Raw genomic sequence first — 57,270 nt, 5'->3', positions numbered from 1 at the left:
ATCAATCCGCTGGTCCCTGTCGATCTCGTCATCGACCACTCGGTCATCGTCGATGAATTCGGCACTCCGCTCGCGTTCAAGCGCAATGTGGAGCTCGAATATCAGCGCAATGCCGAGCGCTACCGCTTTCTCAAATGGGGCCAGCAGGCCTTCAAGAATTTCCGCGTCGTGCCGCCCGGCACCGGCATCTGCCATCAGGTGAACCTCGAATATCTCGGCCAGGTGGTGTGGACCAAGGACGAGGACGGGCAGACGATCGCCTATCCGGACACCTGCGTGGGCACTGATTCGCACACCACCATGATCAACGGCCTCGGCGTGCTCGGCTGGGGCGTCGGCGGCATTGAGGCGGAAGCCGCCATGCTCGGCCAGCCGGTCTCCATGCTCCTGCCCGAGGTCATCGGCTTCAAGCTGACCGGCAAGCTCAATGAGGGCGTCACCGCCACCGACCTCGTGCTGACCGTCACCCAGATGCTGCGCAAGAAGGGCGTCGTGGGCAAGTTCGTCGAATTCTTCGGCGATGGCCTCAGCAACATGACGCTGGCCGACCGCGCCACCATCGGCAACATGTCGCCGGAATATGGCGCCACCTGCGGGTTCTTCCCTGTCGATGGCGAGACACTGAATTATCTCACCATGACCGGCCGCGACGAAAGCCGCATTGCGCTGGTCGAGGCTTATGCCAAGGCGCAGGGCATGTGGCGCGAGGACGGATCGGAGGATCCGGTCTTCACCGATACGCTCGAACTCGATCTCGGCGATGTCGTGCCGTCCATGGCCGGACCGAAGCGCCCGGAGGGCCGTATCTCGCTCAACGGCATTGCCGACGGCTTCGCCCAGGCACTCGCCACCGAATACAAGAAGACGGTCGATACCGACAAGCGCTACCCGGTTCCCGGCGAGGATTTCGATATCGGCCATGGCGACGTCGCCATTGCGGCGATCACGTCATGCACGAATACCTCCAATCCGAGCGTGCTGATCGGCGCCGGCCTGCTCGCCCGTAATGCAAATCGCCTCGGCCTGAAGCAGAAGCCGTGGGTGAAGACCTCGCTGGCGCCCGGCAGCCAGGTGGTGGCCGAGTATCTGGAGAATTCCGGCCTGCAGAAGGAGCTCGACCAGCTCGGCTTCAATCTGGTCGGCTTCGGCTGCACGACCTGCATCGGCAATTCCGGCCCGCTGCCGGAGGCGATCTCCAAGACCATCAACGACAAGGGGCTGATCGTCGCTTCCGTGCTTTCCGGCAACCGCAATTTTGAAGGCCGCGTCTCCCCCGACGTGCAGGCAAACTACCTCGCCTCGCCGCCGCTGGTGGTTGCCTATGCGCTCGCCGGGACAGTCACCAAGGATCTCACCACCGAGCCGATCGGCGAGGACAAGGACGGCAATCCGGTCTTCCTCAAGGATATCTGGCCGACCAGCCAGGAGATCCAGGACTTCATCCAGAAGAATGTCACGCGCGAGCTTTTCGCCAAGAAATATGCCGACGTCTTCAAGGGTGACGAGAACTGGCGCGCGGTCAATGTTCCGGCGGGCCAGACCTATGCCTGGGACGAGAAATCGACCTATGTGCAGAACCCGCCCTATTTCGCCGGAATGAGCCGCCAGCCGGGCCAGGTCGGCGACATCAGGGGCGCCCGCATCCTTGGCCTGTTCGGAGACAAGATCACCACCGACCATATCTCGCCGGCGGGATCCATCAAGGCGCAGTCGCCCGCCGGACAGTATCTCCTCGACAACGGCGTCACCGTCGCCGACTTCAACCAGTACGGCACGCGGCGCGGCAATCACGAAGTCATGATGCGCGGCACCTTCGCCAATATCCGAATCCGCAATCACATGCTGGGCGAGAACGGGCGCGAGGGCGGCTACACGATCCACTATCCCTCCAAGGAGGAGATGTCGATCTACGACGCCGCCATGCGTTACCGGCAGGAAGGCGTGCCGCTCGTCGTCTTCGCTGGCGTGGAATACGGCAACGGCTCCTCGCGCGACTGGGCGGCCAAGGGCACCAACCTGCTTGGCGTGCGCGCCGTCATCGCCGAGAGCTTCGAGCGCATCCATCGCTCGAACCTCGTCGGCATGGGCGTCATTCCCTTCGTCTTCGCCGAGGAGAATGTCGGCTGGGCCGAACTTGGCCTGAAGGGCGACGAGACGGTGACGATCGAGGGACTGGAGAACATCAAGCCGCGCCAGACGCTGACGGCGAAGATCACCTTCGCCGACGGCAGCGTGAAGGAGGTACCGGTTCTCTGCCGGATAGATACGGTGGACGAACTGGAATATTTCCGCAACGGCGGCATCCTGCAATACGTCCTGCGCGATCTCGCCGCCTGAGCGGCGTAGTGTTTGGCTGAAATGAAGAAGCCGCTGGGAAAACCTCGGCGGCTTTTCTGCAATGCGTGTCCTTCATCTCGCCGTCCCGGCACGCCCTTTGCCTTGACTGCCGCTTTTGTGTAAAGCAGTCCGCTCAAGCAAGTTGCATGAACCTGATAGGCCGATCGAAATGGAAAAGTTCACCACACTGACGGGCGTCGCCGCGCCGCTGCCGATCGTCAATGTCGACACCGACATGATCATCCCCAAGGATTACCTGAAGACGATCAAGCGCACTGGTCTCGGCAAGGGACTTTTCGCCGAGATGCGCTATCTCGAGGACGGTTCGGAAAATCCCGATTTCGTGCTGAACAAGCCCGCTTACCGCAATGCCAAGGTGCTTGTGGCCGGCGACAATTTCGGCTGCGGCTCGTCGCGCGAGCACGCTCCCTGGGCGCTACTCGATTTCGGCATCCGCTGCGTCATCTCCACCAGCTTCGCGGACATTTTCTACAATAACTGCTTCAAGAACGGCATCCTGCCGATCAAGGTCAGCCCGGAGGACCTGGAAAAGCTGATGGATGACGCCGAGCGCGGCGCCAATGCCACGCTGACCATCGATCTGGAGGCACAGGAAATCCATGGACCGGATGGCGGCGTCGTCAGTTTCGAGATCGACGCCTTCAAGCGCCATTGCCTGCTCAACGGGCTCGACGATATCGGCCTGACGCTGGAGAAGGCGCCGGAAATCGCCAGCTTCGAGAACAAATACGCCGAAACGCGTCCCTGGGTGTGAGTTCCCGGCCATGCGCCGGCTGATCTCGACCGGATCGCCCTTCGAGAAGACGGCGGGCTATTCGCGCGCGGTCGTTCAGGGAGACTGGTGTTTCGTTTCCGGAACGACGGGCTATGACTATGCCAGCATGATCATGCCGGAAAGCGTCGAGGAGCAGACGCGCAACTGCCTGAAGACCATCGCGGCAGCACTTGAGGAGGCCGGCTTCTCGCTCGCCGATGTCGTGCGCGCGCATTACTATGTCACCGATCGTGCTTACGTGGCGACGGTCTTTCCGATCCTCGGCGAGACTTTCGGGGAGATCAGGCCCGCCGCGACGATGATCGTCTGCGGGCTCAACGAGCCGGAGATGAAGATCGAGATCGAGGTGACGGCGCTGAGGCAGAAGAGATGAACCTTCACACCCTGCTGCAGGCCAGAGCCACGGAAGGCCGTCCGGTGCGCGCCGGACTCATTGGAGCCGGCAAGTTCGGCTCCATGTTCCTGTCGCAGATACCAAGCACGCCCGGCCTCGAAGTGACGCTGATCGCTGACCTGTCTCCCGACCGGGCCAAACAGGCCTGCCGCGCCGTTGGCTGGAAAGAGGACCGCATCACGGCGACGCGCTTCATCGATGACGGCAGGCCGCTTTGCGCTTCCGACGATGTGGACGTGGTGATTGACGCCACCGGCTCGCCGGCCGCAGGCGTCGTCCACGCGCTCGCTGCCATCGAGAACGGCAAACATGTCGTCATGGTCAATGTCGAGGCCGACGTGCTGGCCGGGCCGGCGCTCAGCCGACGCGCCCGCGGCGCCGGCGTGGTCTATTCCATGGCCTATGGTGACCAGCCGGCGCTGATTGCGGAAATGGTCGATTGGGCGCGGGCAACGGGTTTTCGGGTTCAAGCAGCCGGCAAGGGAACCAAATATCTGCCTTCCTACCATCAGGTGACCCCGGACAATGTCTGGACCCATTACGGACTGACGCCGGAGGCGGCGAAGGCCGCCGGCATGAACAGCCAGATGTTCAATTCCTTCCTCGACGGCACCAAGTCGGCCATCGAGATGGCCGCGATCGCCAATGCCTGTGAGCTTGCCGTGCCGGAGGACGGCCTTTCCTTCCCTCCCTGCGGTGTGGACGATCTTGCCCATGTGCTGCGGCCGCGCAGCGTCGGCGGTCGGCTCGAAGGCGAGGGCATGGTCGAAGTCGTCTCCTCGCTGGAGCGTGACAGCCGCCCCGTGTTCCGTGACCTGCGCTGGGGCGTTTATGTCGTGCTGGAGGCGCCCAACGACTATGCCGCCGCCTGCTTCCGCCAATACGGCCTGCCGGTCGATGCCACCGGCCGTTATGCGGCCATGTACAAGCCCTTCCATCTCATCGGGCTGGAACTCGGCATCTCGGTTCTCTCGGCGGCGCTGCGCGGCGAGCCGACCGGGCAATCCCGCGTCTTTCGGGGCGATGCGGTTGCGGTCGCCAAGCGCGATCTGCGGCCGGGCGACCGGCTCGACGGCGAGGGTGGCTATACGGTCTGGGGCAAGCTGGTTCCGGCGGGCAGGTCAGTCACCGCAAGGGCGTTGCCGATCGGGCTGGCGCATGGGATAGACCTGGTGCGGCCGGTGGCGGCCGGCTCTATCCTGACGCTGGACGACATCGGGCCGCTTCCCGAAACCCCTGCGCTCAGGCTGCGCCGCGAGACCGAGGCCATGGCTTAGGACCAATCGACATTCGGGTTTGCCGCTTGCACATCGTCATTGTGGCGTTTAGCAAGACGCCGGTTTTCCGTTTGACGAAAGGCAAGGTCATGGCAGTGCGCAAGCTTCTCCTTCTTCCCGGTGACGGCATCGGCCCCGAGACGATGGCCGAGGTCCGCAAGCTCATCCAAATGATGAATGCGGAACTGGGCACCGGCTTCGAAGTAGAAGAAGGACTGGTGGGTGGTTCAGCCTACGATGCCCATGGTGCCGCGATTTCCGAGGACGACATGAAACGCGCGCTGGCCGCCGATGCCGTGCTCTTCGGCGCCGTCGGCGGCCCGAAATGGGACGGTGTGCCCTATGAGGTACGGCCCGAGGCCGGCCTCCTGCGGCTGCGCAAGGAAATGGAGCTTTTCGCCAATCTGCGCCCGGCGATCTGCTATCCGGCGCTGGCGGCTTCCTCCTCGCTCAAGCAGGACTTCGTGGAAGGGCTTGACATCCTGATCCTCCGCGAGCTGACCGGCGGCGTCTATTTCGGTGAACCGAAGGAGATCATCGATCTCGGCAACGGCCAGAAGCGCGGCATCGACACGCAGGTCTACGACACTTTCGAGATCGAGCGCATCGCCGGCGTGGCCTTCGAGCTGGCGCGCACGCGGCGCAACAAGGTCACCTCCATGGAGAAACGCAACGTCATGAAGACGGGCGTTCTCTGGCGCGAGGTGGTGGAGCAGGTGCACAAGGCGAAATATTCCGACGTGGAGCTCGAGCATATGCTGGCCGATGCCGGCGGCATGCAGCTCGTGCGCTGGCCCAAGCAGTTTGACGTCATCGTCACCGACAATCTGTTCGGCGACATGCTGTCGGACGTGGCGGCAATGCTCACCGGGTCGCTGGGCATGTTGCCCTCGGCTTCGCTTGGCGCGCCAGACCCGAAAACGCGCACGCGCAAGGCACTCTACGAGCCGGTGCACGGCTCAGCGCCGGATATCGCCGGCCAGGGCATCGCCAATCCGATCGCCATGATCGCCTCCTTCGCCATGTGCCTGCGCTATTCCTTCAACATGGTGGCGGAGGCCGATCGGCTTGAAGCTGCGATCGCGGCAGTCCTCGAGGACGGGCTGAGGACGAAGGACATCATGTCGGAAGGCATGAAGGAGGTCGTCACCAGCCAGATGGGCGACGCCATCGTGGAGAAATTCCGCGCCCTTTCGGCCTGATCGCTCAGAACAGGCCCAGAAGCAGGACCAGAATGACGAAACCGGCGAGGCCGGCGATGAAGATCGCCCGCCTCATCGGCGTGCGCAGGATGATCTCGCCCTGCCGCGCATCCTTGCCTTCAAATGTCCTTTGCTTCGGTTCTTCGGCCACTGACCATCTCCTCAAGGAGGAAACCCTGGCCGTCCGCCGTTGTTCCGGGCTTTTCAGAGAAAGCCGATGAAGCGTCCGCAAAGGAGGATGGCCGGCCAGATCACAAGCGAGATTGCAGCGATCGTCCGGGCGCCGGCGGTTTTTGCTGGCAGGCCGTTCTCGCTGGCGAATAGGCGCATCGCCAGAAGATTCAGCCCGGCCAGAAGGAGCAGGCCCATCTTGAACTGAAAGGCCGGATTGAAGGCATATTCCGTGGCGCGGATGGCAAACATCGGCAGGCCGGTCAGCAATACGCCGATGAAAGCCGCGACCGCGAAGCGGCGCATGAGGCGGATGAAGGCGGCCCGGTCGAGAGCGGGGAAAGCACCGAGGATCCTCAGATCCATCAGAACCACGGTCGTCAGCAGCGCCCCGATCGAGGCCACATGCACAGCGTTGACGAGCGGATAGGCAAAGAAGGAGCTCTTGAGCCGCGATATGGGCGGAAGCTGTTCGAGCGCGATGAGCAGTTCCATCCGCGACCGGCTGTGGGCCTCAACTCGGGGGCACGCGGCTTGGATAGACGTCGTAGGTAGTGCCGCCGACGACGATGCGCACCGCCTTCATGCGCCGCTCGGAACGATCGCGCGAGCGATGGCCTATTGCCGTCACCTCGTCGCCCACCTTGGCCGTATCCTCCATGAAGCCGGCATTGGCCGTGGCGCGCAGGGTAGCGAGATCGATGCGCCAGACCTCGCCTTCGGCATCGACGTCCAGGGTGGGATGCGGATTGCTGTAGGAGATCGCAGTTATCGTGCCGGTCAGCTCGAAAAAGCCGTCCTCGGTCCAGGCCCAGCCATGATGGGCCAGCGCCGGCAGGGCCGCCATGCAGGCGAGCGCGGCCGCGGCGATCATCAGTCTCGAATTGGAGCGAAGGCTTGTCGTCATGCGATCCTCCATCATCCGGCCTGTGCAGGCAAGCCTAAGGCGGCGGATCGTCCGGTCAAGTCACGTTTAGGCGAGGCTCCTGTCACGGCCATGATTGACTTCGAGCCGATTCAGCGTAAAAGGACGCCGGAAACGGAGCAATTCCCTTCATGCGCGGCCTTCTTCTGGCACTTTTCGCAACCGACATCACCGGCGCGGGCCGGGTCGCCGGCACGCGTGCGCAATCCGTCCGGACCACGGCCAAAACGAGCACGAAAACGACCGGTAAAACGGTCTGATTTCCTTGGCCCGCTCGCACTCTCCCGAGCTTCGGCCGGGGGAGAGGCCCGCAAGGCCGGCGGGCGCTTCCAGAGACCATCGGAGAGGGACAGGAGTAGACCAATATGGGTTTCAAGATAGCCGTCGCCGGTGCCACCGGAAATGTCGGGCGGGAAATGCTTAACATTCTCGAGGAGCGGGGCTTTCCCGCCGACGAGGTCGTGCCGCTCGCCTCGCGCCGCTCCGTCGGCACGGAGGTCTCCTATGGCGACCGTACGCTGAAGGTGAAGGCGCTCGACAATTACGATTTCTCCGACACGGATATCTGTCTGATGTCGGCTGGCGGCAATGTCTCCAAGGAGCACTCGCCGCGCATCGGCAGGCAGGGCTGCGTCGTCATCGACAATTCCTCGGCGTGGCGTTACGACGCCGAGGTGCCGCTGATCGTGCCTGAGGTGAATCCCGATGCAATCACCGGCTTCTCCAAGAAGAATATCATCGCCAATCCGAACTGCTCGACGGCGCAGCTCGTCGTGGCGTTGAAGCCGTTGCACGATGTCGCAACGATCAGGCGGGTGGTGGTGGCGACCTACCAGTCGGTCTCGGGCGCCGGCAAGGAGGGCATGGACGAGCTCTTTGAGCAGACGCGCGCCGTCTTCGTCGCCGATCCGATCTCGACCAGGAAGTTCACCAAGCGTATCGCCTTCAACGTCATTCCGCATATCGACATCTTCATGGAGGACGGCTCGACCAAGGAAGAGTGGAAGATGGTGGCCGAGACCAAGAAGATGCTCGACCCCAGGATCAAGCTGACGGCGACCGCCGTGCGCGTGCCGGTCTTCATCGGCCATTCCGAAGCCGTCAATATCGAGTTCGAGAAGCCGATCACGGCCGACGAAGCGCGTGAGATCCTGCGTGAGGCGCCGGGTTGTCTCGTCGTCGATAAGCGCGAGGACGGCGGTTACGTGACGCCCTATGAGTCCGCCGGCGAAGACGCGACCTATATCAGCCGTATCCGCGAGGACCCGACCATCGAGAACGGCCTCAATATGTGGGTCGTCTCCGACAATCTGCGCAAGGGCGCAGCACTCAATACGGTGCAGATCGCCGAGCTTCTGCTGGCGCGCGGTCTGATCACGCCGAAGAAGCAGGCCGCCTGAGTCGTCCGGTTGCCCGCGGGCCCTGTGCGCATCCGCTGCGGGCTGCGCCCTTCCTGTCGTCGTCCTTTCCGTTCTATGATTGTTGCCTACAAGCTTCGATTACTCCCACCCCGTCTCGCAATCCTTCGCTCTGCTCCCGATTGCTCGCCGACCCTCCCCGCAAGGGGGAGGGTGAGCCGAGGTACATGCCTCCCCGTTGCCACGCCCCCCCCCCGTTGCCGGTCTGGCCATTGAGAGAATGAGGGCAGTCGGGAAGCGGGGCGCGAGGGCCGTGCCTTCCGAATGCTAAAATACGTGGCGCGATCCCGGCCCTGCGCTATGGCTCCGGCGTTCGTTCGGACACCGGCAGGATTGGTCGCGCAGTGACGAACAAGACGCGCAGCTGTCTTTCCCTGCGGCTTGCGGTGCCTCTACCCTTCTGCCAGCTTAGCCAGCAGGCGGAGGAAGGTATCGGCTTCGCGCGGGGTCAGCGGCGCAAGGGTTTCCTCGGTAATGGCGTGCGCCAGAGGCAAAAGCGCCTCGATCGTCGCACGTCCCTGATCCGTTAGGCTGACGACTAGCCGGCGGCGATCCTCCTTATGTTCCGAAAGCGCAACCAGGCCGCGCGCCTTGAGGCGATCGATCACGCCCTTGATGGTCGCCGCATCGGTCGCGATCAACTGGCCGAGATGATTCTGCGAGGTTTCACCCGTTTCGTGCAGCTTGGCGAGCGCGGCGAATTGCGGGGGAGTGAGATCGGAAATATGAGCGGCGAATATCGCCAGGTGGCGCTGATTCGCCTTGCGCAATATGAAGCCGACCTGCTCCTGCAGGCGATACCCCTCGGCGGAGTCCGTCACCGTCTCGACCAGCTTCAACCTGGCATCGGACTTGCTCATCTGAGCCCGTCCTCGCCTTTAACATCTTCCGCCGCAAGACCGCCCATCCGGGCATGAATGCGCGGGCCGCAGGTCATGGCTAGGCAGAACAGGATTTCATCCGGCCGCGGCCCGTCGGCGATGCCGACTTCCATGGCGTCGAAATGGCTGCGCACATAGGCGGCATTGATATGGCCGAGCGGCACGTCGAGCCGCGACCCGAAAGCACCAACCTTCTTGGCCGAAGGCACGATCGCCTTGGCTTCGCCAAGCCTTTCGCGCATGGCATAGCCGCCGGGCACATGCCAGAGCGCGCCGTGCTCCAGCTCGCCGGCCGTGCCGACAATAGCCCCCTTGCCGTAGCCGTCGATGGGACCCATATCGCCGCCCAGCGCTTCGATCAGCCGATCCGTAAGCATCAGGCCGAGCGGCTTCAGGTCATCCATCGCGCCCTGAAGCTCCTCCACATAGCGCTCTGCAAAGGGATTCTTGACGAGCGCCATAGCCGCCGCGCGACGCCGCGGCGTCTCCGGCGCGGGCCCGCCCTCGTGGAAGATCTCCTCGATCGTCACCACGATCTTGCGGATAGGAAATTCAGGCATGGGCAATATCCTCCAGATTCTCTAAAAATGCCGGCTGCCCAATCCGAACGTCAGGCATGATGACGAGGTGGCCAGCACCACATGTCCGGCTTTCACCGCCAAGGAACAGCGCCGCGCCTTCTATCAGGCCCCGGCGGCGGAAATCTTCCGCAACCACGAGCCCGGCATCGAGAGCCGTTTCTATATCCTGCGGCGAAAGCGGACCGACATTCTCCGTCACCAGCAGCTCGCCAAGGTCGCTATCCGGATCGATGCGATTGGCAGGCACGCGCCCGACGGCCGGATGGCCCGGCAGATCGACGGCATTGGCGATCAAGGTCGCCGCCACGTCGGCGCAGGCCCCATCCGCCGCCAGCACGGTGACCGCATCAGCAATGCCGAGCGAATGGCTGCGCCCGCGCCAGCCGCTGGTGGCGATGCCGCGAACGGCGTCCTCCGCATGGATGGTGATGCGATCGGCAAATCCGTGGCCGGTGCCGGCGATCGCAGCATTCATGGCCTGGCCGCAGCCAAGAAAAAGCGCGATATCGCCGCCGTCATTCACATAAGCCTTCTCGAGCGAACGTCCCTCGACCATGGCCGCGAGCACCTCGTCCGCGACCGCGCCCGCCACGGCCGCCATGGGCGTGACGAATGCCGGGAAATGCCGAAGAGCCGCACGCTCCATGCGTTGCGCGGTCGATCCGCTGAAGCTTCGAGCCGCCGCATGGACCGGACGGCGCAGTTCGCTCAGTTCTGAAACCAGTTCGTCGAGGATCGTCCGGAAACGCGCCGCCGCCTGCCTGCAGGCGTGTCGGCGCTCGCCCTCTGGACCGAATGCCTCGACAATCAGGTCGATCGGCCCGTGGTTCATATGGAGCCGACGCCGATCAGGGAGCCATGCGATCTGCGGACCATTCACCGGCCACTCTCCCGGCGAAGCTGCGCCAGCGGTGGCCAGGGGTTGCCGGGGGGAGAGCCGGCGATCCGTCGCTCGTTAAAATATTCGCCGCCCCTGGCGAGCACGTCATCGAGGCTGCGGATTTCATCCACATAGCCGCCAAGGGCAAGATAGTCATCCCGGCGCATGGTGAACTCGATGGGCGCTACCAGCGCCGGCGTCGGCACGTAGCCGAAAGCGTTTTCCGGCAGGCGCGTCACGTCCACCATCAGAGTGATGCCACCGCCCGGCCAGATATAGACCGGAGCGCCGCCGCAGGTGACATAGGTCTTCAGCCCATGGACAGAACGCGTCAGATTGACCGGATTCTCGGTTACGCCGGCGCGCAGCGACCCGCCGGCACCGGCCATGAAGAGTACGGTGCACAGTGCCGGTTCGCAATTGTCCTCGATGAGATCGACGGATTTCCGCAACCGGTCGGGAAAGGGCTTCCGGACGGGTTTCAGTTCGTCATCGAGTTCGTAATAGGCGAATTGCTCGCCCGTGGTGGAGACCATGAGCAGCGACAGGCCGGGACGCGCACCCTTCTTTGGGTTCCATTCGCCAAGGATTTCAAGCGGATCGGATATGGTCGTGCCGCCCCAGCCGAGGCCGGGTTCGGAGACCTTGAAATAGCGGCCGGGGGTCGAGCGCCGGCCAAGGATCTTGATGCCCGTATCCTCCCAGCCGAGCACCTTGCCGGCCTGATGTTCAGACACGACGCCGGTGATGTGGTCGTCCACCACGACAACCTCGTCAACCAGTCCCCGCCATTGGGTGGCGAACATGCCGATGGTGGCCGAACCACAACCGACGCGCATGCGATGTTCCTGCTTGCCGTCGATGACGGGCGCCGCGCCGGCCTGGACCACGACCGACGCGCCGCCATCGATCGTGAGCTCGACCGCTTGCCGGTTGCACAGATCGAGCAGGGTCTTGCAGGTCACGCGCCCTTCGGACTTCGAGCCGCCAGTCAGATGGGAAACGCCGCCGAGCGACAGCATCTGCGAACCGTATTCGCCGGTCGTGACATGGCCGACCGCCTCGCCTTCGGCGCGCACGATGGCTGTCTCGTCGCCAAGGTGCCGGTCGGTGTCGATCTTCACCTTCACCCCGCAATAGGAGAAGATGCCTTCGGTCACCACGGTGACGAGATCGACGCCCTCCACTTCCTGGGAGACGATGAAGGGCGCGGGCTTGTAGTCGGGATAGGTCGTGCCGGCGCCGATGGCGCTGACGAAACGCCGCCTGGTGTTGACCAGTCTGCCGTCCCACGGCTTACCCTCGGCCATGAAGGGCACGACCGCGGCCGCTTCCTCCGCGCTATGTTCGAGGACCCTCACCGGATCGCAGCGCGTGATACGTCCGCCGAAATTGCCGTAGCGGTCGCAGGCGCCGGTGCGGCCCTCGGCGATATAGCACATGACCGGGCAGGCGTCGCAGCGAAGCTTCTCGGCGACCTGCCTTTCGCCCGGATCGTGGGTATCGAAACGTTCGGACAACTCGTTCATGGCGCCGTGCTTCCCGTCGCAGTCATCCCGGAAGCGTCCCGCGCTTGCGAGGCGGCTGTCCGGGATCCATTCCGAGCCTTTTCCGCGTTCCGAAATGGGTCCCGGCTCGCGGTCGCTTCGCTTCCTTGGCCGGGATGACTCCGATCATCTCGCGGCCTCCCTGATAGCCGCGCGGATGCGGCTCGGCGTGGCTGGCAGCTTCGTGACCAGAACGCCAGTCGCGTCGCGGATCGCATTGAGGATGGCCGGCGCGGTCGGGATCAGCACATGTTCCCCCAGCCCCTTGGCGCCGAAGGGTCCTTCCGGATCGGGAACTTCTATCAGGATTGTCTCGATCGGCGGCACGTCGCCCATGGTCGGGATAAGGTAATCGTGCAGGTTCTCCGTGCGGCCGGGGACATATTCCTCCATCAGGGCCAGGCCAATGCCCTGCGCTATGCCGCCCTCGATCTGGCCTTCGGCGAGCATGGGATTGATCGCCCGGCCAACGTCATGCGCTGCCGTGATCTTGACCAGCTTCACCGTTCCGAGCCTAAGGTCGACATCCAGTTCGACAAGCTGCGCGCCATAGCCGTAGACCGCGTAGGGCTTGCCCTGGCCCTTCTCGTCGAGCGCCTGCGTCGGCGGATCGTAGGTCTCCTCGGAACGGAAGACGAAGCCTTCCGCATCCGCCTCGACAGCGGAAAGATCGATGCGCCGCACCGCTTCGCCCTCGCGGATCACAAGTGCCCCCTGCTCGAGCGACAATTCGGCATGGGCGGAAACATTGGCGAAGCGCAATATCGCCTCGCGCAAGGCGCGGCCGGCCTTCTCGGCGGCCTTGCCGGTGACATAGGTCTGGCGCGAGGCCGAGGTCTTGCCGGCGTCCGGCGTGATGCCTGTGTCGCCGCCGACAAGGCGGAGGGCATCGAGCGGCAGGCCAACGGCATCGGCGGCGATCTGCGCGATGACGGTATTCGAGCCCTGACCTATATCGACCGCGCCCTGATGCAGGACAAGCTCGCCCGCAGCCGAAATGCCGAGCTTGATGGTCGAGGGATTGGGCAGCGAGGTATTGCCGCAGCCATACCAGCACGACGCGACGCCAACGCCGCGCCGGGTATTTCCGTTGCCGGCGTTGAAACTTTCTGCATCGGCGAGCGCGCGGCGCCAGTGCGGCCTCAGGGCCTCAAGACACGCGCCGATGCCAACGCCGCTTTCCAGAAGCTGGCCACAGGTGGTGCGATCGCCATCGCGCAGCGCGTTCTGGATGCGCAGCTCCAGCCGGTCCATGCGGAGCTTTTCCGCCAGCGCATCGTAAAGCGTCTCCTGCATGATCGTGGCTTGTGGCACGCCAAAACCGCGAAAGGCGCCCGAGACAGGCCCGTTGGTATGGATCGCGCGGCCCGTGGCGCGGTAATTGGGCGTCCGGTACGGCCCCGAGGCGTGGACGGGAACGCGGTTGGCGACCGTCGGTCCCCAGCTCGCATAAGCGCCCGTGTTGAAGTCGCCCTCGAAGATCATGCCGGTGACGCGCCCCTCGCGATCAGCGCCGATAGTGGCCCACATGGAAGCCGGGTGGCGCTTGGTGGTCGAGCTCATGGAATCGGAGCGGGTATAGGCAAGTGCTGCCGGCCGACCGGTTTTCAGCGCCACGAGGCCGATGAGCGGCTGCAACGACACATCGAGCTTGGAGCCGAAGCCACCGCCCGTCGCCGTCGGCACGATGCGCACCTTCTCCGGCGCAAGGCCGAGCACGGCGGCGGTGTCGTCGCGGTCCATGTAAGGCGCCTGCGTGCAGGCCTTTATGACCAGCGTGTCGCCGTCCATGAAGGCATGGCCGGCTTCCGGCTCGATATAGGCATGCTCGACATAAGCAGTCTCGATGGTCCCCGAGACGGTTACGGCGGCATCGGCAAGAGCCCTTTCCGGTTCGCCGGATTCGACGAAGCCTGCGGTCAGCACATTGTCCGGGCGACTTTGATGGATCGGACGGGCACCGGCAGCACGCGCCTCGGCCGGCGTCAGCACATGGGGCAGCTCCTTCCAGGTGATCGGGAAGCTGTTGAGGTCGAGATCGGCGATGGCCTCGCGCTCACCGGCGATCAGCGCCACGGCTTCGCCACGGAACCGTGCCCTGCCTTCGGCCAAGGCCGGCTGGTCGGCGAAGGGCGGGATGACGCCGAAGCAGTTTCGGCCGGGAATGTCCTTCGCCGTGAAGACGGCGGCGATACCCGGATTTTCCGCCACGAAAGCGGCCAGATCGCCGAAGGAGAAATCGGCATGCCAGTAGGGCGAGCGGACGACGAGAACGGACAGGGTATCGGGGGGCCACTCGTCGGCACCGAATACCTCCGTACCAAGCACTTTTGGCATGCCGTCGAGCCGGATGGGCGACGCGCCGACGGCCTTTCCGGCGGCAAGGAGACAGCTATCCAAACCAGGAGCCGAGCTGTCACGGCGTTTGGAAGTACCAATCTCCCCCCTTGATGGGGAGATGGCTCCCTGACTAAAGCTCGAAAGGCGAGAAGGAGGTATATCCTTTTGATCGAATCGCCACGCCTCCATGACCGCCTTGACGATCTTGCGGTAGCCGGTGCAGCGGCAAAGTACCCCGCCCAGCGCGTCGGCGACCTCCGACTCGCTGGGATGCGGGCTGCGTTCGAGCAGCGCGGTGGCGGTCACCAGCAGCCCCGGCGTGCAGATGCCGCATTGGGCAGCGCCGTGGCGCAGGAAGGATTCCTGCAGCGGCGACATGCGGCCATTGGCAAGCCCCTCGACCGTGCGTATGGAAGCCCCGGCAATGCTCGCCGTCGGCACCAGGCATGCGCAGACCACCTCGCCGTCGACGATGACCGAGCAGGCGCCGCAGTCGCCCGCGTCGCAGCCAACCTTGGTTCCCGTGAGCCGCAATTCGTCGCGCAGCACGGTCGAGAGACGAGCGACGGGCGAGACGGTGAAGCTCACGGGCGCGCCGTTGACCTCGAAAGAGACCGTCGCCTTGTCGAGGCTCATGCAGCAATCTCCCGGCTTGCGCCTTCTTCCGCAGCCATGGCCAGAACCCGCCGGACGATCTCGCCTGCGGCCTCGCGGCGATATTCGGCGGTGCCGCGCACATCGTCGATGGGCGACAATTCGGCAAATTCGTAGCGCCCGACGGCATCAGCCAGAGACGATGCCGGCAGGCCCTCCAGCATCCGCTCAAGACCGGACAGGCGCTGCGCGGCTGCCGAGCAGGCTCCGACCGCAATCGCCGCCTGCTTTATCTTGCCATCGCCATTCAGATCCACGCGCGCCGCAGCCATGGCAATCGAAATGACGAGATAGCGGCGCGCCCCGAGCTTGAAAAAAGCGGACCTTCCGGAAGCCGACCTTTTCGGAACATGCATGGCGGTCACGATCTCGTCCGGCCGGCGGACCGTGCGTCGGTTGCCCAGGATGAATTTGCCCAACGGGACAAGCCGCGCGCCCTCGGCCGAGCGCAATTCGACTTCCGCATCGAGGACAAGCAGCGGCGGAACGCCGTCGGCAGCCGGCGAGGCATTGCAGAGATTGCCGGCGACCGTGCCCGCATTCTGAATCTGGATCGATCCGACCTCGCGCGCCGCAAGCTTGAAAGCGTCGAAGGCAGGCGGCAACGGATGGCGTATCACCTCCGTCCAGGACGTCCGCGCGCCGATGACGAAATGCGTCCCGGTCTCGCTTGTGCCACGGAGTTCCGCGAGGCCGTTGATGTCGAGAATGTTTTCATGGAGCGGCCGTGATCCAAGGGAGGGATAAAAGTCGGTGCCGCCGGCCAGAATGCGCCAGGAATCCTGCTTCAGAAGGTGAAGCGCCTCCTCGACCGAGCTGGGTTTCGCGTAACGGGCCACCGCGCGTATCCTGGCTGCCGGAGCCGGCAATTCATTTGCATGCAAATGATATCAGCGCTGAACGGCTTGTCAAAGCGGAGTTTTTCGGGCCACCCTGCACCGGAGATATTTGCCGCCAGCAGGAGACGGGAAATGACAGGGGAAGCGCTGATCGTCATCGACGTGCAGAACGATTTCTGTCCGGGCGGCGCGCTGGCCGTTGAACATGGCAACGAGGTCGTGCCGGTCATCAACAGCCTTATCGAGAGTTTCGAGCATGTCGTGCTGACACAGGACTGGCATCCGGCGGGGCATTCCAGCTTCGCCTCCAGCCATCCGGGCAAGAATGCTTTCGAGATGACCGATATGCCCTATGGGCCGCAGACGCTATGGCCGGACCATTGCATACAAGGCACTCCGGGTGCCGATTTCCATCCCGGCCTGCGATGGACCAAGGCCGAACTGGTCATCCGCAAGGGCTTCCGCAAGGAGATCGACAGCTATTCGGCCTTTTTCGAGAACGATCACAAGACCCCGACCGGTCTTTCCGGATATCTGCGCGAGCGCGGGATCGGGAGGGTGATGCTGGCCGGGCTGGCGACGGATTTCTGCGTCGCCTATTCGGCACTCGATGCCGTCAAGCAGGGCTTTGCCGTGGCGATCGCCATGGATGCGTGCCGAGGGATCGACCTCAACGGATCCATGGCAGCGATGACGGAGAAAATGCGTGAGGCGGGAGTGGAGTTGCGTTGATTCTTGCCTTATCCCACACTGCTCGTTTCATTCGCAACCCTTCCCGCAAGGGGAAGAGGAAAAGGGGCGCTCAACCCACCCCCACATAACGGTGCACGAGATCGGGATCGGCTCGTAGCCGCTCGACATCGAGCGTGTCGCGGTTCTGCCCGTTCTCGATGAAAGCAACGCGATCGGCCACCGGCAACACCGCGTCGACCCGCTGCTCGACGAGGATCGTCGAGACGCCGCGTTCGCGCAGTGCCGCGACCGTTTCGCGAATCCGCGCGATCATGGACGGCATCAGTCCTTCCGTCGGTTCGTCGAGGAGAAGCACCTGCGGCTCGAGGCAGAGCGCGCGGGCCATGGCGAGCATCTGCTGCTCGCCGCCCGAAAGCGTGCCGGAACGCTGCTTCAGCCGCTCGCGCAGGACAGGAAAGAGATCGAGCACGCTTTCGCGCGTCGCTTTGCCCTTTTTGCGCGTCATCAGGCCGATCTCGATGTTTTCGGCCACCGTAAGTTCGGCGAAGAGACGGCGGCCCTGCGGCACATAGGCGACGCCTGCCTGCGGCACCTGATGGGCGGTCAATCTGGTCAGGTCGGTCTCGCCGAGCATGATCCGCCCGGAGCGCGGCGGGACGAGGCCCATGATTGCCTTGAGTGCGGTGGTTTTGCCGGCGCCGTTGCGGCCGAGCAGGCACAGCACCTCGCCCTGCATCAGCTCCAGCGAAAAGCCGCGCAGGACCTGCACATTGCCGTAGAAGCAATCGACATTTTCGAGCGTCAGGGCGGCAGTCATCGGGTCACGCTCCGAGATAGGCACGCTGGACATCAGCGTCGGCGCGGATCGCCTCCGGTGTCCCTTCGGCCAGGATGCGCCCCTGCTCCATGACGGTGATGCGTCCGGCAAGTTCCATCACGACATGCATGTTGTGCTCGATCAGGAGAATGGTGGTTTCCTTCGAAAGATCGCGCACGAGGGCTATGAAATTCGCGATCTCGCCGTCCGACAGGCCTTGCGTCGGCTCGTCGAGGATAAGAAGACGCGGCTTGAGCGCCAGCCCCATGGCCACCTCCAGAAGGCGCTGATGGCCATAGGCCAGCTTGCCGGCAACGGCATTGGCGTGGCCGGTGAGCCCCACTTTCTGCAAAGCGTCCATGACGCCATCGTGGAGCGCTCCACTCTTGTCTTTGCCATCGAGCAGGCGCCGCTGGACCGAAAGGGCGACATTGTCGAAGGCGGTGAGGTTCGCGAAGACGCTGGTGATCTGGAACGTGTAGGCGATGCCGGCGCGGACGCGTTGATGCGCTTGCAGGCCGGAAATATCCTTGCCATCAAATGTCACCGTTCCCGAACTCGGCAGGACTCTGCCGCAGATGAGGCTGACGAAAGTGGTCTTGCCTGCCCCGTTTGGGCCGATGATGGCGCGAATCTCGCCGGCCGGCAGGTCGAAATCCACGTGATCCACCGCCTTCAGCCCGCCGAAGGAACGTCTCAAGCCTCGCGTGGAAAGGAGAGGCGTCACGGCAGCCATGGCGCCCACCTTTCGCGGATGCTGCCCAGGATGCCCTTCGGGAAGAACAGGATCAGCAGGATCAGCGCCGCGCCGACCACGAGCAGATAGGCAGGCATGAAGCCCGAGGTGAAATCGACGATGTAGAACATGAAGAGAGTGCCGATCAGCGGCCCGAGCGTCGTCGCCGCGCCGCCCAGCAGCACCCACAGCAGCGGCAGGATCGAATACTGGATCGAGGCGAAGCCGGAGCCGACATAGCCGAACAGCAGCGCATAGGCGGCGCCCGAGGCGGCGCAGAAGGCGCCCGATAGGACCACCGCCGCAAGCTTGTTTGTAAAGACGTTGTAACCCAGCATGCGCATGCGCTCCTCGTTCTCGCGGATGGCGACCAGCGAGCGGCCGAAGGGCGAGCGCACGATGAAAAGCGTGACAATCAGCACCGCGGAGAACAGAACAAGCGCGATCAGGTAGCGAAGGGAGGGATCGGTCAGCGCCAGGTCGAGATCGCCCATGCGCAAGTGCCGCAGGTCCTGCCTGATCACAAGGCCTTCCTCGCCGCGCGTATAGGTCGTGAAAAAGAGGGTGATCAGGTAGAAGACCTGGGCGAACATCAGGGTCACGATCATGAAGGCGACGCCTGTGGTCCTGAGCGCCAGGAAGCCGATGGCGAGCGCCAGCACGGCACCGGAGACGATGCCGGCGATGAAGGCCGGCGCCACGCTCCAGTCGAGATGATAGACCGGCAGCCCCGCACCATAGAGACCGGCTGCGAAGAACATCGCATGGCCAAGGCTGAGCAGGCCAGTATAGCCAAAGAGGATGTTGTAGCCCATGGCAAAGGCGGCAAGCACCAGGACGCGCGAGAATACGCCCCGGTGATATTCCGGCAGGACGAAGTTCAGGATCAGCAGGCCGAGGATGACGGCCGCGTGCAGGGCGAAGACTCTGCCGGAAGGAGCCCTGCCCGTCATCTCGTTTCGGCTCCGAAAAGGCCCTGGGGCCGGAAGACAAGCACCAGCGCAACGAAGGACGTGGCGATGATCTTGGCGAGCGTCGGCGAGAAGAAGACGGAGATGATGCCGTCGGAAAGGCCAATGAGCACGGCGGCGACAACGGTCCCGCGCAGCGATCCCAGACCGCCGATGATGACCACGATGAAGGACAGAAGCAGCGGGTCGAGCCCCATCAGGTAGTGCGCCTGCTGGATCGGCACGATGAGCACGGCAGCCACTGCCGCCAGCATCGCGCCGAGGGCGAAAACGCCGGCATAGACGCGATCGACCGGTACGCCGAAGGCTTGCGCTATTTCGCCGTCATATTGCGTAGCGCGCATCACGAGGCCGATTTTCGTGCGGGTCAGGACGAACCATGTGGCAAGGACGAGCAGGATGGAGGCGGCTATGACCGCCAGCTTGTAGGAAGAATAGCCGAACCACGGCAGCCGGATACGGAAATCGAAGGGAGCGACGACCGGCCGTGCCTCGGGGCCGTAGAAGGTGAGCACAAGCTGCTGGATGATGTAGAGCAGGCCGATGGTTGCGACGATCGTGGCCTCCGGCTTGTAATCGAGCCGGCGCAGCACGAGCCGCTCCGAGACGAGCGCCACCGCGCCGACAATCAGCGGGCTGACGATCAGGGCGAGGAGGAAACCGATTGCCGGATTTCCGCTGACAAGGCTCGACACCCACCAGGCAAGCACCGCGCCGAGCATGAAGAATTCGCCGTGAGCGACATTGACCACGCGCATGACGCCGAAGACGAGAGACAGGCCGAGCGCTGTCAGGGCCAGCACCGCCGCCATGACCAGACCTTCGAGGGTCGCCAGGAGGAGGTAAGGTCCGAATGCCATGCCGTACCTTCACCTCCCCCTTGTGGGGAGGTCGCGGCCCCGAGTTTGTCGAAGGGGACGCGGGTGGGGGTAAAAACGGCTGTATTGCTTCATATCGCACCCCCGCCCCGGCGCGTTACGCGCCGACCCTCCCCAAAAGGGGGAGGGTAATGTCGCGCGCCCATCACAGCGGCATTGTCATGTAGTCGGCCTCGGGCTCGTATATGCCGTCCTCAATGGAGGTGCGGTGCACGACCTTGAGCTTCATGTTCTCCACCAGGGAGATGTTCTGGTGGCCGAAGCACTGGTGGATCTTGCCGTTGAAGGTCTTGTCGCCTTGCGGGTGCTCCTTGCCCTCGGCGAATTCGGTCATCGCCTCGGTGGCTTCGATCAGCTTGGCGCGATCTTCCGGGCCCTTGTAATCCGCAGCCTCCATCGCGGCCTTGATGACATAGAGCGTCTCCCAGCAACCGAACATATGGGCGGCAGTGGAGACATCCTTTGGATCGTTCACGCTGGCGCCGTTCTCGTCGATGCCGACGGCGTCGCGGTAGAATTTCTGCGCTTCGGAAGCGTCCGGCTGCAGATAGCGCGGCGAGCCTTCCCAGAAATGGCTGCCTTCAAGGAATTCCAGGCCCGGGCTGGCGAGATCGACGGCCTCGAGCGAATCGATGAAGCCGAACAGTGCCGGTCCCTGCGAGCCGAAGAACTCGCCCATTTCCTTGACGAAGGTCAGCACGGCCGGACCGACCATGACGTGGTAGATGGCGTCCGTATCGGGGGGGATCTGCGGGAAATAGCGGGTGAAGGAGGTTTCCGTCGGCGGGATCGGCAGCATGGCGACCACCTCGCCGCCCTGTTCCTGGAAGGCGGGGCCGAAGAAGTCGCGATGGTCGTGGCCGAAGGCATAGTCGGGGAAGACCAGCGTGACCTTCTTGCCGATATTGCTCGCGATCCACGGCGCCACGGAGCGCACCTGCGCCTTCACGTCGGTGATGCCGGGCTGAATGCAGTAGCGGTTCAGCTTGCCGGAAGCGACGTGATAGCCCTCGCTGACAACGTAATAGGGTATCTTCAACTCGCCGGCGGCAGGTGCCGAACCCGTCACCACATGTGAAAAGAGCGTGCCATAGACGAGATCGACCTTGTGCTGGTTGGCGAATTTCTCGACCACCTCGGCGCCGCGCTTCGGATCGGTACCGTCGTCCTCGACGACGATCTCGAGCGGACGCCCGTTGATGCCTCCGGCCTCGTTGATGAGTTTCACCGCCGCGTTGGTGGTGCGCTCATACCACCGGCCATAGGCAGCGCCGATGCCGGTGCGGTGACACTGGAAGCCGATGCGGATCGGTTCGGCCGATTGCGCTTGGGAGTAACGAACAAAGCCCGGTCCCATCATCAGGCCGGCCGCGGCGCCGAGGCCCTTCAGCGCGGTGCGGCGGGTAAGGCCTGAACTTTTGACGGCTTTGTCGGTGCGGATTTCAGTCATGCCTGTTCCCCTTTGATCGCGGCGGCAGACTGTTCCGGACAGTCCGACATACCGTCTTTGTGGCATCGAAAATCACTTGTGTACAAACTAAATCACCAATCCTGCGGGCTGGCAATATGCCATGCCGCAAGGGAAGGCGGGAGTGCATCCCGTCATCCTGCCGTCGGCGACGAAAGCAGCCAAAGCCCGAAGACCGTATAGCCTACCATGAGGGCCGCCAGAGGGATCTGGCTTGTCGCCGCATCCCGCTGCGAACCATGGATGCGATAGGCGATGACATGGGCGATGACGACCGCGAGCATGTGGCCGCCGATGATTGCGGCGACCTGGGCATTCCATATCATCCAGGCCGATTGCGCGCCGAGCGCGACGCCCGCCTGGACATGAAAGCCGGCCGTTCCGAAGAGGTTCCAGCCCTTCGACAGGGGATCGGAAAGGGCGGCCAGCGCGTATTGGCCGTTGACGAGCAGCGCCGTCAGATAATGGGAGAAGTGATAGGCCATGGAGATCGGCACGATCGACCAGACGAGAAGGCCGGCTGACTGGCCGAGACCGGCAGGGCGCGCCGCCATCCTGTCACCCAGGGCAACGGCGATGAGGAATACCGCGACCAGCGCGGCAAACATGGCGGCGAGCCCGAGGCTGTTCGGCAGGATGACGGCCGAACGGCCGGGAAAATCAAGCGGGTTGATGCCGATCAGGCCGAGCCATGTGAATGTGCGCATGAAACCGTCGAAGGAGACAGAGCTTAGCGCCAGCAGAAGAAAGGCGACCCCGCTCGGCGGCAGGGGATCGGAGTCGACGGCCTTGGCTCCCGGCAGTCGCAGCGCGAGTTGCCTGCACGCGTCTTCCTCCTTCGCTTCGAAGGGGGAAAGACGGGCAATCATGGAAAAGAAGGTCGAGAGGAACTCCACCCGGCGCGCCCAATCCTCGTAGCCGAAAAGCAGCATTCCGGCGAAGCTGAACAGCCAATAGGCCAGGCAGGCGGCTGCGAGGCGCGCCGGATCGTCCGGCGCCAGATAGACGAGCTCAAACCAGGCAAAGGCGAAGAGGAGCATGACCGCCGGCCAATAGCCCCATGCCTTGGGCAATCGGAAAGGCTCGCCCGCTTCACCGCGTCCGGTCAGGGCCATGACGACGCGCCACGGCCCGTACCAGGGGTTGATCCTTGCCCACAGATTGCCAAAGATCCCTTGCGCGAGCGTCAGGCCGACCCAGAGCAGGGTCCAGACGGCCAGCGGCAGCGGATTGGAGAGCGGATCGCGGCTGCCGAGGAAGCCTGCCGCCACGAGGCAGGCGAAGACCGCGAAGGACAGGAGGCTGGCCAGCGTCCGCCCCGTTGACGGAAGCGCAAGCAGGAGCAGGCGCTTGCGCGCCATTTCCTCCAGCGGCCTCGGCGACAGGAAGGCCAGCACGAGAAAGCTCAGCGACACGGCAAGCGCCCCGCCGGCAACATAGTAATGTGTCGGAAGCAGGAGCACATGGCCACGCTCCGACGCATGCGCCATTGCCTCGCCGCGGGAGACCGCGACGAATGCCGACGCCAACCAGATTTTCCTGGTGAATGCGCTATATGGAACCGCCCGCATGACGTGGCGATTTGTGACCGGTTTGGTGAATTTGGCAAGCGGCCTTTCAACTGTCGCGCCAACGGATCGACGGCGGCGACGTGTGCTACCGAGACGTTTTGCCCAAACCTGCCTTGCCTCCATGACCGGCGCGCTCGGGGAAAAGCGCCTTCAGCCCTTCCACCGAGGCTTCGGCGATGCCACGTTCGGTAATGAGGCCTGTGACGAGCCGAGCCGGCGTCACGTCAAATGCGGGGTTGGCCGCCCCGGTCGCCTCGGGCGAGATGCGCACCTGCGTAACCTCGCCTTCCGCCGTGCGGCCCCAGACGAGCGACACCTCGTCACCATTGCGCTCCTCGATAGGGATCTCCTTCAGCCCGTCGGCCACCGTCCAGTCGATGGTCGGCGACGGCAGGGCGACATAGAAGGGTATGCCGTTGTCGCGCGCGGCAAGCGCCTTCAGATAGGTGCCGATCTTGTTGCAGACGTCGCCGTTGGCGGTGGTGCGGTCGGTGCCTACGATGACCAAGTCGACCTCGCCGCGCTGCATGAGATGCCCTCCTGCATTGTCGACGATCAGCGTATGCGGCACGCCGTGGCCGGCCATCTCCCAGGCGGTGAGTTGGGCGCCCTGGTTGCGCGGCCGCGTCTCATCTACATAGACATGGACGGGAATGTCCCCCTCCGTCGCCAGATAGATGGGTGCCGTCGCCGTGCCGTAGTCGACGGTGGCGAGCCAGCCGGCATTGCAATGGGTGAGGATGTTGACCGGTTCGCCGGGCTTCTTGCTGGCGGCGATCTGCCGGATGAGCGTCAGGCCGTGCTTGCCGATGCTGCGGTTCAGTTCCACGTCCTCGTCGGCGATCTCTGCGGCGCGCCGGTAGGCGGCCTCCGCTCTTTCTTCCTCGGGAAGCCGGTGCAGGAGCCTGCGCATCTCGTCCAGCGCCCAGCGCAGGTTGATCGCGGTCGGCCGCGTGGCATGCAGCTTCTCCCAGGTGGCGTCCAGAGCCGCATCGGAAGGGTCCTCGCGCATCTGCAGCGCCATGCCATAGGCTGCCGTGACGCCGATCAGCGGCGCGCCGCGCACCCACATATCCCTGATGGCGGTGGCGACCGCATCCACCTTGCGCAGATTCTCTATGCGGAACTCGTGCGGCAGCCAGCGCTGGTCGATAATGTCGACCGACCAGCCATCGTCATTGAGCCAGATGGTGCGGTAGTGGCGGTCTCCGACCTTCACGACAGCTTCCCTTCGTCGAGCRKGGSGGSGAGCCGATTGATCTCGTCGAGCGATTGGATGCGATGGCGGTTGACGGCGAGATGCCGGCCGAGCTTCAGCGCTCGCGCCTCGCAGGCCGCCCTCAGATCCGCATCCTCGATCTCCTCGAAATCGGCATTGTGGGCGAGGCCAAGGATGCGCCGGTGAATCTCCACCCCGGCAAAACCCAGCATGTCCGTCCACAATTCACGGACTACATGGTTCAGCGCCTGCTCGGCAGCAAGGGGATCGTCGCGGCCCTCGAAAAGGCTCGCCTGATACAGGATGCCCGTGCGTTCCGTCCGCCACAGCAGGGCAAACTCGTTGCGGAAGATTTCCCAGGTGTCGGAGATGACCTTGAGCAAATAGGAGCGCATGTCAGTACGCGAGTCTTGCGTCTCGTGGCCGCGCTGCGAAAAAAAGGCCATCCAGTAATTGGCCAGAAGCATGCCGACATCGAAGGCCATCGGGCCGTAGAAGGCGAATTCCGGATCGATGACGCGCGTGTCCTCCTCCGTCACCATGACCGAGCCGGAATGCAGATCGCCATGGACAAGGGTCTCGGCACAGGAGGCGAAGCGGTGCTTGAGCTTCTGCGCCTCCACCTTCAGGTCGCGGTCGGCCCGCAACTCGCCGACAAGCGCGTCGAGCTGGGGCGAGGTATGCCGGTTCATCGGCGCTTCGAAATACGGATCGGAGAAGACGAGGTTTTCCGTGATGTCGCAGAGCTCGACATTGTCGGCGAAGAGGGCAACATCGGCCTTGCGCTCGCGGGTCTCCATGTGCAGGTCCGAGCCACGGAACAGGGTGCGCGCCATGAAGAGCCCGAGATCCTCGGCGATGCGCGGCAATTGCCGGCCCTGTATCAGTGCCTTGCGGAGGATAATGTGCGGCGAAAGATATTCCATGACGATGAGCGCCTGCCCTTCGTCAAAATGGTATATGGCCGGCACCATGCCGGGCGCGCGCTTCTCCTGCCGGACAAGGGCATTGTATTCGAAGAAGGAACGCTTCAGGGGCAATGGCCAGCTATCGCCGACCAGGCGGACATAGGGCAGCGCCTGCTTGACGACCACGGAGCCTTTGCTCCCCTCCACGATGAAGACGAGATTGAGGTTCCCGTCGCCGACCTCGCGAATCTTCCAGGCTGAAACGTCCGGTCCTACCTTCTTCTTCAGGATGTCGATTTCGCCAAGCCTTCCCGCCAGCGTCTCCACGGTCAAAGCCTCGAACGGCTTGTCCTGCATTATGTCGTCTCCCCTGATGTTTTCCTCCCGGCGGAGGAGATCGCGTGATCGACGCTAGGGCCCGTTCTGTCAATTGTCAATCTGGTTGACATTTGACGGCATTGTTCATAGCGTCGAATGGGGAGGATGCCATGGGCGAGAGCGCCGTTTTCCGCATAGCGAGCTTGAGGAAATCCTTCGGCCCCATCCAGGTGCTGCGTGGAGTCGATCTCGAGCTGCACGCCGGCGAGGTTACCGTGCTCATGGGCGCCAACGGCGCCGGCAAGTCAACGCTCGTCAAGATCGTCAGCGGCGTCTATCGGCTGGACGGCGGTTCCATGACGCTGGCGGGCCAGTCCTTTGAGCCCGTTACCCCGGCCGAAGCCATGCGCTCCGGCGTCGTGACCGTCCACCAGAACATCAATGACGGCGTCGTGAGTGCGCTCGACGTCGCCACGAACCTCACGCTCGACCGGCTGAACGGGGCCGGGGCGAAGTTCTTCTTCAGCCGCCGGCAGGTGCGCCGAGAGGCGCGGGCCGTGGCCGAACGGATGGGGCTGGATATCGACCTCAGGGCGGATATCGTCGATCTTTCGCTGGCGGATCGACAGATGGTCTCCATTGCCCGCGCCATGGCGCATGAACCGAAGGTGATGATTTTGGACGAGCCGACTTCGTCGCTGTCGGCAAGCGAGGCGTCGCGGCTCTTCGAACTCATCGACAGGCTGCGTGCCCGCGGCGTCGCGATCCTCTACATATCGCATCGCATGTCGGACATCCGCCGCGTGGCGGACCGGATCGTCAGTCTGCGAGACGGCGCGATCGCGGGCCTGTTCGAGGAGAAGCCGCTCGACTACGAGGGCGCGGTGGAAGCCATGCTGGGCCGCAGGATCGGCCGCACTTCCGTCGCCGTAAAGGAGGGCTCCCGCCCTGTCTTCGCGGCCGAAGACCTGCAGATTGCTCCTGGCGCGCGGCCTTTCGGCCTTTCGCTCGCGGCTGGCGAGGTGGTGGCCGTCACCGGTCTTGTCGGCGTCGGCAAGACCGCTCTCGCGGAAACGCTTTTTGGCATCCGTCAGCCTCTTTCGGGACGAATGCGGCTTGGCGGCGCGGAGTACCGTCCGAAGACGCCGGCCGAGGCCATCCGTTCCGGTGTGTTCCTCGTGGCGAAGGACAGGGCCGACAGCGGCATCGTGCCGGAATTCAACATCTACGAGAATATGAGCCTGCCTTTCCTGAAACGTCTTTCGCATCTGGGGATCATGCGGCGGCGCGCCGAGCGCCGCTTGGCGCGCAGGCAGATCGAGGGCCTGAAGATCGTCTGCCGCAACGAGCGCGACGACATGTCCATGCTTTCCGGCGGCAACCAGCAGAAGGTCATGGTGGCACGCTGGCTTTCCTATCCGGCTGACCTGCTGATCCTTGATGAGCCTTTCCAGGGCGTCGACATCGCCGCCCGTCACGACATCGCGGCAAAGCTCCGCGCCAGCGCCGGCGAGCGTGCGACCTTGCTTTTCCTGACCGAACTGGACGAGGCGCTGGAAACCGCCGATCGCATTCTGGTCATGTCGGAGCACACGATCATCGGCGAACACCGCAACGCGGACATCGACATGGATCGGCTGCTGGCCGAGGTTGCGGGACGCGATCTTGCGGGTGCGGCTTGAGGACATCGGGAGAATTTCGAGAATGGATGCGACGGCCGGCAAAGACAAGGAAAAAAGCGTGCTCGACGGCGGCGCGCGCAAAACCGGCATGAATATGCGCGATCTGGCCATCCGTTACGGCTTCCTGACGCTGCTGGTCGGGCTGATCGTCTTCTTCTCCTTCTTCACGCGCGGCTTTGCCTCTCCGCAGGCAGCGGTCTTCATCCTGCAATCCGTGTCGATCACCGGCATATTGGCGCTCGGCGTGACGGCGACGCTGGTCGTCGGGGGCTTCGACCTTTCGATCGGCTCCATCGCGACCAGCGCCATGATGGCGGCCGCCTATGTGATGGTCGTGATGGAGCAGAACGCCTTAGTGGCCGTGATCGCCTGTCTCGCGATCGGTGCCATCGTCGGGCTGATCAACGGCCTCATCATCTGCTACATGCGCGTGCCCGATCTGCTGGCTACGCTTGGAATGATGTTCCTCCTGATCGGTTTGCAGCGCATACCGACGGAAGGCCGCTCGATTGCGGCTGGCATGACCCTGCCGGACGGCTCAACGGCCCCCGGACAGTTCAGCGCCAGCTTCCTGGCGCTCGGGCGGCACCGCTTCGATTTCTTCCTGCCCAATCTCGTGCCGGCATCCGTGGTCGTCCTGATCGTGCTGGCGATCCTGATCTGGTTCTTCCTCGAATATACCCGTTTCGGGCGCATGATGTATGCCGTCGGCAGCAATGCTCGGGCGGCCGAATTCGCCGGTGCGCCGGTCAAGGCATACAAGATCTGGGCCTACGTTATTTCTGGAATATTTGCCTCAATAGGCGGGATTCTGCTCGCCGCCAGACTTGGACGCGGCGATATCGCCTCGGGTAACAATCTGCTGCTCGATGCGGTGGCGGCGGCCCTGATCGGCTTTGCCGTGCTGGGCGCGGCCAAGCCGAACGCCTTCGGCACGGCGATCGGAGCGCTTTTCGTGGGCGTGCTTCTACAGGGGCTGACGATGATGAACGTTCCTTATTACACGCAGGATTTCGTCAAGGGTGCGGTGCTGATGATCGCCCTGATGTTCACATTCGCGCTTTCGGCGAGGAACGCCCGCTAGCGGGAAAACAAGAGAAAAGGTGGAGGAAGGCATGAACTTCAATCGTAGAATTCTCGGCAAACTGGCGATCGGGCTTCTCGGCGCGAGCATGTTAGGCCAAGGGGCGGCAATGGCGCAGGACAGGCCGGCGCCATTCGACAAGCCGGAAGAAGTGGAGATCGCACTGGTGCGGTATCTTTCGACCGGCGATTTCTTCCAGGCCTATTTGTCGGGGGTGGAGGCGCAGGCGAAGGCCCTCGGCGTCAATCTGCGCGTGCTCGACAGCCGGCAGGATGCCGCCCTTCAGGCCGACATGGTGGATCAGGCCATCGCCCTTGGTGTCGACGGCATCATCATCCAGCACGGCCTGACCGAGTCCATGAAGGCGGCGGCGCAGCGCGCCGTGGACGCCGGCATCAAGGTCGTCGCCTTCGACGTCAATGTCGAGAATGAGGCCATACCGCAGATCGAGCAGTCGGACCGTGACCTTGCGCGCCTGGCGCTGGAACAGGCGATCAAGGACAATGGCGAAAGCTGGAAGGCGGCCTATGTCTATGTCGCCGGTATCGCGCCCCTCGACCGGCGCGACGAGACCTGGCGGGAATTCAAGGAGAAGTATCCTGGCATTGAGGAGGTAGCGCAGTTCGGCACGCTCGACAATCCCATCGCCAATTCGGTCGCCAACCAGGCGCGCTCGGTGCTGACCGCCAATCCGGACATTCAGGTCGTCTTCGCGCCCTATGATGAGTTCGCCAAGGGCGTGAAGATTGCTGTCGACGAGGCCGGCATGTCCGACGCCATCAAGATCTATTCCGCCGACATTTCGACTGCTGATATCTCGGCCATGCGCGAACCCGGCAGCGCCTGGGCGGCAACAGCGGCCACCAATCCGGCAGTGGTGGGCGAGGTCTCGGTGCGTGCGCTCGCTCTTCTGCTTGCGGGCGAGGATCCGGGCAGGAGCGTCATCGTGCCGCCGACCCTGATCACACAGGCTGAACTCAACGAGCAGGATATCAAGAACATGGAGGAACTGGGCCAGAAGCTGCCGCAATTCGCCCATGCCGATGTCGTGGTTCCGGACTGGATGCCGCTGCCGCCACGCGATTGAGGGGCACATTGGAAAAAGGGGCGGCTACACGGCCGCCCTTTTTCGGTCAGGAGCTCGCTGGCCTACCGCAGCGCGGCGGCCATGTTCCCGCCGTCCACGGTCGTGACATCGGCCGTCGTGCGCTCCGCCAGCGCATGGTGCAGGAAGGCCTGGGCCACATGTTCGGCCCTGACCTCCTGCCCGAGCAGATTGCCGGACATATAATCCTTCTCCGACAAACCACGGGCTTTCGACCGGCTGGCGACCATTTCGTCGGTCAGCAGACCCGAACGGATGCGGTCGGCATTGACCGCATTGGAGCGGATGCCGAGCGGACCGTATTCCAGCGCATACTGGCGCGACAGGAAAAGCGTGGCCGCCTTCGGCAGGCCGTAGGCGCCGAAATTCGCGCCCGGATTCACCGCCTGCTTGGAAGCGTTGAACAGCAGCACGCCGCCGGTGCCCTGTTCTTTGAAGATGCGCACCGCATTCTGCGCCGCGGTCTGATGAGCGAAGAAGTTGAGCTCGAAGCTCCTGCGCAGGAGCGCGTCATCGATCTCGCCGATCTTGCCTTCCCAGGCAGCGCCCGCATTGGAGACAAGGATATCGAGGCCGCCGAAAGTCTCGACCGCTTCGTCGAAAGCGGCCCGCACCGACGCCGGATCCGTGACATCGGCAGCGACGCCGATGGAGCCGTTGCCCGCCTCCTTTGCCACGGCTTTGGCCTTCTCGCCGTTGAGATCGACCACCACCACATGGGCGCCCTGAGCAGCGAAGAGCTTCGCCGTCGCAGCGCCGATCGCGCCGGCGCCGCCGGTCACGAGCGCCACCTGACCGGTCAGCGGCTTCGGCTTGTTGGCGGCGATCTTGGCCTGTTCGAGGGACCAGTATTCAAGCTCGAAAAGGTCCGACAGCGGGAGCGGGCTGAAGGAACCGATGGATTCGGCGCCACGGATCGCATCAATCAGCATCTCGCCGACATCGGCGGCGATCTTCGCCTCCTTTAATGTGCGTCCGTGGCCGAAAAGGCCAAGACCCTGGACAAAGGTCAGGCGCGGCATGGGATCAAGCATGGTGCGCGAAACGTCGTCACGCGCATCATTGGTCTCGAAATATTTCCTGTAGCGGGTCGAAAAATCGGCGATGCGTTCTTCGATGACCTTCCGGTACGCACTCAGCTTGGATTTCTCCGGCGCCGGCAGGACCATCGGCCCGGTCTTGATGCGGATCGAAAGATCCGGCGTGCTGACGCCGCGTTTCGACAGGTCGTCCGCATTCTCCGCATTGGCGAATTCCAGGATAGCGTCGGAGGTGCGGAATTCGCTCACCATGCGGTCGAAGCGGCCCTCGCCCTTGTCGACGGCGACGGCGCCGCGCAGCATGGAGGCGATCTCGGCCGGTGACGCGAGTTCGCCGGGCAGCGACACCGGCGTGAAGGGCTGCTTGCCGTTCTGCGCCACATAGTCTTCCGCCATGGTGACGTAGCGGATCATCAGCTCATAGGCTTCCCTCGCGCTTTCGGCGAAGGTGAAGATGCCGTGCTTGTCGAGGATCAGGCCCTCGACCGAGGGATCGGCGTCATAGATGTCTGCGGCCGCCTTGGCGAGGTCGAAGCCGGGCTTGATGTAAGGCACGAAGCCCATCCTGTCGCCGAAGACCTTGCGGCATAGCCGTTCGCTATCGTCCTGATCGACCAGCGCGAGGATCGCCGTCGAATGGGTGTGATCGACGAATTTGTGTGGCAGGAAGGCGTGCAGCAGCGTCTCGATAGACGGATTCGGCGAGGATGGATCGATGAGGTTGGCCCGCTGCATGGCGACCATGTCCTCGTCGGAAAGCATGTCCAGCCTGCGCGCCTTCAGAAGCGAGTCCAGCTTGACCGCAGGCAGCCCCGCAGGCTCGATCACGGCCATGTCCCAGCCGCTGCCCTTGACGCAAAGCACGTCCCATTCCTCGCCGAGGATGTCGGTGGCTTTCGTCTTCAGCGAGGTGTTGCCGCCGCCATGCAGCACCAGGCGCGGTTCGCCGCCGAGCAGCCGGGTCGTGTAGACCCTGAGCGCGAGGTCGCGGTCGACGCCCTTCTTCGCATATTCGCTGACAAGCTTCTCAGCTTCGCCGTCGTTCCAGAGATTCTTCATTGTCTTTCCGATTTACGCTCTTCGCTGTTTTTTGCGCCGCCGTCCTACTCGGCGGCCGCCGCTTTCGCCTCGAAATGGCCGGCAAGCCGCTCGGCCATGGTGGAAGTTACCACCAGATGTGTGCAGAAGCCGCCGGCCAGGGCTGCGAGCGTCGGGCCGAACTTAGCATCCTCCTGGATGACCATCAGGCGCCGGGGAATGGCCCGGATCGAAGCGAAATCGGCCGAGATGACACGCCGGTTGTAGTCGCAGTCAAGCAAAACCCCCTGGGCGTCAATGATCTGGCCGGCAATGACGCCCGCACCCTGTTCCTTCAGGACATTGAGTTCCTCGAGGCTCAATGCGCCGCATTTCACCACATGGCTGTCGGCGTCGAGCGTACCGACGGAAAAGAGGGCCAGATCGCATTCCGCGACGCTGTCGAGCTGTTCCTTGATGACCGGCTCCTGGCGCAATTCACCCGCAAGTCGCGCCGAACTCAGGACCAGAGGCGCATAGAAGTTCAGGCCCTTGGCGCTCAGCCGGCGGGCGATCTCCATCGTGCATTGATCGGGCCGGTAGGAATAGGGGGCGCCGAGATTGCCGCAGAGCTGGACCACGGTCACCCCATCGCGATCGGCATGGGCCATGACGTCGGCCATGGCATAGACGGTTCGGCCCCAGGCCACCCCGACCCGGTCGCCATTCTGCACCATTTCCAGGAACACGCTCGCCGCCAGCGCGGGGATTTCGGCAGCCGGATTGGAGGCAAGCCCTTCCTGTCCCGCGACCCAGACGGTTTCCAGTCCCAGCACGTCTTCGAGCCTCCGGGCCAGAACATCATTGGAGAAAAGATGCGTCGATGTCGAAATATTGACGATGCCGGTCTCGCGGGCGCGACGGAGATAAAGCGCGACGGAGGCGCGGGATATGTTGAGCCGCTGCGCCACCTCATCCTGGCGCAGGCCATGGGTATAATAAAGCCACGCGGCCTTGTGGATAATCTGCTCGGCGGGACGATAAGCCATGAGCCTCCCCTTCGTTCGACATTATTCATGGCAATTGACAAAAGTCAATTTCACCCTGGCTGCTCGGACCTTTCCAGCAAGGCGTCGCCCCGGAACAGATCGGCAGCGGCTTTCGCCTCGGTCTTGATGAAGTCTGTCAGCATGCGAATGCGCGGGGCGGCGGCCAGATCCTCATGGCAGATGCTCCAGTAATCGCGATCGAGATGAACCTCGCGCGGGATCACAGGGACAAGATCCGGATAAAGGCTGGCGATGAAATGCGGCAATATGCAAAGACCCACGCTGCCTCGGGTGGCGGCAAGCTGGGCATGGATGCTGGAGCATTGATAGCTGGCGCGCAAGCCAGGCAGCACTTCCCGATGATAGTCCAGACCGGGGGTGAAGATCGTGTCCTCCACATAGCCGATGAAGCGATGGCCAGTGAGATCGGCATGACGCTCGATCGGTGGATGGGCCGCAAGATAATCGCGGCTGCCATAGACGAAGAGCCTATAGGGCGTGATCTTCTCGTGATGGTAGGCTCCGGCCTTGACCGTCGTCAGGGTGATCGACATGTCGGCCTCGCGGCGCGACAGGGAGACGATCTGCTGTATCGTCAGGAGCTCTATGGACAGTCCCGGCTGCGACCGGGCAAGGACCGGCAGCCGATCGGCCAGGAAGTAGTTTCCAAATCCCTCCAGCGTGCTCAGCCGCACCACGCCGCCAATTTCCGTCTTGCTGCTGGCGGCCTCGTTTTCAAGGCTGACGGCCTCCCGCTCCATGGCCTCCGCCTTCTCGACGAGCCTTTCGCCGAGCGCGGTCAGCACATATCCGCGCGCGCTGCGCTCGAATAGCTTGGCTGACAGCGCCTGCTCGAGGCGATCGATGCGCCGCGAGACGGTGGCGTGATTGGTGCGCAGCTTGCGCGCGGCGGCCGATAGCTGGCCGGATTTGGCTACTGCCAGGAAGAATTGCAGGTCGTCCCAAGTGAAACGTCGCATGGCTCTCTGTGCAAATTTGCACTAAACATGTGCGGAATTGAGGGGTTGTGTACGCAAATGTCAATGCTATGTGTCTTCCCGGCTTGCGGGCTTGCGGAGGCACTTGACATGGAGCCGCCTATCGCGTCGCAATCCAATCGGGGGAACGGCAGGCCAGGCTAAAGGCGGTTGTCGTCCGGACGACTGTCCGGAAGGGATTGAGGTTTCGCGCCTAGCTTCCAGATAATAAGCTGAAGGGCTGGCAGTAACCGTTCCAAGGATGAATGTGATATTCGGGAGGATATCGAGAATGAGAATACTCGCGCTCGCTTCGGCGGCACTGTTGGCGGCAACGGTCATTCCCGCCGCCGCCCAGGACAAGATATCCGACGGCAAGGTCAAGATCGGCATTCTTAACGACCAGTCCGGCGTCTATGCGGATTTCGGCGGCAAATGGTCCTTCGAGGCGGCCAAGATGGCTGTCGAGGATTTCGGCGGCGAAGTGCTTGGCGCGCCGATCGAGGTGATCACGGCCGACCATCAGAACAAGCCTGACATCGCGGCCAATATCGCGCGCCAGTGGTACGATACCGAACAGGTCGATTCCATTATGGAACTGACGACCTCCTCGGTGGCGCTGGCGGTGCAGGGCATCTCCAAGGAAAAGAAGAAGATCGACATCGTTACCGGCGCGGCGACAACCGAGCTCACGGGCGAGCAATGCTCTCCTTACGGCTTCCACTGGGCCTATGACACCCATGCGCTGGCCGTCGGAACCGGCGGCGCGCTCGTGGAACAGGGTGGCGACACTTGGTTCTTCCTTACCGCCGACTACGCTTTCGGTTATTCGCTCGAAGAGGAGACGTCCAAATTCGTCAAATCCAAGGGCGGCGAAGTCGTCGGGGCGGTTCGCCATCCGCTTGCCACGACGGATTACTCTTCCTTCCTGCTGCAGGCACAGTCTTCCGGCGCCAAGGTGATCGGTCTTGCCAATGCCGGTCTCGACACCTCGAATTCGATCAAGCAGGCTGCGGAATTCGGCATCGTGCAGGGCGGACAGCGCCTGGCGGCACTGCTCTTCACGCTGGCGGAAGTGCACGGCCTCGGACTGGAGTCGGCTCAGGGCCTGACGCTTACCGAGGGCTTCTATTGGGATCGCGATGACGAATCTCGCGAATTCAGCAAGCGTTTCTTCGAACGCACCAACCGCATGCCCAACATGATCCAGGCGGGCACCTATTCGGCGGTCCTGCAGTATCTGAAGGCGATCGACGCGGCCGGAACGGATGAGACGGAAGCGGTGGCTGAAAAGCTGCATTCGATGCCGGTCGATGACGTTTTCGCCAAGAACGGCAAGGTTGGTCCGAACGGCCGCATGATCTACGATATGTATCTCATGGAGGTGAAGTCGCCCGATGAGAGCAAGGAGCCGTGGGACTATTACAACGTTCTCGCGACGATCTCCGGCGACGAGGCCTATATCAAGCCGGCCGATAGCGGCTGGGCGCGGGGGGGGCCCGGCCGCTGGTCAGCCAGTAGCCGATGACCATGGCCGAAGCGGTGGATCAGAACCGCACAGCAAAGGAAGCAGCGCCGCAGGTGGTCTTGTCCGCCCGCGGCCTGCGCCGCGACTTTGCCGGCTTCGTGGCGGTCAAGAATGTGGATCTCGACGTCGAGCACGCCCGAATCCATGCCCTGATCGGCCCCAACGGCGCCGGCAAGACCACGGTCTTCAATCTGCTGACCAAGTTCCTGCAGCCGACCAGCGGCACGATCACCTTTCTTGGAACCGACATAACCAATATGGCGCCCGCCAAGGTGGCGCAGATGGGGCTCGTGCGCTCCTTCCAGATTTCCGCGATCTTTCCGCATCTGAGCGTACTCGACAATGTGCGCGTGGCACTGCAAAGACCCCAAGGTCTCGGTTATCAGTTCTGGCTGCCTCTGCGCTCGCTCGACCGGTTGAACCGGCGGGCGGAGGAATTGCTGGAATCCGTCGGTCTCGCCAGAGAGCGCCATAAGCTCGCCGCCGACCTCTCCTATGGACGAAAGCGCGTGCTGGAGATCGCCACCACGCTGGCCCTCGACCCGAAGGTCCTGCTGCTCGACGAACCCATGGCGGGCATGGGGCATGAGGATGTCGGCACCGTTTCCGAAATCATCCGCGGCGTGGCAAGGGATCGCGCCGTGTTGATGGTCGAACACAATCTCAAGGTCGTCGCCGATCTCTGCGATACGATCACCGTGCTTCAGCGCGGGGAGATAATCGCTCAGGGCGACTATGCGACCGTCAGCAAGAATGAACAGGTGAAGATCGCCTATATGGGGACGGGCGATGAATAAGACGAATCCGCTCCTTTCCGTCAGCGACCTTCACGCCTGGTACGGCGAGAGCCATGCCCTGCACGGCGTCAATCTCGAGGTCTTCGAGGGCGAGACAGTCACGCTGCTCGGTCGCAACGGCGTCGGCAAGACGACCACCCTGCGCGCCATAATGGGGCTGATCCGCAAGCGGACCGGCAAGATCGAATTCGAGGGCAAGGACCTGATGCGGCTGCCGCTGCATCGCACCGCCTATGCTGGCATCGGCTTCGTTCCCGAGGAACGCGGCATCTTCGCCACGCTTTCCGTCGAAGAGAACCTGATGCTTCCGCCGGTCGTGTCCAAGGGCGGCATGACGATAGAGGAAATCTACAAGCTCTTCCCGAATCTGGAAGAACGCCGCAACAGCCAGGGCACCAAGCTCTCCGGCGGCGAACAGCAGATGCTGGCCATCGCCCGCATGCTCCGGACCGGCGTGAAACTGTTGCTGCTCGACGAGCCGACGGAAGGCCTCGCCCCCGTCATCGTCGAACGCATAGGGGAAGTGCTGAAAACGCTCAAGCAGCGCGGAATGACCATCCTGCTGGTGGAGCAGAATTTCCGTTTCGCCCGCCGCATCGCCGATCGCTTCTATCTGATGGAGCATGGCGTGGTGACCACGGGCTTCCCCGTCGAGGAACTCGACGAAAGAATGGCAGTCCTCCATGAAGTGCTCGGAGTTTGACACGCCGTGACCATGATCTTCGGAATACCCATCCAGGCGCTTTTCGGTCAGCTTCTTGTCGGACTGATCAACGGCTCCTTCTACGCCATGCTCAGCCTCGGGCTGGCGATCATTTTCGGCATGCTGCGCATCATCAACTTCGCCCATGGCGCGCAATACATGCTCGGCGCCTTCGCCGGCTATATGCTGCTTGCCTATGCCGGCATCGGCTATTGGCCGGCACTCATCCTGGCACCGATCCTAGTCGGGCTGACGGGCATCGTCATCGAACGCCTGGCGCTGTCGCGTCTCTATAATCTCGACCATCTCTATGGCCTGCTCTTCACTTTCGGCCTCGCACTCGTGCTCGAAGGTGTCTTCCGCTACTATTACGGCGTCTCGGGCCAGGCCTATTCTCCGCCGCCGCTGCTTGCCGGCGGCACCAATCTCGGTTTCATGTTCCTGCCGAACTACCGGGCCTGGGTGGTCGTGGCATCGCTTATCATCTGCCTCGGGACATGGCTGCTGATCGAGAAGACCAAGCTCGGGGCCTATCTGCGTGCTGCGACGGAGAATCCGTCTCTGGTGCAGGCATTCGGCGTCAACGTACCCTTGCTTCTGACGCTGACCTACGGCATCGGCTGCGGTCTGGCCGGTCTGGCTGGCATCATGGCAGCGCCCGTTTATCAGGTCAGCCCTCTCATGGGTTCGAACCTCATCATCGTGGTCTTCGCGGTTGTCGTCGTCGGCGGCATGGGATCCATCCTCGGCGCGATAATCACGGGATATGTGCTCGGCCTGGCGGAAGGATTGACCAAAGTATTCTACCCCGAAGCCTCCAGCATCGTGATCTTTGTCATCATGGCGATCGTGCTGCTGCTCCGGCCCGCCGGCCTGTTCGGAAAGGATGCCTGAAATGGCTGATGTCACAATGACCGGGACCCAGTCGACGGTTGGCACGCGCCTGGAATGGCTGCTGATCGCCGTAGGCATAGTGGCGCTCGTGGCGGCACCCTTCTTCTTTTATCCGATCTTCCTCATGAAGCTTCTGTGCTTCGCCCTCTTCGCCTGCGCCTTCAACCTGCTGCTCGGCTATACCGGCCTGCTGTCCTTCGGTCATGCGGCCTTTTTCGGCGGCGCCGCCTATTTCACCGCCCATGCGGTCAAGGTATGGGGCTGGACCCCGGAAGCCGGCGTGCTGCTCGGCGTGGCGGGCGCGGCGGTGCTGGGGCTGGTCATGGGATTCCTGGCAATCCGCCGGCAAGGCATCTATTTCGCCATGATCACGCTCGCCTTGGCGCAGATGTTCTTCTTCTTCTGCCTTCAGGCTCCCTTCACGCATGGCGAGGACGGCATTCAGGGCGTGCCCAGGGGCGACCTGTTCGGCCTGGTCGACCTGCGCATGCCGACCAACATGTATTATTTCGTGCTTGTGGTCTTCCTGATCGGCGTCTTTGCCATCTGGCGCATCGTCAATTCGCCCTTCGGCATGATCCTGAAATCGATCCGCGAAAACGAAAACCGCGCCATTTCGCTCGGCTACAGCGTTCAGCGCTACAAGCTCGCCGCCTTCGTCATGTCGGCGGTGCTTGCCGGGCTGGCCGGATCGGTGAAGGCGCTCGTCTTCCAGTTCGCCACGCTGACCGATGTCGGCTGGCAGATGTCCGGCGAGGTCATCTTGATGACGCTGCTCGGCGGCATTGGAACCATGGTCGGCCCGATCGTCGGCGCCGCGCTTGTGGTGACGCTGCAGAACTATCTGGCGACATCGGAATTCCCCGTCACGGTTGTCACCGGCGCAATCTTCATGATCTGTGTGCTTCTCTTCCGCCGCGGCATTGTCGGCGAGGTCTATGCACGGCTGGCAAACTGGAACGGCGATCGCCACTGACGCATCACTATGCCTGAAAGCTTCGACTATATCATCGTCGGTGCGGGCACGGCCGGCTGTGTGCTCGCCAACCGACTGTCGGCTGACCCGAAGGTTTCCGTCCTGCTGCTCGAAGCCGGGGGCAAGGACAACTATCCCTGGGTGCATATCCCGGTCGGTTATCTTTACTGCATCGGCAATCCGCGCACCGACTGGTGCTTCACAACGGAGCCGGAGAAGGGCCTCGGCGGCCGTTCACTTGGCTATCCCCGCGGCAAGGTGCTTGGCGGTTGCTCCTCCATCAACGGCATGATCTATATGCGCGGCCAGGCGCGCGACTATGATCTTTGGCGCCAGATGGGCTGCACCGGCTGGGGCTGGGACGATGTGCTTCCCTATTTCAGGAAATCCGAGGACTATTACCGCGGCGCCGACGACATGCATGGCGCGGGCGGAGAATGGCGCGTCGAGGAGATGCGCGTGCATTGGGAGGTTCTCGACGCGTTTCAAGCTGCCGCCGAGGCCCTCGGCATACCGCGCATCGACGACTTCAACCGGGGCAATAACGAAGGCTCGTCCTATTTCAAGGTCAACCAGCGGGGCGGCGTGCGCTGGAATGCGGCCAAGGCCTTTCTCAAGCCGGCACGGCATCGCAGGAATCTCACGATCGAGACCGGCGCGCATGTCCGCCGCCTTCTGGTCGAGGATCTGTCCGCGCGCGGCGTGGAACTGGTCCAGCAGGGCCGCACGCGCACCGTCCGGTGCAACCGTGAAATCATCCTTGCCGCCGGCGCTATCGGCTCGCCGCATATTCTCGAGCTTTCCGGCATCGGTCGCGGCAGTGTCCTGAAGAAGGCCGGCATTCCGGTGGTGCTCGAGCGCAAGGCGGTCGGCGAAAACCTGCAGGATCACCTTCAATTGCGCTGCGCCTATAAAGTGACGGGCATCCGTACATTGAACGAGCAGGCAAGCCGGCTTCTGGGCAAGATGGCAATCGGCTGGGAATATCTCATCAGCCGATCAGGGCCCATGTCCATGGCGCCGAGCCAGCTCGGCTTGTTCACACGCTCCGATCCGTCTTTCGAGACACCCAATCTGCAATATCACGTGCAGCCGCTCTCGCTGGAGAAGTTCGGCGAACCCGTTCACCCCTTCCCGGCCTTCACCGCCAGCGTCTGCAATCTGCGGCCCGAAAGCCGCGGCACGGTTCATCTGACGTCGCCGGATTTTACCAGGCAACCGGCGATACGGCCCAACTACCTTTCCGCCGAGGCCGATCGGCATGTGSCRSCCGACGCGATCCGCCTGACGCGCCGCATCGTCGAGCAGGAGCCGCTGAAGCCCTATCGCCCGGAGGAGTTCAAGCCTGGGCCGGAATATCAGAGCGAGGAAGAGCTGGTGGAGGCGGCGGGCAAGATCGGCACCACGATCTTCCATCCCGTTGGTACCTGCCGCATGGGAGCCGATCCCGAATCCGTGGTCGATCCCGAACTCCGGGTGCGCGGCATTTCCGGCCTCAGGGTCGCGGATGCCTCGATCATGCCGACCATCACCTCGGGCAACACCAACTCCCCTACCATCATGATCGCCGAGAAGGCAGCCGATTTCATCAAGGCCGCCGCGCGCTGAAGCGCATGTCTCCGCCTGGCCTATGCGCTTGTCCGAGGGAGCGTGATTGACTTCCGGCGTCATCTGTCCGATGCCCCTGTCCGAGCAAGTTCCCGATCCTGGATGGACAACCATGCTGAAGACGCCCTATCTGCTTTTCCTCGGCGACGCGCCGGACCAATTGGCGGCCAAGACCGCACAAGGCATCAAGGACTGGCGCCCCGAATTCGCGATTGGCCAGTTACGCCTGGAAGGATGCAAGGCCGATCTTCAATTGCCCGATATGAGCATCGAGCAGGCGGTTGCCGCCGGCGCGCGGACATTGGTGATCGGCGCCGCAAACCGGGGCGGCGTGATGTCGGACGCGTGGAATGCGGTCCTCATCGAAGCAATAAGGGCCGGCATGGATATCGCCTCCGGCCTGCATGACCTGCTCGGCAGCAAGCCGGAGCTAGTCACCGCCGCGAAGGAAGCCGGCACTCGGCTGATCGACGTCCGCCTGCCGCAGATCCGCTATCCCATCGCCAACGGCAAGCGCCGGGCGGGCAAGCGCTGCCTGGCCGTCGGCACGGACTGCTCGGTCGGCAAGATGTACACGGCCCTTGCCATGGAGAAGTCCATGCATGCCAGGGGCATGAAGGCGACATTCCGCGCCACCGGCCAGACGGGCATTCTGATCACCGGCAACGGTGTGCCGCTCGACGCCGTGGTGGCGGATTTCATGGCAGGCTCGGTCGAATGGTTGACGCCGGACAATGATGCGGATCACTGGGACCTCATCGAGGGGCAGGGCAGCCTTTTCCATCCATCCTATTCCGGCGTCACGCTGGCGCTGATCCATGGCGGCCAGCCGGACGCCCTGGTCCTCTGCCATGAGCCGACGCGTACGCATATGCGCGGCCTGCCGCACTATGGCCTGCCGACTCTTGAGGAATTGCGCGACCTTGCTCTCGCCACCGCTCGCATCGTCAATCCGGATGTCGTCGTCACCGGCATTTCCGTCAACACTTCCGGCCTCGATCCCCAGGCGGCAAAAGCCTGTCTCGAGGAGATCGAAAGGCGGATGGGACTGCCGACCGTCGACCCATTCCGTGATGGCGCGGACCGGCTGGTAGAGGCGCTGCGCTAGCTTCCTTCACGAATCCGGACGAAAACGCTGCCCTGGTCAAGGGCGGCTTTTTCCCCCTTGTCTTTGGCAAACCGTAACCTGCGGGATTACGATCAGCCGACCATGGCGGATGTCGGGGTCCGATTTCGAAAGACTGGCGCAGGACATCCGCGCGGATCGTTGGATATCGAACGGTGCGGAGCACCGGCACCCGTGTTCCGCACCCTCCTTCCTCAGTTGCCGGCCTGCCCCTTGGGAAGCGCATAGGCGACGATATAGTCGCCCCGGTCGAGGGACTGGCGCGCGCCTCCGGCGGAAACGACGATGAACTGCCGGCCGCTTTCCGGCGAGATATAGGTCATCGGCGTGCCTTGAGCGCCCACCGGCAGGCGGTGCTTCCACAATTCCTGGCCCGTCGCGAGATCGAGCGCGCGAATATTGTAGTCGAGAGTGCCGGCATAGAAGATCAGCCCGGAGGAGGTCGAGATCGGGCCACCCACCGTCGGCATTCCGACCGGGATCGGCAGATGCATCTTGATGCCGAGCGGGCCGGTATCCTCGACGGTGCCCATCGGCACCTGCCAGGCGATCTCCTTCGTCTTCAGGTCGATTGCCGTCAGCGTGCCGTAGGGCGGATTCTGGCAAGGGATTCCGAGCGGCGACATGAAGGTGACCTTGGCCGCTCCGTAAGGAGTTCCATACTGTGCCGACAACCCGGCATGGGAATCCTTGGCGTCCGCCTGGTCGGCCTCTTCGCGCGGCACGAGCTGCACGCGATGCGGCGAGCGCGTGTCGTTGACGATCAGATAGCCTGAGGATTCATGTACGGAAACGCTGCCCCAGTTCATGCCGCCGTAAAAACCGGGCCACTGCAGGATCGGCTCAGTTCCGGGCGGCGTGAACTCGCCCTCGTAGCGCAGCTTGCGGAACTCGATGCGGCAATAGAGCTGGTCGAAGGGCGTGGCGCCCCACATGGAAGCTTCCGTGAGCGGCTCGACCCCGATTGCCGGCATGCCAACGGAATATGGCTGGGTCGGCGCGGTCCAGTCGCCCTCGACAGCTCCTTGCGGCACCTCCCGCTCAACCACCTCCGTGAGCGGCTCGCCGGTGCGGCGGTCGAGGACGAATATCTGGCCGCGCTTGGTGACCTGTATCAGTGCCGGGACAATTCCGCCCTTGCCGTCTGGCACATCGTAGAGCGCGGGCTGCGCGGGCACGTCATAGTCCCAGATATCGTGATGGACTGTCTGGAACTTCCAGCGCTCGCGCCCCGTCGAAATGTCGAGAGCGACGATCGAGGAGGAATATTCCTCCGACGCCTGGGACCGGTGACCGCCGAAGAAATCCGGTGTCGAATTGCCTGTCGGCAGATAGATGAGATTCAGATCCGGATCGAAGGCCGGCGTGGACCAGACATTCGGCGTGCCGCGCGTATATGTCTCGCCTTNGGCGGTCGAGGACGAATATCTGGCCGCGCTTGGTGACCTGTATCAGTGCCGGGACAATTCCGCCCTTGCCGTCTGGCACATCGTAGAGCGCGGGCTGCGCGGGCACGTCATAGTCCCAGATATCGTGATGGACTGTCTGGAACTTCCAGCGCTCGCGCCCCGTCGAAATGTCGAGAGCGACGATCGAGGAGGAATATTCCTCCGACGCCTGGGACCGGTGACCGCCGAAGAAATCCGGTGTCGAATTGCCTGTCGGCAGATAGATGAGATTCAGATCCGGATCGAAGGCCGGCGTGGACCAGACATTCGGCGTGCCGCGCGTATATGTCTCGCCTTCGGGCGGCAGCTTCGTGATGGACGGGTTACCAAGATCCCAGGCCCAGATAAGCTCGCCCGTTTCGGCGCTGAAGGCGCGCACGACGCCTGACGGCTCGCCTACCATGACATTGTCGACAACCCAGCCGCCGATGATGATCATGCCGTTGACGACCGTCGGGGCGGAGGTCTGGAAGTAAAACCCTTCTTTCACCTCTCCCATGCCGACCTTGAGATCCACGGTGCCATTCTCGCCGAAGGAGGGACAGGGCAGGCCGGTCTCCGCGTCGAGTTCGATCAGCCGCGCGTCGATCGTCGAAAGAACGATCCGGCGGGTGCAGACGGCTTCAGCATCAGCCGTTTGTATAGATTGGGGCGCAGCCGGCGCATCGGGCTCTTCCGGCACAGTGGTCAGCGGTGCGTCAGGGGCTGCCGGCTCGGCTGGTGCGGGCTCGGGAGCTGCGGCCGCGGCGGGCCCGCCCGTCGATTCGTAATAGCCGACGCCGCGGCAACGTTGCCAGAAGGGCGATGAAGCTTCGGGGTCGAACCGCCAGCGCTGCTCGCCCGTTTCGGCATCAAGCGCATAGACGATGTTGGTGACGGTGCAGACATAGACGGTATCGCCGATCTGGATCGGTGTATTCTGGTCTTCCGCCCCGCTGCCGGTCGGGCTGAGCGGCACGTCGCCTGTGCGGAATGTCCATGCGACCTCGAGCTGGTCGACATTTTCCTTCGTGATCTGGTCGAAGGGCGCGTAGCGCGTGCCGGCCGGCGTGCGGCCATAGAAAATCCAATCGGCCGGTTCGACACGAGCCGGAGAGGCAACCTCGCCCGGTTCCGCATCGGCCGCGATGATCGGGCTGGGATAGAAGGCGTGATAGGTTGTCGCCGCAAGGGCTGCAACAACCAGTAACGCAAGCAGACAGGATGGGGCCCGACCAAGCGTGCGGCCGCGGGTGAGCGCCGGAGCGGCAAGGAATACGAGAACCGCCAGCACACCGGGAGCGAACAGGCGCGAGACCAGCGGCCAGAACTGCAGCCCGACTTCCCACAAGGCCCAGGCAACCGTGGCGAGAAGCACGAGGATGAACAGCCAGAGGCCGAGCGGGCGCCGTAGGCCGATCAGAGCGCCGGAGATGACGAGGCCGAGGCCCGCCGGCGCGAAATACCACGATCCGCCGAGCGTGATCAGACGAATGCCGCCGCCAAGCAGAACGGCGCCGCCGAGAATTATCAGCAGGGCCAGAGCGATGAGCAGCCAGGATGAGAGGCGGGATTGTCCCTTGTCGCGCGCCACGTCCAGTACCCTCCTTCGGAAAGATCAATGATGCCGGCAGACCGGTCGAATCGGCAAAATCAAGAATCGTAAGGAGCTATATGCCTTATTTTCCAGGGCTGGAAGTACCTTCGCGTAATGTGGCTTACACATTTTCCGGATGCGGCGGCCGGGACGATCCTTCACCAATCGTGGCGAGAGGATGGGTGCATTGCCGCTGAGCCGTGCCGATCGACACTCCGCTTTGTCCGCTCCGTCCAATCGGTTATGAAACAGCCTCCTAGAAAAGCAAGGTGGGACGGGATGGCCATCGCGATCAATCTCTGCAGCGAAGTGGTCCGGGAGCTGGATTTCCGCAGCCAGTGCCGGTTCGCGCGCGCTGTCGGCTATGACGGGCTGGAGGTGGCGCCATTCACACTTGGCAATGCGCCGCACGAACTCGGTCCAACGACGATCCGGGAGTTCCGCTCGATCGCCGATGGCGAAGGCATGACGATCGCCGGGCTGCACTGGCTGCTCGCCTCGCCGGACGGGCTGTCGATCACGAGCGCGGATGAGGCGATCCACCGCAAGACAGTCGAGGTCGGCCGCAGGCTGGTTGCCCTCTGCGCGGAACTCGGCGGCAGCTACCTTGTGCATGGCTCGCCGGCACAGCGGCAGCTCGAGCCGGCCCGCGAGGCGGAAGGACGGCAGCAGGGCATTGCCTATTTCACCGCCATGGCGGATGCAGCCGAAACAGCGGGGGTGACCTATTTCATCGAGCCGCTGGCACGCACCGACACTGCCTTCGTCAACACGGTCGACGAGGCGGCTGAAGTCATGACAGCGATCGGCTCCCCGGCTCTTGGCACCATGATCGACTGCTATGCGGCAGCAAGCAACGGCGAGGACGTCGCAGCATTGCTGCGCCGCTGGCTACCGCAGGAGACAGTTGGGCATGTGCATTTCAACGATCCCAACCGGCGCGGCCCCGGCGAGGGAGAACTTGCTTTCGGCCCCATCATCGATGTGCTGCAGGAATTCGGCTATCGCGGAGCGATCGGCATAGAACCTTTCGTCTATGAACCCGATGGTTTGGCTTGCGCTGCGCGCGCCATCGGTTATGTGCGGGGGCTGATGGAGATCCGCCAGCGCGGCTGATGACCATGGGGAACATGCGGGCAATGCGGAATCGGACAGGAAGAAGCATTCCCTTGGCCTTACAGCCACGCCGCCATCACGGCCGCGATCGCGGCAAGGACCGCAACGATCGTGATCGGGAAGCCCGCCTTCAGAAAGTCAATGAAACTGTAATTGCCGACGCTCATGACGATCGTATTGTTGTGATGCCCGAAGGGCGTCAGGAAATCGATCGATATCCCCAGCGCGAGAGCGATCAGGAAAAGCTCCGGGGGAAGCGAAGCCGAGCGGGCGATCTCGATGGCAATCGGCGCCAGGACGACGGCTGTCGAGGCATTGTTGGCGAAGGGCGTGATGATCAGCGCCAGTACGAGCACCATTGCTATCAGGGAGACCGGCTCGTGCGAGGGGACGGCGGCAAGCAGGCTTTCGGCCATGACCTGCGCCGCGCCCGTCGTGTCCATTGCGAGTCCGAGCGGGATCATGGCCGCGAGCATGATCAGGATCGGCCAGTTCAGCTCGGCAAGTCCGGTGCGCAGATTGAGCCGGCCCGTCGCCGCCAGCACGAGCACCACAAGACCGAAGGCGATTTCCGGCGGAATAGCCCCTAAAGCGGTAAGGCCGATGCCGCCGGCAAAAACCGCCAACGGAAAATAGGCCGGCGCAGCGGTTTCAAGCCGCCGGAGGGGCGACAGGAGCATCAGCCCCGCTTCTTCGAGTGCTTCGGCGATGGCATCCTTGTCGCCGGCCAGGAAAAGGATGTCTCCTATTCCCAATTGCAGATCGTTCAAGCGGCCCTCGATACGATGCGACTGCGAGGCGACCGCAACCACGCGAATATCCCGTGCGTGGAAAAGTTCCAGCGTGGCGATTCTCGAGCCGACCAGCGTGCTTTCCGGCATGATGACCGCTTCGGCGCGGTCCGCCCGTTCGAGCCGTGTCTGCGATGGCAGGGCCAGATCGCCCGCGGCGATGGCCCTTTCAAATGCGCCCAGGTCGAGTTCGAGCAGCAGGGTGTCGCCGGCCATCAGCTTGGTCGAACGTCTTTTCAGAAAAAGATGCTTGCCGTCCCGTATGGCCGCATGAAGCATCCCGCCGGTGAGATTCGGAACATCGGCAATCGCCGCGCCCGCAATGCGCGATTCCGCCGGAATGAGTGCTTCGGCAACGACGCGTCCCGAAGCAGGTTCCTCACCCGCTTCGGTTTTGCGGCCTGAAGCGAAGATCAGGGGAATCCAGGCCACGATAGCCAGAATCGAGATAATGGCCACCGGCACGCCGGCATAGGCGAAATCGAAGAAGGCGAAACCCCTCCCCGTCTCGGCCTGCAAGGCCTGGCTGACAAGCAGGTTCGCGGGCGTGCCGATCAACGAGCACAGGCCGCCGAGCAGTGCGGCGAACGAGACCGGCATCAGCGCCGATCGCGGCTTCATGCCGGTCATGCGGCAGGTGCTGAGTACGACCGGCAGCATCAGCGCCAATGCGCCGATATTGTTCATGAAAACAGAAAGGGCCCCGGTGAGGCCGCATAGCACGAGCAAAACACCGCGATCGCCGCGCACGCCGGACGAAATTCTTGCCGCGACGCGGTCGAGCAGGTTGGCGCGGCCGAGAACCTGCACGATGAGCAGGATTTCGATGACGGTCACAACGGCCGGATTGGCGAAACCGGAAAAGACCTCCGACATCGGCACCAGCCCGAAGACAAGTCCGGCCGCCAGTCCCGTCAGTGCCACCAGTTCGATGCGGAATCGGTCCAGCGCGAATATGACGAGCATGCACACAAGCAGGATGACGATCAGAGCCTGATCAAAAGTCATCAGCCTTCCCTCTGCGGATCGCCTTCCCAGCCGGCAACGGGCAGCCGTTCATCTTCAATCGGAAGGACAGGCCAAGCGCAACGGAAATTTCGATGCGAAGACAGGCAACCCGCAAATTCGCGTGAATAGGCTCTTTTCAAAACTCCGCGGGAGCCAGCTCGCGTTGTAGAGGCTGGGAGCGGGAAACCGACATCTTCTCCTCCGGCCTGCCTTCACCCATCGGGAACAGTTTCCAGCGCGTCGGCCGGAAAGCGATACGGCTCTTCTGTGCCGCCGGATGGTCAATGGGCAGCTCCACTTCCACGCGTTCCCGGGCGCCGCCGACCTCCAGCTCGACGCGGCGCGTACCGGCCACGCGGCGGCTTGCCGCGACGGTTCCCGCAATGCAGCCGCCGCAGCCGTCCAGAAGCTCTATGTCATGCGGCCGGTAATAAAGCAGCGCCTTGCCATCCGGCACGTCAGTCGCCGTCAATCCGATCGGGCGGTCGGCGATCAGCACCTGGCCGCCCTCGACCGTCACGGGAAGCGAGCTGGATTCACCAATGAAGCCATAGACGAAGGGTGAGCCGGGGGCATCATAGACTTCATCTGCCGTGCCGATCTGCTCGATCCTGCCTTTGTTCATCACCACGACGCGGTCGGCCAGTTCCAGAGCCTCTTCCTGATCATGCGTGACGAAAACGGTGGTGTGACCGGTGGTGTCGTGGATAGCTCGAAGCCAGCGCCGCAGGTCGCGGCGCACCTGTGCATCCAGCGCGCCGAACGGTTCGTCAAGGAGCAGCACTTTCGGCTCGATCGCCATTGCCCTGGCAAGCGCGACGCGCTGACGCTGGCCGCCGGAAAGCTGGGCGGGATAACGCTTTTCGAGCCCCGAGAGCTGGACAAGATCAAGCAACTCGAGCGCTCTTTCCCGAATGGCCTGACGTGAGGGCCGCGTCGCACTGGGGCGCACCTTGAGGCCGAAAGAGACATTTTCCAGCACCGTCATGTGACGGAACAAGGCGTAATGCTGGAAGACAAAACCGACATTGCGCTCCTGGACCGTCTTGCGCGAGGCATCCTCGTCACCGAAGAAGATAGCCCCTTCGGTGGGCGTCTCAAGGCCCGCGATCAGCCGCAGGAGCGTCGTCTTGCCGGAACCGGAGGGCCCGAGAAGGGCGATGAGTTCGCCGGACCGGATGCCGAGGGAAACGTCGTCGAGCGCCGGGAAGCGGTCGAATTCCTTGCGCAGGTTCTTCACCTGAACTTCCATTGCGATCTTCCTTAATGTCCGTTGGAGGCGGCAATCGCGTCGCCGAAGCGGTATTCCAGGATGGATTTCAGCACGAGCGTCACAAGCGCCAGCAACGCCAGAAGCGAGGCCACGGCGAAGGCCGCCACGAAATTATATTCGTTGTAGAGGATCTCGACCTGCAGCGGCATCGTATTTGTGAGCCCCCGGACATGGCCGGAGACCACCGAGACGGCGCCGAACTCGCCCATGGCGCGCGCATTGCAGAGCAGGACACCATAAAGCAGGCCCCATTTGATGTTGGGCAGGGTCACGCGCCAGAAAGTCTGCCAGCCGCTCGCGCCGAGCGAAAGCGCGGCCTCCTCGTCGCCCGTCCCCTGCTCCTGCATGAGCGGGATCAGCTCTCGCGCCACGAAGGGGAAGGTGACGAAAATGGTGGCGAGAACGATGCCGGGCACCGCGAACAGTATCTCTATTCCATAAGATTTCAGCCACGGTCCAAGCACGCTGTTGGCGCCGAAGAGAAGCACATAGACAAGGCCTGAGATCACCGGCGAGACCGAGAAGGGAAGGTCGATCAGCGTGGTCAGGAAGGCCTTGCCCTTGAATTCGAATTTGGCGATCGCCCATGCCGCGCACACGCCGAAGACCAGGTTAAGCGGCACGGCAATGGCCGCCACCGTCAGCGTCAGCCTGATGGCTGCCAGGGTTTCCGGCTCGGCCAGGGCAGCAAGATAAGTGCCGGTCCCTCTGCGGAAAGCCTCGATGAAGACGGCGACCAGCGGCAGGAACAGGAAGAGCGCCAGGAAGGCCATGGCCACGGCGACAAGCAGCAGGCGCGCACCTCTGGTTTCGGTGACCGCGCTTACCGCTGGGCTACGGCCGAGGACATGGTCAAGAGCCATAGCCATACCTCCTGCGGCTCCAGGCCTGTATGAGGTTGATGACGAGCAGCATTGCGAAGGAGATCGCCAGCATGACGGCCGCGATTGCAGTGGCGGCAGCGTAATCGAATTCCTCCAGCCGGATGACGATCAGCAGCGGCGCGATTTCCGACACGTAAGGAATATTGCCAGCGATGAAGATGACGGAGCCGTATTCGCCGACGGCACGGGCGAAGGCGAGCGCGAAGCCCGTGAAGATGGCGGGCGCGAGACTGGGCAGGATGACGCGCGATACGGTCTGCAACCGGTGAGCGCCCAACGTGGCCGCTGCCTCCTCCACCTCCCTGTCGATCTCCTCCATGACCGGCTGGACGGTGCGCACCACGAAAGGCAGACCGATGAAGATCAGCGCGATGACGATGCCCAGCGGGGTGAAGGCTACCTTGATGTCCAAGGGAGCCAGCAGACTACCGATCCATCCGTTGGGCGAGTAGATCGCCGTGAGCGCGATGCCGGCAACCGCGGTCGGCAGCGCGAAAGGCAGGTCGACCACAGCGTCGACGATCCGGCGGCCAGGAAAGCTGTAACGCACCAGTACCCAGGCGACGAGCACGCCGAAGGCGACATTGACCAGGGCCGCGATCAGCGAGGCGCCGAAGCTGATCTTCAGCGCCTGCAGCGTGCGTTCGTCGGTGGCGATGGTCCAAAAATCAGCCCAGCCAAGGGATGCCGAGCGCCACACGACACCGGAGAGCGGTATCAGGATGATCAGAGTCAGGTAGGCAATCGTGAAACCGAGCGTCAGCCCGAAACCGGGAATGACGCTCGGTCTTCTGAAATGCCACCCCGTCTCAGCGGTGGTGGTCGTCATGATGTTCCTCAGTTGCGACCGGCTGGCTTGTAGATCTGGTCGAAGATGCCACCGTCACCGAAGAAGCGCGGCTGCGCCTCCTTCCAGCCGCCGAAATCGTCGATCGTCGCCAGCTTGAGATCGGGGAAGCGTTTCATGTCTTCCGGATCCGCCTTTTCGGGATTGGCCGGACGGTAGAAATGCTTAGCCGCCAATTGCTGGCCCACATCGGAATAAAGATATTCCAGATAGGCCTCCGCCGCCTTGCGCGTGCCCTTGGCATCGACATTGCCGTCGACAAGGGCAACCGGCGGCTCGGCCTTGATCGAGAGCGACGGAACGACGATCTCGAACTGATCGGGTCCGAGTTCCTCCAGCGACAGGAATGCCTCGTTCTCCCATGCCAGCAGCACGTCGCCTATGCCGCGCTGCACGAATGTGGTGGTCGATCCGCGCGCGCCGGTGTCGAGCACCGGAACCTGGCTGTAGAGTTGGGCGACATATTCAAGTGCCTTGTCCTCGTCTCCTCCATATTCATCGAGAGCCCAGGCCCAGGCGGCGAGGAAGTTCCAGCGTGCGCCGCCGGATGTCTTGGGGTTGGGTGTGATGACTTCCACGCCCTCCTGCACCAGGTCGCCCCAGTCCTTGAGGTTCTTCGGGTTGTCCTTGCGCACGAGAAACACGATGGTGGAGGTATAGGGCGCGCTGTTGTTCGGAAGCAGGCTGCGCCAGTTTTCGGGGATCTTTCCCGTATTCTCCACAATTGCATTGATATCCGCCTCCAGGGCAAGCGTGACGACATCGGCCTCCAGTCCGTCGATCACGGCGCGGGCCTGCTTTCCCGATCCGCCATGCGAGGTCTGGATGGTCACCGTCTCGCCCGTCTCCTCCTTCCACTTTGCGGCAAAGGCGGTGTTGAACTCCTTGTAGAGCTCGCGGGTGGGGTCATAGGACACGTTGAGAAGGGTCGTATCGGCAAAGGCAACGCCGAGCGCGCCGAATTGGACGGAACCGGCTACAAGCATTCCGAGCAGTCGCGAGTAACGAGAATGGGTCATGTCTGCCTCCTGCGAAACTGGAATAACTCTATCGGAAAGATAGAGTTTAAATGCGCAAAAACATTCTAATTTATATAAGTTATTGGAAATCTATGACGATTATGCCGTAATCGAAGAAACCATTTTCTCTACGGTTGCATCGAGGCAATCGGCCAAAGTCGTCCTGTCGAGAATGTCCCGGGTCGCCTCCGCCACTTTCGCGAACACCCTGCGGACTTCGCAACCTTCCTCGCTGACGCAATCCACGCAGCGACGATAGGCGATCCGGCTGAGACAGGGCAGCGGCGCGACCGGACCGTCTATGATGCGCAGAATCTCGCCGAAAGTGATCTGTTCCGGCTTCTTCAATAGCAGGTAACCGCCTGCCTTGCCGCGCCTGCTGATAACGATCCCCTGATGTTTGAGGTCGAGAAGGATCTGCTCGAGGAATTTCTTCGGGATACGCTGGACTTCGGCTATCTCGGAAATCATCTGGACGCTGTCCGGCTCGCTCTTGGCAAGCACGATCAGCGCTTTCAGAGCATATTTTGCCTTTTGTGAGATCATTTTCGTTGCCTTGGCACCGATCCGGCACGGTACGGCGCAATTGTCTACTCGTGAAGTCGTGTATAGGAAAACAGCCAGCGCCGCAAGGAAGCGGCCGCCGCCGGATTAGAGTGAAATGAACAGATGGGATCGTCTCGCTCTAACCGGCCAAGCCGCCATTTACCTCCAGAAAAGACACGATCTCCGGAACTCCGTGACGGCGGCGCAGGTCGGTGAAGATGAAGGGGGCTTCGCCTCTTTGCCGCCGCGCATCGGCTCTCATGATGTCGAGGTCGGCGCCGACGAAGGGGGCGAGGTCCATCTTGTTGATGACGAGCAGGTCGGATCGGGTGATGCCGGGACCGCCCTTGCGTGGAATCTTCTCCCCGGCCGCAACATCGATGACATAAATCGTCAGGTCGGCAAGATCCGGCGAAAAGGTCGCCGCGAGATTGTCTCCGCCGGATTCGATGAACACCACGTCGAGATCGGGAAAGCGTCGTCGCATGTCGGCGATTGCGGCGAGATTGATCGAGGCATCCTCGCGGATCGCCGTATGCGGACAACCGCCGGTCTCCACGCCGATTATGCGTTCCTCGGGGAGCGCCTGGAGCCGGTTCAAGATCAGCGCGTCTTCCTTGGTGAAGATATCGTTGGTGACAACGGCGACCGAATAGCGGTCGCGCATCGCCTTGCAAAGCATCTCGGTGAGCGTGGTCTTGCCGGCTCCCACCGGCCCGCCGATCCCCACACGCAACGGCCCGTTCGGTGAACTCATGATCGGAATACCCTGGAATATTGAACTTCGTGCCGCATCGCCATGACATCGGACAGGAATGTGGAGGAACCGAGATCGTCCAGAGTGGAACGGCAGGCGCGGGCAGCCGTCTCCCGGATCGTGACCTCGAGCGATGCCACGGCTTTCACCCCGTCGCGCTGCCCCAGCGGAACGAGACGGATCGCAGCCTGGACGAGATTGGAGGCAAAAGCGTGGAGATAGGCGGCAAGGACCTCATGAAGATCGATGGCGTGACTGGCAGCCGCCTGTCCGACCGCGACGGGATAGGCCATTCCCGTCTCCTGCGGCCGGGACTTGTCCGACCAGGCTGAGATACCTGCAACAAAGGCCTCCCCCTGCAGCATGGTTTCCATCTGCCGTTCGCGCGAGCCGGCCATGGCCTCCGCGAGCTCAGCTGCTTCCATGCAGCTTCGTGCGGCGGCGGTCTCGCGCCAGGCCTGCGCCAGCAGCACCGAGTCGTTCCAGGCCGAGCCATGTTCGATCAGCGCGCGAAGCCATGCAACAAGCGTGTCGCGGTCGCGTACCAGCCCCTCCAGGATCGCCCGTTCCAGCCCGTGGCTGTAGGAGAACGAGCCCACCGGAAAGGCCGGCGAGAGCCATGTCATCAGCCGAAGAAGCGCAGGAAGGGTCCCTTCAGTCATGGTCATGGCCGCCATGTCCATCATGCGCATGCCCGTGAGCATGATAGGCGCCATGCACGGGCTGGAATGGCTCTACCGCTTCCCGCACGGTCGCGCCAAGGCCTTCAAGCATGGTGCGGATGACATGATCGCGCCTGATCAGGATGCGCTCCGGCTCAATCTGTGCCTGAAAATGGCGATTGCCCAGATGCCAGGCTATCTCGGCAAGGTGCAGCGCATCGCGCGGAACGACCTCGTAAAGCTCCTCCTCTTCGGCAATGATCTCGACCAGCCTGCCGTCCTCCAGCACGAGGCGGTCGCCATGCGCAAGCATGACCGGTTCGGGGAGATCGACCAACACCTCCTCTCCGCCGCCCAGCCTGAGACGCTTGCGGCGCAGATGGCGTTTGTCCTGCGCCAGGAGAACGGTGTCGGAGGACGGCCGGGCATCCTCGCCGCGGCGGACATGGGATATGGCGCGATGCATGTCTTCTCGCTTCAGAACAGGAAATAGCGCTGCGCCATGGGCAGCACGGTTGCCGGCTCGCAGATCAGCAATTCGCCGTCAGCGCGCACCTCGTAGGTCTCGGGATCGACCTCGATATTCGGCATGGCATCGTTGAGCAGCATCGAGCTCTTGGAGATACCGCCGCGCGTGTTTTCCACGGCCAGCATCTCTTTTGCCACGCCAAGCTCCTCGCGCAGGCCGAGGTCGAGCGCGGCCTTGCTTGTGAAAGTAACGGAGGACGCCGCCGGTGATCGGCCGAAACCGCCGAACATTGGCCGGTAGTGAACCGGCTGCGGCGTCGGGATCGACGCATTCGGATCGCCCATGGGGGCGGCGGCGATCGTGCCGCCGATCAGAACCATGTCCGGTTTCACGCCGAAGAAGGCCGGATTCCAGAGCACGAGATCAGCACGCTTGCCGACCTCGACCGAGCCGATATGGGCCGAAATGCCATGCGCGATGGCCGGATTGATCGTGTATTTGGCGATATAGCGGCGGACACGGAAATTGTCGTTGTCACCCGTTTCCTCGGGCAGGCGACCGCGCTGGACTTTCATCTTATGCGCGGTCTGCCAGGTGCGGATGAGGACCTCGCCGACGCGGCCCATGGCCTGGCTGTCGGAGGAGATGATGGAGAAGGCGCCGATGTCGTGCAGGATGTCTTCCGCCGCGATCGTCTCCTTGCGGATGCGGCTTTCGGCGAAGGCAATATCCTCCGGTATGGAAGGCGACAGGTGATGGCAGACCATCAGCATGTCGAGATGCTCGGCGATCGTATTCTGCGTGTATGGCCGGGTGGGATTCGTCGAGGAGGGTATGACGTTCGGCAGACCGCACACCTTGATGATGTCCGGCGCATGGCCGCCACCCGCGCCCTCGGTGTGGAAAGCGTGGATGGTGCGGCCCTTGAAGGCGGCGATCGTGTTCTCGACGAAGCCGCTCTCGTTCAGCGTGTCGGTATGGATCATCACCTGAATGTCGTAATCGTCCGCCACCGACAGACAGCAATCGATCGCGGCCGGAGTGGTGCCCCAGTCCTCGTGGAGCTTGAGCGCACAGGCCCCGCCTTCGATCATTTCCACCAGGGCCTCTGGGCGCGAAGCGTTCCCCTTGCCGGAAAGGCCGAGATTCATGGGGAACGCGTCGAAAGACTGGATCATGCGTCCGAGATGCCAGGGGCCGGGAGTGCAGGTCGTGGCCAATGTTCCGTGAGCCGGACCGGTGCCGCCGCCAAGCATGGTGGTGATGCCGGACATCAGCGCTTCCTCGATCTGCTGCGGGCAGATGAAGTGAATATGCGCATCCATTCCGCCGGCCGTGAGGATGCGGCCCTCGCCCGCGATCGCCTCGGTGCCCGGACCGATCACGATGTCGATGCCGGGCTGGGTGTCGGGATTGCCGGCTTTGCCGATCGCGACGATGCGCCCGTCCTTCAGGCCGACATCCGCCTTCACTATGCCCCAATGGTCGACGATCAGCGCATTCGTGATCACCGTGTCCACCGCGCCCTCGGCGCGCGGGACCTGGCTCTGGCCCATCCCGTCGCGGATCACCTTGCCGCCGCCGAATTTCACCTCTTCGCCATAGGTCGTGAAATCCTTCTCCACCTCGATGACGAGATCGGTATCGGCCAGACGGACGCGGTCGCCGACCGTCGGGCCATACATGTCGGCATAGGCCGTCCGGGAAATCCTTGCTGGCATCAGAGCTTTCCTGTCACTCGACCATTGAAGCCGAAAATCCGCCGCTGCCCGCCGAAAGGCACCAGCCGCACCTCACGCGCCTGCCCGGGCTCGAAGCGTATGGCCGTTCCGGCGGCGATATCGAGGCGCATGCCGCGCGCCGCGGCACGGTCGAAATCGAGCGCGTCGTTGGTTTCGAAAAAATGGTAGTGGGAGCCGACCTGCACGGGCCGGTCGCCGCGATTGGCGACCCGCAAGGTTATCGCCTCCGCGCCCTCATTAAGGACGATCTCACCGGCAGCGGGAATGATCTCACCGGGAATCATCGTCATGCCCCGATTGCCAGCCAGACGCCGGCGAGCGCAGTTGCCGCACCGGCAAGCCGTTTGATGATGTGCCCGGATGCGGCTCCCGTGCTTTTCCCGAGCCAGACCCCCAGGCCTATGCCCGCTGCGTGAAGCAGCGCCGTGGCGATAGCGAACCCCACACCGAAGGACAAGGCACCGGCCGCCCCCAACTCCCCGCCATGGGCGTGGCCGTGGAAGAAGGCGAAGAAACCCACCATCGCCATGCCTGCCCCAACCCGCACCCGCAGGGCAGTCGCCGCCAGCAGGCCTGTGACGATCACGGAGGCGAGGATGACCGGTTCGACGAAAGGCAGCGGCAGAGCCATCAGGGCCGCCGCAAAACCCACCGCCATGGTTGTGACGAACGCTGCCGGAACCAGCCACATGGCGCGGCCGCCGAGCATGGACGCCCACAGCCCGACCGCCACCATGGCAAGGATGTGGTCGGCGCCGAAAAGCGGGTGCGAAAAGCCGGCCGCGAAGGATCCATGCTGTCCGGGATCGAGATGGGCGAGAGCGGGGCTGCAGGTCGCGGCGATGATTCCCAGGGCAAATGCAATGCGCTTCATGGTTTTTCCGTTCAGGCTTTTCATCTGTGTTAACGAATGGGCTGATGGACGGTCACCAGCTTGACCCCGTCGGGAAAAGTGGCTTCGACCTGCACGTCATGGATCATTTCCGCCACGCCTTCCATCACCTGGTCGCGGGTCAGGACATGGGCGCCTTCTTCCATGAGCTCGGCAACGGAGCGACCGTCGCGTGCGCCTTCCACGACAAAGTCGCTTATCAGCGCGATCGCCTCGGGATGGTTCAGCTTGACGCCGCGCTCGAGCCTTCGCCGGGCGACCAGGGCGGCCATCGCTATAAGAAGCTTGTCTTTCTCTCGTGGGGTAAGGTTCATGCGAAGCTCAGATCTGCCAGACTTTCGGTAGGGCTCTTCCATCCAGAAGGATCGTCAGCGCCGGGATGAGTGAACGGCGAAGAGAAAGACTGTCAGCAGCGGCGATACGGGCAAGAAGCTTGCCGTCCCAGGCGCTTGCACCGCCGGCCTCGCCGATCGCCTCGCGTAGCGGTGCGAGCAGCCGGTCGCCTTCAGACGAAACAAGCAGAATGGTGGCCATTGCGCGCTTTCCGCCAAGCGTGGCCGGGTGCTGCGCCATCGCCGCAATCTCGCCGTCGAACCGCAGATCGTCGGCAAAAAGCAGTCGCCCGTCCCGGCGGATACGCCAGCGGTCGTGGATCAGCCCGGTCCTCACGGTTTCGCCCATGGCTTCGCGGCCGAACACTACCGCTTCCGCCGCGAGCAGTTCGGCGCCCTCCGCAAGGTCAGCTTCGAAGCGCCGTGACAGCCGGCCTGCATCGAAGAGGATCGTCTCCTGCGGCAGCCAGGCGAAAGCGAGCCTCCGGAAGGCTCAAAGCA

General features: G+C 63.1%; 54 protein-coding genes and 1 pseudogene (1 of these 55 only partly in view). 19 read left to right on the top strand and 36 right to left on the bottom strand.

Features of this window, described 5'->3' with window-relative positions; translation table 11 throughout:
- From acnA to leuB, 5 genes are all read left to right on the top strand, one after another.
- Nucleotides 1-2,337 carry the 3' portion of an aconitate hydratase AcnA gene (gene acnA, locus L598_RS08475; RefSeq protein WP_144861543.1) on the top strand. It extends 357 nt beyond the left edge of the window, so the window shows 2,337 of its 2,694 coding nt (coding positions 358-2,694); its start codon lies off the left edge, out of view; it ends in the stop codon at nt 2,335-2,337.
- 169 nt (nt 2,338-2,506) lie between these two features.
- A complete protein-coding gene (leuD, locus tag L598_RS08470; protein ID WP_144861542.1) occupies nt 2,507-3,112 on the top strand; it encodes a 3-isopropylmalate dehydratase small subunit in 606 nt (201 codons plus the stop codon).
- A 10-nt stretch (nt 3,113-3,122) separates the two neighbouring features.
- The gene (locus L598_RS08465; protein ID WP_144861541.1) at nt 3,123-3,506 is read left to right on the top strand and encodes a RidA family protein; all 384 of its coding nucleotides are present in this window, start codon (nt 3,123-3,125) and stop codon (nt 3,504-3,506) included.
- The gene (locus tag L598_RS08460) at nt 3,503-4,804 is read left to right on the top strand and encodes a Gfo/Idh/MocA family oxidoreductase (RefSeq protein ID WP_144861540.1); all 1,302 of its coding nucleotides are present in this window, start codon (nt 3,503-3,505) and stop codon (nt 4,802-4,804) included. The genes L598_RS08465 and L598_RS08460 overlap by 4 nt, the downstream gene beginning before the upstream one ends.
- An 89-nt stretch (nt 4,805-4,893) precedes the next feature.
- The gene (leuB, locus tag L598_RS08455) at nt 4,894-6,006 is read left to right on the top strand and encodes a 3-isopropylmalate dehydrogenase (protein ID WP_144861539.1); all 1,113 of its coding nucleotides are present in this window, start codon (nt 4,894-4,896) and stop codon (nt 6,004-6,006) included.
- Nucleotides 6,007-6,010: 4 nt separating this feature from the next.
- On the opposite strand, the gene L598_RS08450 is transcribed toward leuB, so the two are convergent.
- From L598_RS08450 to L598_RS08440, 3 genes are read right to left on the bottom strand one after another with little or no spacing between them, the layout of a single operon-like run.
- Complete coding sequence (locus L598_RS08450) at nt 6,011-6,157, bottom strand: peptide ABC transporter permease (protein ID WP_144861538.1); 147 nt, start codon at nt 6,155-6,157, stop codon at nt 6,011-6,013.
- Nucleotides 6,158-6,210: 53 nt separating this feature from the next.
- Nucleotides 6,211-6,672 (bottom strand): hypothetical protein, encoded by a 462-nt coding sequence (locus L598_RS08445; RefSeq protein WP_144861537.1) that lies wholly within the window; start codon nt 6,670-6,672, stop codon nt 6,211-6,213.
- Between the two features lie 19 nt (nt 6,673-6,691).
- Nucleotides 6,692-7,051 (bottom strand): DUF6152 family protein, encoded by a 360-nt coding sequence (locus tag L598_RS08440; protein WP_186444967.1) that lies wholly within the window; start codon nt 7,049-7,051, stop codon nt 6,692-6,694.
- A gap of 182 nt (nt 7,052-7,233) precedes the next feature.
- On the opposite strand from L598_RS08440, the gene L598_RS21910 reads away from it, so the two are divergent.
- Both L598_RS21910 and L598_RS08435 read left to right on the top strand, forming a co-directional pair.
- A complete protein-coding gene (locus L598_RS21910) occupies nt 7,234-7,362 on the top strand; it encodes a hypothetical protein (protein WP_281407379.1) in 129 nt (42 codons plus the stop codon).
- A 105-nt stretch (nt 7,363-7,467) separates the two neighbouring features.
- Nucleotides 7,468-8,502, top strand: a complete 1,035-nt coding sequence (locus L598_RS08435; RefSeq protein ID WP_144861535.1) for an aspartate-semialdehyde dehydrogenase — start codon at nt 7,468-7,470, stop codon at nt 8,500-8,502.
- A 410-nt stretch (nt 8,503-8,912) separates the two neighbouring features.
- Here L598_RS08435 and L598_RS08430 read toward each other — a convergent pair whose 3' ends face one another.
- From L598_RS08430 to L598_RS08405, 6 genes are all read right to left on the bottom strand, one after another.
- Nucleotides 8,913-9,380, bottom strand: coding sequence for a MarR family transcriptional regulator (locus tag L598_RS08430; RefSeq protein ID WP_144861534.1), 468 nt, complete (start codon nt 9,378-9,380; stop codon nt 8,913-8,915).
- On the bottom strand, nt 9,377-9,961 hold the full coding sequence (locus tag L598_RS08425) for an amino acid synthesis family protein (protein WP_144861533.1): 585 nt from the start codon (nt 9,959-9,961) through the stop codon (nt 9,377-9,379). The genes L598_RS08430 and L598_RS08425 overlap by 4 nt, the downstream gene beginning before the upstream one ends.
- On the bottom strand, nt 9,954-10,862 hold the full coding sequence (locus tag L598_RS08420) for a UPF0280 family protein (RefSeq protein ID WP_144861532.1): 909 nt from the start codon (nt 10,860-10,862) through the stop codon (nt 9,954-9,956). The genes L598_RS08425 and L598_RS08420 overlap by 8 nt, the downstream gene beginning before the upstream one ends.
- Nucleotides 10,859-12,391: a 6-hydroxynicotinate reductase gene (locus tag L598_RS08415; RefSeq protein WP_144861531.1), complete on the bottom strand. Its 1,533-nt coding sequence runs from the start codon at nt 12,389-12,391 to the stop codon at nt 10,859-10,861. Before L598_RS08415 ends, L598_RS08420 begins: the two co-directional genes overlap by 4 nt.
- Before the next feature lie 144 nt (nt 12,392-12,535).
- The gene (locus L598_RS08410) at nt 12,536-15,385 is read right to left on the bottom strand and encodes a molybdopterin-dependent oxidoreductase (protein WP_144861530.1); all 2,850 of its coding nucleotides are present in this window, start codon (nt 15,383-15,385) and stop codon (nt 12,536-12,538) included.
- A complete protein-coding gene (locus L598_RS08405; protein WP_144861529.1) occupies nt 15,382-16,242 on the bottom strand; it encodes a xanthine dehydrogenase family protein subunit M in 861 nt (286 codons plus the stop codon). Before L598_RS08405 ends, L598_RS08410 begins: the two co-directional genes overlap by 4 nt.
- Before the next feature lie 132 nt (nt 16,243-16,374).
- On the opposite strand from L598_RS08405, the gene pncA reads away from it, so the two are divergent.
- Nucleotides 16,375-16,974, top strand: a complete 600-nt coding sequence (pncA, locus tag L598_RS08400; RefSeq protein ID WP_144861528.1) for a bifunctional nicotinamidase/pyrazinamidase — start codon at nt 16,375-16,377, stop codon at nt 16,972-16,974.
- Nucleotides 16,975-17,044: 70 nt separating this feature from the next.
- On the opposite strand, the gene L598_RS08395 is transcribed toward pncA, so the two are convergent.
- The 8 genes from L598_RS08395 to mtnK all read right to left on the bottom strand — a co-directional run bounded on the left by L598_RS08395 (nt 17,045) and on the right by mtnK (nt 25,860).
- Nucleotides 17,045-17,752 carry an ABC transporter ATP-binding protein gene (locus L598_RS08395; RefSeq protein ID WP_144861527.1) on the bottom strand — a complete coding sequence of 236 codons (708 nt, stop codon included), beginning with the start codon at nt 17,750-17,752 and terminating at the stop codon, nt 17,045-17,047.
- 4 nt (nt 17,753-17,756) lie between these two features.
- Nucleotides 17,757-18,479, bottom strand: a complete 723-nt coding sequence (locus L598_RS08390) for an ABC transporter ATP-binding protein (protein WP_186444966.1) — start codon at nt 18,477-18,479, stop codon at nt 17,757-17,759.
- A complete protein-coding gene (locus L598_RS08385) occupies nt 18,476-19,441 on the bottom strand; it encodes a branched-chain amino acid ABC transporter permease (protein WP_144861525.1) in 966 nt (321 codons plus the stop codon). Before L598_RS08385 ends, L598_RS08390 begins: the two co-directional genes overlap by 4 nt.
- A complete protein-coding gene (locus L598_RS08380) occupies nt 19,438-20,319 on the bottom strand; it encodes a branched-chain amino acid ABC transporter permease (RefSeq protein ID WP_144861524.1) in 882 nt (293 codons plus the stop codon). Before L598_RS08380 ends, L598_RS08385 begins: the two co-directional genes overlap by 4 nt.
- Before the next feature lie 163 nt (nt 20,320-20,482).
- Nucleotides 20,483-21,787, bottom strand: a complete 1,305-nt coding sequence (locus L598_RS08375) for an ABC transporter substrate-binding protein (protein ID WP_144861523.1) — start codon at nt 21,785-21,787, stop codon at nt 20,483-20,485.
- Between the two features lie 152 nt (nt 21,788-21,939).
- Nucleotides 21,940-23,295 (bottom strand): hypothetical protein, encoded by a 1,356-nt coding sequence (locus L598_RS08370; RefSeq protein WP_246658683.1) that lies wholly within the window; start codon nt 23,293-23,295, stop codon nt 21,940-21,942.
- A gap of 166 nt (nt 23,296-23,461) precedes the next feature.
- Nucleotides 23,462-24,595: an S-methyl-5-thioribose-1-phosphate isomerase gene (gene mtnA, locus L598_RS08365; RefSeq protein WP_144861521.1), complete on the bottom strand. Its 1,134-nt coding sequence runs from the start codon at nt 24,593-24,595 to the stop codon at nt 23,462-23,464.
- A complete protein-coding gene (gene mtnK / locus L598_RS08360; RefSeq protein WP_144861520.1) occupies nt 24,592-25,860 on the bottom strand; it encodes an S-methyl-5-thioribose kinase in 1,269 nt (422 codons plus the stop codon). The genes mtnA and mtnK overlap by 4 nt, the downstream gene beginning before the upstream one ends.
- 131 nt (nt 25,861-25,991) lie before the next feature.
- On the opposite strand from mtnK, the gene L598_RS08355 reads away from it, so the two are divergent.
- From L598_RS08355 to L598_RS08345, 3 genes are all read left to right on the top strand, one after another.
- Nucleotides 25,992-27,503, top strand: a complete 1,512-nt coding sequence (locus tag L598_RS08355; protein ID WP_144861519.1) for a sugar ABC transporter ATP-binding protein — start codon at nt 25,992-25,994, stop codon at nt 27,501-27,503.
- Between the two features lie 88 nt (nt 27,504-27,591).
- Nucleotides 27,592-28,587 (top strand): ABC transporter permease, encoded by a 996-nt coding sequence (locus tag L598_RS08350; protein ID WP_144861560.1) that lies wholly within the window; start codon nt 27,592-27,594, stop codon nt 28,585-28,587.
- 31 nt (nt 28,588-28,618) lie between these two features.
- Nucleotides 28,619-29,674, top strand: a complete 1,056-nt coding sequence (locus L598_RS08345) for a substrate-binding domain-containing protein (RefSeq protein ID WP_144861518.1) — start codon at nt 28,619-28,621, stop codon at nt 29,672-29,674.
- Between the two features lie 62 nt (nt 29,675-29,736).
- On the opposite strand, the gene L598_RS08340 is transcribed toward L598_RS08345, so the two are convergent.
- Genes L598_RS08340 through L598_RS08330 form a run of 3 tightly spaced genes read right to left on the bottom strand, consistent with a single transcriptional unit; the run spans nt 29,737 to nt 33,778 of the window.
- Complete coding sequence (locus L598_RS08340; RefSeq protein ID WP_144861517.1) at nt 29,737-31,791, bottom strand: bifunctional aldolase/short-chain dehydrogenase; 2,055 nt, start codon at nt 31,789-31,791, stop codon at nt 29,737-29,739.
- A gap of 44 nt (nt 31,792-31,835) precedes the next feature.
- Nucleotides 31,836-32,798, bottom strand: a complete 963-nt coding sequence (locus tag L598_RS08335) for a sugar-binding transcriptional regulator (protein ID WP_144861516.1) — start codon at nt 32,796-32,798, stop codon at nt 31,836-31,838.
- A 50-nt stretch (nt 32,799-32,848) separates the two neighbouring features.
- Nucleotides 32,849-33,778: a LysR family transcriptional regulator gene (locus L598_RS08330; protein WP_144861515.1), complete on the bottom strand. Its 930-nt coding sequence runs from the start codon at nt 33,776-33,778 to the stop codon at nt 32,849-32,851.
- 289 nt (nt 33,779-34,067) lie between these two features.
- Here L598_RS08330 and L598_RS08325 point away from each other — a divergent pair, with 289 nt between their 5' ends.
- The 7 genes from L598_RS08325 (at nt 34,068) to dgcN (ending at nt 41,389) form a co-directional block, all read left to right on the top strand.
- Entirely contained in the window at nt 34,068-35,303 is a 1,236-nt protein-coding gene (locus tag L598_RS08325) for an ABC transporter substrate-binding protein (RefSeq protein WP_144861514.1), read from the top strand.
- Between the two features lie 2 nt (nt 35,304-35,305).
- Nucleotides 35,306-36,100 carry an ABC transporter ATP-binding protein gene (locus tag L598_RS08320; protein WP_144861558.1) on the top strand — a complete coding sequence of 265 codons (795 nt, stop codon included), beginning with the start codon at nt 35,306-35,308 and terminating at the stop codon, nt 36,098-36,100.
- Nucleotides 36,093-36,803: an ABC transporter ATP-binding protein gene (locus L598_RS08315; protein ID WP_144861513.1), complete on the top strand. Its 711-nt coding sequence runs from the start codon at nt 36,093-36,095 to the stop codon at nt 36,801-36,803. The genes L598_RS08320 and L598_RS08315 overlap by 8 nt, the downstream gene beginning before the upstream one ends.
- Nucleotides 36,804-36,809: 6 nt before the next feature.
- Entirely contained in the window at nt 36,810-37,697 is an 888-nt protein-coding gene (locus L598_RS08310) for a branched-chain amino acid ABC transporter permease (RefSeq protein WP_144861512.1), read from the top strand.
- Between the two features lie 16 nt (nt 37,698-37,713).
- Entirely contained in the window at nt 37,714-38,673 is a 960-nt protein-coding gene (locus tag L598_RS08305) for a branched-chain amino acid ABC transporter permease (protein ID WP_246658682.1), read from the top strand.
- A 9-nt stretch (nt 38,674-38,682) separates the two neighbouring features.
- Nucleotides 38,683-40,281: a GMC family oxidoreductase N-terminal domain-containing protein gene (locus L598_RS08300; protein WP_144861510.1), complete on the top strand. Its 1,599-nt coding sequence runs from the start codon at nt 38,683-38,685 to the stop codon at nt 40,279-40,281.
- 112 nt (nt 40,282-40,393) lie between these two features.
- A complete protein-coding gene (gene dgcN / locus L598_RS08295; RefSeq protein WP_144861509.1) occupies nt 40,394-41,389 on the top strand; it encodes an N-acetyltransferase DgcN in 996 nt (331 codons plus the stop codon).
- A 212-nt stretch (nt 41,390-41,601) separates the two neighbouring features.
- On the opposite strand, the gene L598_RS08290 is transcribed toward dgcN, so the two are convergent.
- A complete protein-coding gene (locus L598_RS08290; RefSeq protein WP_246658679.1) occupies nt 41,602-42,585 on the bottom strand; it encodes a hypothetical protein in 984 nt (327 codons plus the stop codon).
- 232 nt (nt 42,586-42,817) lie between these two features.
- Nucleotides 42,818-44,389 (bottom strand): annotated as a pseudogene (locus tag L598_RS21595) (PQQ-binding-like beta-propeller repeat protein); the annotation flags it as partial.
- A 321-nt stretch (nt 44,390-44,710) separates the two neighbouring features.
- Between L598_RS21595 and L598_RS08275 the strand changes: the two are divergent.
- On the top strand, nt 44,711-45,547 hold the full coding sequence (locus L598_RS08275; protein ID WP_144861507.1) for a sugar phosphate isomerase/epimerase family protein: 837 nt from the start codon (nt 44,711-44,713) through the stop codon (nt 45,545-45,547).
- A 59-nt stretch (nt 45,548-45,606) separates the two neighbouring features.
- Here the strand turns inward: L598_RS08275 and L598_RS08270 are convergent, their stop codons facing one another.
- The 14 genes from L598_RS08270 to L598_RS08205 all read right to left on the bottom strand — a co-directional run bounded on the left by L598_RS08270 (nt 45,607) and on the right by L598_RS08205 (nt 57,235).
- Nucleotides 45,607-47,346 (bottom strand): SLC13 family permease, encoded by a 1,740-nt coding sequence (locus L598_RS08270; RefSeq protein ID WP_144861506.1) that lies wholly within the window; start codon nt 47,344-47,346, stop codon nt 45,607-45,609.
- A gap of 136 nt (nt 47,347-47,482) precedes the next feature.
- Nucleotides 47,483-48,598 (bottom strand): sulfate/molybdate ABC transporter ATP-binding protein, encoded by a 1,116-nt coding sequence (locus L598_RS08265; RefSeq protein ID WP_144861505.1) that lies wholly within the window; start codon nt 48,596-48,598, stop codon nt 47,483-47,485.
- Between the two features lie 11 nt (nt 48,599-48,609).
- Nucleotides 48,610-49,488, bottom strand: coding sequence for a sulfate ABC transporter permease subunit CysW (cysW, locus tag L598_RS08260; protein ID WP_144861504.1), 879 nt, complete (start codon nt 49,486-49,488; stop codon nt 48,610-48,612).
- The gene (cysT, locus tag L598_RS08255; protein WP_144861503.1) at nt 49,472-50,332 is read right to left on the bottom strand and encodes a sulfate ABC transporter permease subunit CysT; all 861 of its coding nucleotides are present in this window, start codon (nt 50,330-50,332) and stop codon (nt 49,472-49,474) included. Before cysT ends, cysW begins: the two co-directional genes overlap by 17 nt.
- An 8-nt stretch (nt 50,333-50,340) precedes the next feature.
- Complete coding sequence (locus L598_RS08250) at nt 50,341-51,369, bottom strand: sulfate ABC transporter substrate-binding protein (RefSeq protein ID WP_144861502.1); 1,029 nt, start codon at nt 51,367-51,369, stop codon at nt 50,341-50,343.
- Nucleotides 51,370-51,468: 99 nt separating this feature from the next.
- Nucleotides 51,469-51,915: an Rrf2 family transcriptional regulator gene (locus L598_RS08245; RefSeq protein WP_144861501.1), complete on the bottom strand. Its 447-nt coding sequence runs from the start codon at nt 51,913-51,915 to the stop codon at nt 51,469-51,471.
- Nucleotides 51,916-52,054: 139 nt separating this feature from the next.
- Complete coding sequence (gene ureG, locus L598_RS08240; RefSeq protein WP_144861500.1) at nt 52,055-52,672, bottom strand: urease accessory protein UreG; 618 nt, start codon at nt 52,670-52,672, stop codon at nt 52,055-52,057.
- On the bottom strand, nt 52,669-53,340 hold the full coding sequence (locus L598_RS08235; RefSeq protein ID WP_348642743.1) for an urease accessory protein UreF: 672 nt from the start codon (nt 53,338-53,340) through the stop codon (nt 52,669-52,671). The genes ureG and L598_RS08235 overlap by 4 nt, the downstream gene beginning before the upstream one ends.
- Nucleotides 53,327-53,800 carry an urease accessory protein UreE gene (locus tag L598_RS08230; RefSeq protein WP_144861499.1) on the bottom strand — a complete coding sequence of 158 codons (474 nt, stop codon included), beginning with the start codon at nt 53,798-53,800 and terminating at the stop codon, nt 53,327-53,329. The genes L598_RS08235 and L598_RS08230 overlap by 14 nt, the downstream gene beginning before the upstream one ends.
- Nucleotides 53,801-53,811: 11 nt before the next feature.
- Complete coding sequence (gene ureC / locus L598_RS08225) at nt 53,812-55,524, bottom strand: urease subunit alpha (RefSeq protein ID WP_144861498.1); 1,713 nt, start codon at nt 55,522-55,524, stop codon at nt 53,812-53,814.
- The gene (locus L598_RS08220) at nt 55,524-55,829 is read right to left on the bottom strand and encodes an urease subunit beta (RefSeq protein WP_144861554.1); all 306 of its coding nucleotides are present in this window, start codon (nt 55,827-55,829) and stop codon (nt 55,524-55,526) included. The genes ureC and L598_RS08220 overlap by 1 nt, the downstream gene beginning before the upstream one ends.
- A 2-nt stretch (nt 55,830-55,831) precedes the next feature.
- The gene (locus L598_RS08215; RefSeq protein WP_144861497.1) at nt 55,832-56,419 is read right to left on the bottom strand and encodes a HupE/UreJ family protein; all 588 of its coding nucleotides are present in this window, start codon (nt 56,417-56,419) and stop codon (nt 55,832-55,834) included.
- Nucleotides 56,420-56,448: 29 nt separating this feature from the next.
- Entirely contained in the window at nt 56,449-56,751 is a 303-nt protein-coding gene (locus tag L598_RS08210) for an urease subunit gamma (protein ID WP_144861496.1), read from the bottom strand.
- 7 nt (nt 56,752-56,758) lie between these two features.
- A complete protein-coding gene (locus tag L598_RS08205) occupies nt 56,759-57,235 on the bottom strand; it encodes an urease accessory protein UreD (RefSeq protein ID WP_281407380.1) in 477 nt (158 codons plus the stop codon).
- Nucleotides 57,236-57,270: the final 35 nt, after the last annotated feature.

Origin of the sequence: Mesorhizobium sp. J18 (assembly GCF_007829525.1) — a bacterium.
In the GTDB taxonomy this organism is placed as follows: Bacteria; Pseudomonadota; Alphaproteobacteria; order Rhizobiales; family Rhizobiaceae; genus VLJP01.
This window is presented reverse-complemented; position numbering and strand designations above follow the sequence as displayed.

Coding starts and splice junctions, on each gene's coding strand:
- leuD (WP_144861542.1), top strand. CDS start 2,507: ATGGAAAAGTTCACCACACTGACGGGCGTCGCCGCGCCGCTGCCGATC.
- L598_RS08465 (WP_144861541.1), top strand. CDS start 3,123: ATGCGCCGGCTGATCTCGACCGGATCGCCCTTCGAGAAGACGGCGGGC.
- L598_RS08460 (WP_144861540.1), top strand. CDS start 3,503: ATGAACCTTCACACCCTGCTGCAGGCCAGAGCCACGGAAGGCCGTCCG.
- leuB (WP_144861539.1), top strand. CDS start 4,894: ATGGCAGTGCGCAAGCTTCTCCTTCTTCCCGGTGACGGCATCGGCCCC.
- L598_RS08445 (WP_144861537.1), bottom strand. CDS start 6,672: ATGGAACTGCTCATCGCGCTCGAACAGCTTCCGCCCATATCGCGGCTC.
- L598_RS08440 (WP_186444967.1), bottom strand. CDS start 7,051: ATGATCGCCGCGGCCGCGCTCGCCTGCATGGCGGCCCTGCCGGCGCTG.
- L598_RS21910 (WP_281407379.1), top strand. CDS start 7,234: ATGCGCGGCCTTCTTCTGGCACTTTTCGCAACCGACATCACCGGCGCG.
- L598_RS08435 (WP_144861535.1), top strand. CDS start 7,468: ATGGGTTTCAAGATAGCCGTCGCCGGTGCCACCGGAAATGTCGGGCGG.
- L598_RS08430 (WP_144861534.1), bottom strand. CDS start 9,380: ATGAGCAAGTCCGATGCCAGGTTGAAGCTGGTCGAGACGGTGACGGAC.
- L598_RS08425 (WP_144861533.1), bottom strand. CDS start 9,961: ATGCCTGAATTTCCTATCCGCAAGATCGTGGTGACGATCGAGGAGATC.
- L598_RS08415 (WP_144861531.1), bottom strand. CDS start 12,391: ATGAACGAGTTGTCCGAACGTTTCGATACCCACGATCCGGGCGAAAGG.
- L598_RS08410 (WP_144861530.1), bottom strand. CDS start 15,385: ATGAGCCTCGACAAGGCGACGGTCTCTTTCGAGGTCAACGGCGCGCCC.
- pncA (WP_144861528.1), top strand. CDS start 16,375: ATGACAGGGGAAGCGCTGATCGTCATCGACGTGCAGAACGATTTCTGT.
- L598_RS08395 (WP_144861527.1), bottom strand. CDS start 17,752: ATGACTGCCGCCCTGACGCTCGAAAATGTCGATTGCTTCTACGGCAAT.
- L598_RS08385 (WP_144861525.1), bottom strand. CDS start 19,441: ATGACGGGCAGGGCTCCTTCCGGCAGAGTCTTCGCCCTGCACGCGGCC.
- L598_RS08380 (WP_144861524.1), bottom strand. CDS start 20,319: ATGGCATTCGGACCTTACCTCCTCCTGGCGACCCTCGAAGGTCTGGTC.
- L598_RS08375 (WP_144861523.1), bottom strand. CDS start 21,787: ATGACTGAAATCCGCACCGACAAAGCCGTCAAAAGTTCAGGCCTTACC.
- L598_RS08370 (WP_246658683.1), bottom strand. CDS start 23,295: ATGGCGCATGCGTCGGAGCGTGGCCATGTGCTCCTGCTTCCGACACAT.
- L598_RS08355 (WP_144861519.1), top strand. CDS start 25,992: ATGGGCGAGAGCGCCGTTTTCCGCATAGCGAGCTTGAGGAAATCCTTC.
- L598_RS08350 (WP_144861560.1), top strand. CDS start 27,592: ATGAATATGCGCGATCTGGCCATCCGTTACGGCTTCCTGACGCTGCTG.
- L598_RS08345 (WP_144861518.1), top strand. CDS start 28,619: ATGAACTTCAATCGTAGAATTCTCGGCAAACTGGCGATCGGGCTTCTC.
- L598_RS08340 (WP_144861517.1), bottom strand. CDS start 31,791: ATGAAGAATCTCTGGAACGACGGCGAAGCTGAGAAGCTTGTCAGCGAA.
- L598_RS08335 (WP_144861516.1), bottom strand. CDS start 32,798: ATGGCTTATCGTCCCGCCGAGCAGATTATCCACAAGGCCGCGTGGCTT.
- L598_RS08330 (WP_144861515.1), bottom strand. CDS start 33,778: ATGCGACGTTTCACTTGGGACGACCTGCAATTCTTCCTGGCAGTAGCC.
- L598_RS08325 (WP_144861514.1), top strand. CDS start 34,068: ATGAGAATACTCGCGCTCGCTTCGGCGGCACTGTTGGCGGCAACGGTC.
- L598_RS08320 (WP_144861558.1), top strand. CDS start 35,306: ATGGCCGAAGCGGTGGATCAGAACCGCACAGCAAAGGAAGCAGCGCCG.
- L598_RS08315 (WP_144861513.1), top strand. CDS start 36,093: ATGAATAAGACGAATCCGCTCCTTTCCGTCAGCGACCTTCACGCCTGG.
- L598_RS08305 (WP_246658682.1), top strand. CDS start 37,714: ATGACCGGGACCCAGTCGACGGTTGGCACGCGCCTGGAATGGCTGCTG.
- dgcN (WP_144861509.1), top strand. CDS start 40,394: ATGCTGAAGACGCCCTATCTGCTTTTCCTCGGCGACGCGCCGGACCAA.
- L598_RS08275 (WP_144861507.1), top strand. CDS start 44,711: ATGGCCATCGCGATCAATCTCTGCAGCGAAGTGGTCCGGGAGCTGGAT.
- L598_RS08270 (WP_144861506.1), bottom strand. CDS start 47,346: ATGACTTTTGATCAGGCTCTGATCGTCATCCTGCTTGTGTGCATGCTC.
- L598_RS08265 (WP_144861505.1), bottom strand. CDS start 48,598: ATGGAAGTTCAGGTGAAGAACCTGCGCAAGGAATTCGACCGCTTCCCG.
- cysW (WP_144861504.1), bottom strand. CDS start 49,488: ATGGCTATGGCTCTTGACCATGTCCTCGGCCGTAGCCCAGCGGTAAGC.
- cysT (WP_144861503.1), bottom strand. CDS start 50,332: ATGACGACCACCACCGCTGAGACGGGGTGGCATTTCAGAAGACCGAGC.
- L598_RS08250 (WP_144861502.1), bottom strand. CDS start 51,369: ATGACCCATTCTCGTTACTCGCGACTGCTCGGAATGCTTGTAGCCGGT.
- L598_RS08245 (WP_144861501.1), bottom strand. CDS start 51,915: ATGATCTCACAAAAGGCAAAATATGCTCTGAAAGCGCTGATCGTGCTT.
- ureG (WP_144861500.1), bottom strand. CDS start 52,672: ATGAGTTCACCGAACGGGCCGTTGCGTGTGGGGATCGGCGGGCCGGTG.
- L598_RS08235 (WP_348642743.1), bottom strand. CDS start 53,340: ATGACCATGACTGAAGGGACCCTTCCTGCGCTTCTTCGGCTGATGACA.
- L598_RS08230 (WP_144861499.1), bottom strand. CDS start 53,800: ATGCATCGCGCCATATCCCATGTCCGCCGCGGCGAGGATGCCCGGCCG.
- ureC (WP_144861498.1), bottom strand. CDS start 55,524: ATGCCAGCAAGGATTTCCCGGACGGCCTATGCCGACATGTATGGCCCG.
- L598_RS08220 (WP_144861554.1), bottom strand. CDS start 55,829: ATGATTCCCGGTGAGATCATTCCCGCTGCCGGTGAGATCGTCCTTAAT.
- L598_RS08215 (WP_144861497.1), bottom strand. CDS start 56,419: ATGAAGCGCATTGCATTTGCCCTGGGAATCATCGCCGCGACCTGCAGC.
- L598_RS08210 (WP_144861496.1), bottom strand. CDS start 56,751: ATGAACCTTACCCCACGAGAGAAAGACAAGCTTCTTATAGCGATGGCC.